Origin of the sequence: Massilia sp. ST3, assembly GCF_018119405.1 — a bacterium.
In the GTDB taxonomy this organism is placed as follows: Bacteria; Pseudomonadota; Gammaproteobacteria; order Burkholderiales; family Burkholderiaceae_D; genus Telluria.
The window spans coordinates 57672-114206 of sequence record NZ_JAGPWC010000003.1; the positions used below are offsets into that span (position 1 = coordinate 57672).

Annotated in this window: 50 protein-coding genes (2 of these 50 running past the window's edge); 21 read left to right on the forward strand and 29 right to left on the reverse strand. The window is 67.0% G+C overall.

All coding sequences use genetic code 11. From position 1 onward, the window contains the following. Positions 1–1439, reverse strand: the 5' portion of a protein-coding gene (locus KBW98_RS01675) for a GH92 family glycosyl hydrolase (RefSeq protein ID WP_211518349.1). 901 nt of this gene lie to the left of the window's left edge; only the first 1439 of its 2340 coding nucleotides appear in the window; the start codon lies at positions 1437–1439; the stop codon falls past the left edge of the window. 248 nt (positions 1440–1687) lie between these two features. Here KBW98_RS01675 and yidC point away from each other — a divergent pair, with 248 nt between their 5' ends. Beyond that, positions 1688–2314 (forward strand): membrane protein insertase YidC, encoded by a 627-nt coding sequence (gene yidC, locus KBW98_RS01680; protein WP_211518350.1) that lies wholly within the window; start codon positions 1688–1690, stop codon positions 2312–2314. A 120-nt stretch (positions 2315–2434) separates the two neighbouring features. After that, a complete protein-coding gene (locus KBW98_RS01685) occupies positions 2435–4042 on the forward strand; it encodes a CehA/McbA family metallohydrolase (protein ID WP_211518351.1) in 1608 nt (535 codons plus the stop codon). Here KBW98_RS01685 and KBW98_RS01690 read toward each other — a convergent pair whose 3' ends face one another. After that, positions 4043–4618: a TMEM165/GDT1 family protein gene (locus KBW98_RS01690; protein WP_211518416.1), complete on the reverse strand. Its 576-nt coding sequence runs from the start codon at positions 4616–4618 to the stop codon at positions 4043–4045. It abuts the gene before it with no gap. Positions 4619–4804: 186 nt separating this feature from the next. On the opposite strand from KBW98_RS01690, the gene KBW98_RS01695 reads away from it, so the two are divergent. The 3 genes from KBW98_RS01695 to KBW98_RS01705 all read left to right on the forward strand — a co-directional run bounded on the left by KBW98_RS01695 (position 4805) and on the right by KBW98_RS01705 (position 9708). Then, positions 4805–6661, forward strand: coding sequence for a M1 family metallopeptidase (locus KBW98_RS01695; RefSeq protein WP_211518352.1), 1857 nt, complete (start codon positions 4805–4807; stop codon positions 6659–6661). Between the two features lie 22 nt (positions 6662–6683). Then, positions 6684–8288: a serine hydrolase gene (locus KBW98_RS01700; RefSeq protein WP_211518353.1), complete on the forward strand. Its 1605-nt coding sequence runs from the start codon at positions 6684–6686 to the stop codon at positions 8286–8288. Positions 8289–8433: 145 nt separating this feature from the next. Further along, a complete protein-coding gene (locus tag KBW98_RS01705; RefSeq protein WP_211518354.1) occupies positions 8434–9708 on the forward strand; it encodes an aminotransferase class V-fold PLP-dependent enzyme in 1275 nt (424 codons plus the stop codon). 8 nt (positions 9709–9716) lie between these two features. Here the strand turns inward: KBW98_RS01705 and KBW98_RS01710 are convergent, their stop codons facing one another. Together KBW98_RS01710 and KBW98_RS01715 are read right to left on the reverse strand one after the other, a co-directional pair. Further along, a complete protein-coding gene (locus KBW98_RS01710; RefSeq protein ID WP_211518355.1) occupies positions 9717–11264 on the reverse strand; it encodes a S1C family serine protease in 1548 nt (515 codons plus the stop codon). Between the two features lie 136 nt (positions 11265–11400). Continuing rightward, a complete protein-coding gene (locus KBW98_RS01715; RefSeq protein ID WP_211518356.1) occupies positions 11401–12192 on the reverse strand; it encodes a class I SAM-dependent methyltransferase in 792 nt (263 codons plus the stop codon). A gap of 374 nt (positions 12193–12566) precedes the next feature. On the opposite strand from KBW98_RS01715, the gene KBW98_RS01720 reads away from it, so the two are divergent. The 11 genes from KBW98_RS01720 (at position 12567) to KBW98_RS01770 (ending at position 26064) form a co-directional block, all read left to right on the forward strand. Next, positions 12567–14201: a TldD/PmbA family protein gene (locus KBW98_RS01720; protein ID WP_211518357.1), complete on the forward strand. Its 1635-nt coding sequence runs from the start codon at positions 12567–12569 to the stop codon at positions 14199–14201. 12 nt (positions 14202–14213) lie between these two features. Beyond that, positions 14214–15548 (forward strand): TldD/PmbA family protein, encoded by a 1335-nt coding sequence (locus KBW98_RS01725; RefSeq protein ID WP_211518358.1) that lies wholly within the window; start codon positions 14214–14216, stop codon positions 15546–15548. Between the two features lie 164 nt (positions 15549–15712). Beyond that, on the forward strand, positions 15713–17350 hold the full coding sequence (locus KBW98_RS01730) for a TldD/PmbA family protein (protein ID WP_211518359.1): 1638 nt from the start codon (positions 15713–15715) through the stop codon (positions 17348–17350). Positions 17351–17360: 10 nt separating this feature from the next. Further along, positions 17361–18698 carry a TldD/PmbA family protein gene (locus tag KBW98_RS01735; protein WP_211518360.1) on the forward strand — a complete coding sequence of 446 codons (1338 nt, stop codon included), beginning with the start codon at positions 17361–17363 and terminating at the stop codon, positions 18696–18698. A 4-nt stretch (positions 18699–18702) separates the two neighbouring features. Further along, entirely contained in the window at positions 18703–19323 is a 621-nt protein-coding gene (locus KBW98_RS01740; protein ID WP_211518361.1) for a DUF4159 domain-containing protein, read from the forward strand. Positions 19324–19326: 3 nt separating this feature from the next. Then, positions 19327–20331 carry a MoxR family ATPase gene (locus KBW98_RS01745; RefSeq protein ID WP_211518362.1) on the forward strand — a complete coding sequence of 335 codons (1005 nt, stop codon included), beginning with the start codon at positions 19327–19329 and terminating at the stop codon, positions 20329–20331. A gap of 1 nt (position 20332) precedes the next feature. Then, on the forward strand, positions 20333–21223 hold the full coding sequence (locus KBW98_RS01750) for a DUF58 domain-containing protein (RefSeq protein ID WP_211518363.1): 891 nt from the start codon (positions 20333–20335) through the stop codon (positions 21221–21223). Next, entirely contained in the window at positions 21220–22203 is a 984-nt protein-coding gene (locus KBW98_RS01755) for a BatA domain-containing protein (protein ID WP_211518364.1), read from the forward strand. Before KBW98_RS01750 ends, KBW98_RS01755 begins: the two co-directional genes overlap by 4 nt. Then, on the forward strand, positions 22187–24166 hold the full coding sequence (locus KBW98_RS01760) for a DUF4175 family protein (RefSeq protein WP_211518365.1): 1980 nt from the start codon (positions 22187–22189) through the stop codon (positions 24164–24166). The genes KBW98_RS01755 and KBW98_RS01760 overlap by 17 nt, the downstream gene beginning before the upstream one ends. After that, positions 24163–25698 carry a hypothetical protein gene (locus KBW98_RS01765; protein WP_211518366.1) on the forward strand — a complete coding sequence of 512 codons (1536 nt, stop codon included), beginning with the start codon at positions 24163–24165 and terminating at the stop codon, positions 25696–25698. The genes KBW98_RS01760 and KBW98_RS01765 overlap by 4 nt, the downstream gene beginning before the upstream one ends. Positions 25699–25707: 9 nt before the next feature. Further along, positions 25708–26064, forward strand: a complete 357-nt coding sequence (locus KBW98_RS01770) for a TfoX/Sxy family protein (RefSeq protein WP_211518367.1) — start codon at positions 25708–25710, stop codon at positions 26062–26064. 7 nt (positions 26065–26071) lie between these two features. Here KBW98_RS01770 and KBW98_RS01775 read toward each other — a convergent pair whose 3' ends face one another. Continuing rightward, positions 26072–26461: a hypothetical protein gene (locus tag KBW98_RS01775; protein ID WP_211518368.1), complete on the reverse strand. Its 390-nt coding sequence runs from the start codon at positions 26459–26461 to the stop codon at positions 26072–26074. A 112-nt stretch (positions 26462–26573) separates the two neighbouring features. Then, positions 26574–27377 (reverse strand): lipid II flippase Amj family protein, encoded by an 804-nt coding sequence (locus tag KBW98_RS01780; protein ID WP_211518369.1) that lies wholly within the window; start codon positions 27375–27377, stop codon positions 26574–26576. A 240-nt stretch (positions 27378–27617) separates the two neighbouring features. Between KBW98_RS01780 and KBW98_RS01785 the strand changes: the two genes are divergently transcribed. After that, positions 27618–28721 (forward strand): acyltransferase, encoded by a 1104-nt coding sequence (locus KBW98_RS01785; RefSeq protein ID WP_211518370.1) that lies wholly within the window; start codon positions 27618–27620, stop codon positions 28719–28721. A gap of 82 nt (positions 28722–28803) precedes the next feature. On the opposite strand, the gene KBW98_RS01790 is transcribed toward KBW98_RS01785, so the two are convergent. Beyond that, on the reverse strand, positions 28804–31221 hold the full coding sequence (locus KBW98_RS01790; protein WP_211518371.1) for a TonB-dependent siderophore receptor: 2418 nt from the start codon (positions 31219–31221) through the stop codon (positions 28804–28806). Positions 31222–31643: 422 nt separating this feature from the next. Here KBW98_RS01790 and KBW98_RS01795 point away from each other — a divergent pair, with 422 nt between their 5' ends. Beyond that, positions 31644–31841, forward strand: coding sequence for a hypothetical protein (locus KBW98_RS01795; RefSeq protein WP_211518372.1), 198 nt, complete (start codon positions 31644–31646; stop codon positions 31839–31841). Positions 31842–31844: 3 nt separating this feature from the next. Further along, positions 31845–32387, forward strand: coding sequence for a hypothetical protein (locus tag KBW98_RS01800; RefSeq protein ID WP_211518373.1), 543 nt, complete (start codon positions 31845–31847; stop codon positions 32385–32387). On the opposite strand, the gene KBW98_RS01805 is transcribed toward KBW98_RS01800, so the two are convergent. The 11 genes from KBW98_RS01805 to KBW98_RS01855 all read right to left on the reverse strand — a co-directional run bounded on the left by KBW98_RS01805 (position 32347) and on the right by KBW98_RS01855 (position 45001). Continuing rightward, entirely contained in the window at positions 32347–33129 is a 783-nt protein-coding gene (locus KBW98_RS01805) for a spermidine synthase (protein ID WP_211518374.1), read from the reverse strand. The two genes, KBW98_RS01800 and KBW98_RS01805, sit on opposite strands and share 41 nt — an antisense overlap. A 160-nt stretch (positions 33130–33289) precedes the next feature. Further along, positions 33290–33889 carry a glutathione S-transferase family protein gene (locus tag KBW98_RS01810; protein WP_211518375.1) on the reverse strand — a complete coding sequence of 200 codons (600 nt, stop codon included), beginning with the start codon at positions 33887–33889 and terminating at the stop codon, positions 33290–33292. Further along, positions 33883–35253 carry a PAS domain-containing sensor histidine kinase gene (locus tag KBW98_RS01815; RefSeq protein ID WP_211518376.1) on the reverse strand — a complete coding sequence of 457 codons (1371 nt, stop codon included), beginning with the start codon at positions 35251–35253 and terminating at the stop codon, positions 33883–33885. The genes KBW98_RS01810 and KBW98_RS01815 overlap by 7 nt, the downstream gene beginning before the upstream one ends. Then, on the reverse strand, positions 35250–36584 hold the full coding sequence (locus KBW98_RS01820) for a sigma-54 dependent transcriptional regulator (RefSeq protein WP_211518377.1): 1335 nt from the start codon (positions 36582–36584) through the stop codon (positions 35250–35252). The genes KBW98_RS01815 and KBW98_RS01820 overlap by 4 nt, the downstream gene beginning before the upstream one ends. A 29-nt stretch (positions 36585–36613) precedes the next feature. After that, positions 36614–37846 carry an ABC transporter permease gene (locus tag KBW98_RS01825; protein ID WP_211518378.1) on the reverse strand — a complete coding sequence of 411 codons (1233 nt, stop codon included), beginning with the start codon at positions 37844–37846 and terminating at the stop codon, positions 36614–36616. Positions 37847–37877: 31 nt separating this feature from the next. Continuing rightward, the gene (locus tag KBW98_RS01830; RefSeq protein WP_211518379.1) at positions 37878–39188 is read right to left on the reverse strand and encodes an ABC transporter permease; all 1311 of its coding nucleotides are present in this window, start codon (positions 39186–39188) and stop codon (positions 37878–37880) included. Between the two features lie 9 nt (positions 39189–39197). Next, positions 39198–39908, reverse strand: coding sequence for an ABC transporter ATP-binding protein (locus KBW98_RS01835; protein WP_211518380.1), 711 nt, complete (start codon positions 39906–39908; stop codon positions 39198–39200). A 39-nt stretch (positions 39909–39947) separates the two neighbouring features. Continuing rightward, a complete protein-coding gene (locus KBW98_RS01840; protein WP_211518381.1) occupies positions 39948–41216 on the reverse strand; it encodes an efflux RND transporter periplasmic adaptor subunit in 1269 nt (422 codons plus the stop codon). 184 nt (positions 41217–41400) lie between these two features. Beyond that, positions 41401–41808, reverse strand: coding sequence for a hypothetical protein (locus KBW98_RS01845; protein WP_211518382.1), 408 nt, complete (start codon positions 41806–41808; stop codon positions 41401–41403). 21 nt (positions 41809–41829) lie between these two features. Beyond that, positions 41830–42984 (reverse strand): porin, encoded by a 1155-nt coding sequence (locus KBW98_RS01850; protein ID WP_211518383.1) that lies wholly within the window; start codon positions 42982–42984, stop codon positions 41830–41832. A gap of 226 nt (positions 42985–43210) precedes the next feature. After that, positions 43211–45001, reverse strand: a complete 1791-nt coding sequence (locus tag KBW98_RS01855; RefSeq protein ID WP_211518384.1) for a YbhB/YbcL family Raf kinase inhibitor-like protein — start codon at positions 44999–45001, stop codon at positions 43211–43213. Between the two features lie 299 nt (positions 45002–45300). Here KBW98_RS01855 and KBW98_RS01860 point away from each other — a divergent pair, with 299 nt between their 5' ends. Next, the gene (locus tag KBW98_RS01860) at positions 45301–45909 is read left to right on the forward strand and encodes a PEP-CTERM sorting domain-containing protein (RefSeq protein ID WP_211518385.1); all 609 of its coding nucleotides are present in this window, start codon (positions 45301–45303) and stop codon (positions 45907–45909) included. Positions 45910–46012: 103 nt separating this feature from the next. On the opposite strand, the gene KBW98_RS01865 is transcribed toward KBW98_RS01860, so the two are convergent. The 11 genes from KBW98_RS01865 to KBW98_RS01915 form a co-directional block, all read right to left on the reverse strand. Next, on the reverse strand, positions 46013–46318 hold the full coding sequence (locus tag KBW98_RS01865; protein ID WP_211518386.1) for a DUF971 domain-containing protein: 306 nt from the start codon (positions 46316–46318) through the stop codon (positions 46013–46015). Beyond that, complete coding sequence (locus tag KBW98_RS01870; protein ID WP_211518387.1) at positions 46315–47277, reverse strand: HEAT repeat domain-containing protein; 963 nt, start codon at positions 47275–47277, stop codon at positions 46315–46317. The genes KBW98_RS01865 and KBW98_RS01870 overlap by 4 nt, the downstream gene beginning before the upstream one ends. A 9-nt stretch (positions 47278–47286) precedes the next feature. After that, a complete protein-coding gene (locus KBW98_RS01875; protein ID WP_211518388.1) occupies positions 47287–48153 on the reverse strand; it encodes an ABC transporter ATP-binding protein in 867 nt (288 codons plus the stop codon). Continuing rightward, positions 48150–48971: an ABC transporter permease gene (locus KBW98_RS01880; protein WP_211518389.1), complete on the reverse strand. Its 822-nt coding sequence runs from the start codon at positions 48969–48971 to the stop codon at positions 48150–48152. Before KBW98_RS01880 ends, KBW98_RS01875 begins: the two co-directional genes overlap by 4 nt. 15 nt (positions 48972–48986) lie before the next feature. After that, positions 48987–50387, reverse strand: coding sequence for an ABC transporter substrate-binding protein (locus KBW98_RS01885; RefSeq protein ID WP_211518390.1), 1401 nt, complete (start codon positions 50385–50387; stop codon positions 48987–48989). Positions 50388–50412: 25 nt separating this feature from the next. After that, a complete protein-coding gene (locus tag KBW98_RS01890; protein ID WP_211518391.1) occupies positions 50413–50646 on the reverse strand; it encodes a ferredoxin family protein in 234 nt (77 codons plus the stop codon). A gap of 10 nt (positions 50647–50656) precedes the next feature. Continuing rightward, positions 50657–52390 (reverse strand): fumarate reductase/succinate dehydrogenase flavoprotein subunit, encoded by a 1734-nt coding sequence (locus KBW98_RS01895; protein ID WP_211518392.1) that lies wholly within the window; start codon positions 52388–52390, stop codon positions 50657–50659. A gap of 1 nt (position 52391) precedes the next feature. Then, the gene (locus tag KBW98_RS01900; RefSeq protein ID WP_211518393.1) at positions 52392–53153 is read right to left on the reverse strand and encodes a GntR family transcriptional regulator; all 762 of its coding nucleotides are present in this window, start codon (positions 53151–53153) and stop codon (positions 52392–52394) included. A 150-nt stretch (positions 53154–53303) separates the two neighbouring features. Continuing rightward, the gene (locus tag KBW98_RS01905) at positions 53304–54374 is read right to left on the reverse strand and encodes a DUF5694 domain-containing protein (RefSeq protein WP_211518394.1); all 1071 of its coding nucleotides are present in this window, start codon (positions 54372–54374) and stop codon (positions 53304–53306) included. A 201-nt stretch (positions 54375–54575) separates the two neighbouring features. Then, complete coding sequence (locus KBW98_RS01910; RefSeq protein ID WP_211518395.1) at positions 54576–55076, reverse strand: hypothetical protein; 501 nt, start codon at positions 55074–55076, stop codon at positions 54576–54578. 112 nt (positions 55077–55188) lie between these two features. Further along, positions 55189–55770, reverse strand: coding sequence for a hypothetical protein (locus KBW98_RS01915; RefSeq protein WP_211518396.1), 582 nt, complete (start codon positions 55768–55770; stop codon positions 55189–55191). Positions 55771–55914: 144 nt separating this feature from the next. Between KBW98_RS01915 and KBW98_RS01920 the strand changes: the two genes are divergently transcribed. Further along, positions 55915–56535, forward strand: partial view of an ABC transporter substrate-binding protein gene (locus KBW98_RS01920; protein ID WP_211518397.1) — the 5' portion only. Its footprint extends 429 nt past the window's final position; 621 of the gene's 1050 nt are visible here — the first part of the coding sequence; the start codon lies at positions 55915–55917; its stop codon lies off the right edge, out of view.

Genomic DNA, 56535 nt, shown 5'->3' on the forward strand with positions numbered 1-56535 from the left:
CCCAGCTTCATGTAGTGTTCCAGCCCGCCGTAGGGGCCGTATTCGGCGCTGGCCGTCATCGCCGTCAAAGCCTGGTTGGCGTCGAAGCCGCGGATGCCCTTCATGTAGGCGTCCGCGATCACCGGCACCGCGTGGTAGCCGATCATGCACCAGGTCTCCAGGCCGTGGAAGGACCAGACCGGCAGGATGCCGTAGGGGCTGTGCTGCTGCGCGGCGATCAGCGAGTTCACGAAGTCGGCGTTGCGCTTTTCCGGCGCCAGCAGGGTGAGCAGCGGGTGCAGGGCGCGGTAGGTGTCCCACAGCGAGAAGGTCGAATGGAAGCGGAAGTCCTTCGCCTGGTGCACCTGATTGTCCGGCCCGCGGTAGCGGCCGTCGCGGTCCATGAACAGCGAGGGTGCCAGCATGCTGTGGTACAGGCTCGTGTAGAACATGGTGCGCATCGGTTCCGGGGCGTCGGCCTTCACCGCCGACAGCGCCTCGTTCCAGGCCGCGCCGGCGCGGGCGCGCTCGGCGTCGAAGTCCCAGCCCGGCATCTCGTCGAGGTTGGCCAGCGCATTGTCTTCGCTCACCGGCGAGACCGCGACCTTCACTTGCAGCGTCGCGTCGCTGGGCACGCCGAATTCGAGCGCCGCGACCAGGGCCTTGCCCTCGACCAGGACCTTGTCCGCAGGGGTCTTGCCGGGCGCCGCGAAGCCGCGGTATTCGACCGCTTCCTCGCGGTTGTGCAACTGGTGCGCGCTCATCGGGCGCGAGAACCTCACCGCGAAGTAGAGCTGGCGGCCCGGCGCCCAGCCGCGCGTCTCGCGCATGCCGGTGAGGGTGCTGGCGTCGCGCACGCGCAGGCGCGACCACAGGTTCTTGCTGCCGTAGTCGTAGATGCTCGAGCGCAGGTCGAGGATCACCTTGGCCGGCGCATCCTTGTGGAATCGGTAGCGGTGCAGGCCCACGCGTTCGCTGGCGGTGAGCTCGACGTCGACTTCGTTGTCCTGCAGGCGCACCGCGTAGTAGCCCGGCTCGGCCTTTTCCTGCGCATGCGAGAAGCGCGAGCGGTAGCCGGAGAAAGGGCGCTCCGGGTAGCCCGGCTCCAGCTTGGTCTCGCCGCTGTAGGGCATCAGGAGCACGTCGCCCAGGTCGGAGTGGCCGCTGCCCGAGAAGTGGGTGTGCGAGAAGCCGAGGATGGAATTGTCGTCATGGCGGTAGCCCGAAGCCCAGGGATAGCTCTGGCGGAAGTGGCGTACCTGGGTGTCCGGGCTGAGCTGCACCATGCCGAAGGGGCGGCTGGCGCCGGGGAAGGTATGGCCGTCGCCGCCGGTGCCGATGAAGACGTTGACGGCCGCCGCGGGGCTGCCAGGCGCCGCGGCCTGCGCCGGCGGAGCGCTCGCGGCCAGCGCCGCCAGCATGCTCAGGAAGAAAGGACCGCAGTGGATTCGGGTGCTCATCGTGTCTCCATAACCGGTAATGCCGACCTGAAACTTATATGCCGAGTTTGCTCGACCGGCAAGACATGCGTGGGAAAACGTCCGATCTTTAGGCCCGTTTACTAAACACGGCACGAAGCGGCAACCTCGGACATGCATGGCGGGTTTCTTCTAAAAAACGGAAGCAACTCATCGTCTTTCTCACCTTTTCTGGATCTCGCCGGTCGCTACAATCGTCGATCATGTTCTTTTAATAAAGTGTGGAGACGATGAACGAATTCCTTGGAGCGGCGATGTCCTCGCTGGCGCAACTCTTCGGCGGCAGCATGGGCTGGGCCATCCTGGCGCTGGCCCTGGTGGTGCGCCTCGCCTTGTTGCCCCTGACCCTGCGCCTGGCGCGCAGGATGCTGGCGAACCAGCAAAAGATGAAGGAACTGCAGCCGCAAGTCGACGCCATCAAGCAGCGCCTGGCGGCCGATCCGAAAGCCATGTTCGCCGCCATCTCGGCCCTGTACCGGGAACACGGCGTTTCGCTGTTCGATCGTTCCGCCCTGGTGGGCGCGCTGGTGCAGTGGCCGGTGTTCGCCCTGGTGCTCAAGGCGGTCGGCAATGCCGGCACCGGCGCCTTCCTGTGGATCAGGAACCTGGCGACGCCCGACACCGCACTGACGATGCTGGTGCTGCTGCTCACGGCTGTCGCGGCCTGGGCCATGCCTTCCGCCTCCGGCACGCCGATCCTGATGCTGGTGGTGCAGGTCGTGGCGATGGCGCTGGTGATCTGGAAGCTGGGCGCGGGGATGGGGCTGTACTGGGCGGCGTCAGCCTTCGTCAACCTGGTGCAGGGCGGCGTGCTGCGGATCGAACAGCGCCGCAGGCGAATGCCTGCCAAGGCATGAGCCATCCCTGCATATTATCGAAATTGCAATTTAAACCGCCTCAAGTGGCGTAGATAAAAATGCAATAGCGTAGGGCAGGCAGGACAAGGCGGATTTTGGTGCAGTTGCAAAAATTGCATCATGAGAACCTCACTCCTGCCCCCGCTCCTTTCCATCCTGCTGGCCTGCGGCCCGGCATGCGCCGCCCCCGCCGAGCACAGGGAACTTGAAGCCACCCTGTACGCGCCTTTCCAGGCCACGGCGGCCCAGCGCACCTTCACCTTGAGCTTCGACTATCCGGGCATCGAGCGCGCCGGGATCGTCCGATGGCGCGTCGAACTGGTCCGCCCCAATGGCCGCGTCGCACTGCGCTGGCGCGGCCAGACCAGGCTGGCCGGCTCGACCGTCAGCGTGGCGCTGCCGTGGTCGGGGCGGATCGGGCGCGCGCCTGCGCCGCCGGGCATCTACCAGGTGCGCATGCATGCCGCGCTGCGCGGCGAGGAACAAGAGGCGGTCACGCAGGGCTGGGAGATCGCGGTCGGCGTCCCGCCCGCGCCACGCATGCCACGCTTCGACGCCTTGCCCAGCGCCTTGACGACACCGAGTGCCGCCCCGGCGCCTGGCGCGCTGCCCTACACCGTCTACCTGGGCAACCTGCACAGCCAGACCAACCACAGCGACGGCGGCGCCGAGGTCTCGGACTGCAAGGGCGCGCAGTCGCCGCTGAGCGCTCCCCACGGGCCGGATGCGGCCTATGCATTCGCCCGCAAGCAGGGGCTCGACATCCTGGTCGCCTCGGAGCACAACCACATGTACGACGGTTTCGAAGGCAGCGCAGCGGATGCCGACCCGGCCAAGGCCAAGGCCTTGTACCAGGCCGGCCTGGCCAGCGCGGACGGCTTTTCGCGGGCGCACCCCGGCTTCCTGGCGCTGTACGGCATGGAGTGGGGCGTCATCAACAAGGGCGGCCACCTGAACATCTTCAACAGCCGCGAGCTGCTGGGCTGGGAGACGAACGCCAGGGGCGAACTGCTGGCCGATACGCGCACGCCCCGCGGCGACTATGCCGCGCTCTACACCCTGATGCGCGAGCGCGGCTGGGTGGGGCAGTTCAACCACCCGGCCCAGACGGGCCAGTTCGTCGTGAACGGCGTCCCGCTGGCCTACACCCCCGACGGCGACGAGGTCATGGCCTTGTGCGAGGTGGTGAACAGCACCGCCTTCTCGACCAGCCTGACCGAGACGGAAACCCGGCGCAGCCACTTCGAGGCGGCCTGCAACCGCCTGCTGGAAGCGGGCTACCACCTGGCCTTCAGCACCAACCAGGACAACCACTGCGCCAACTGGGGCGCGTCCTACACCAACCGCACCGGCGTGCTGATCCCGGCCGGAACAAAGCTGTCGCAGGACAGTTTCGTGGAAGCGCTCAGGGCGCGGCGCGTGTTCGCGACCATGGACAAGGGCTCGCTGCTGGTGTTGACGGCGAACGGGCGCATGATGGGCGAGCGCTTCCGCAACCAGGGACCCTTGACCCTGGTGGCGAACTTCGCCGGCAGCGCCGGCAAGGCGGTGGCGGCGGTGGCGATCATGGAAGGCGTCCCGGGGCGCAATGGGCAGGTGAGCCAGCTTTCGGATAGCGCGACGACCAGCTTCACGCCGGCGCCGGGCGAGCATTTCTATTACGCGCGCATCACCCAGGACGACGGCAACGTGCTGTGGTCGGCCCCGGTGTGGGTAACCCAGGAATGATCAGAAACCCAATCCTTCGCCCGCGCCCAGCAGGGTCGCGATGCCGAGCACCGCGAAGATCACGGCCGCGATGCCGTGCACCAGCTTGACCGGCACCCGGTTGGCGATGCGCTCGCCGAAGTACACGGCGGGCACGTTTGCCAGCATCATGCCCAGGGTGGTTCCGGCGACCACCGCGGCCATCGATTCGTAGCGCGCGGCCAGGGCGACGGTGGCCACCTGGGTCTTGTCGCCCATCTCGGCGATGAAGAAGGCGATCAGGGTGGTGAGGAAGACGCCATGGCGCGCCAGGCGCGCTTCTTCCTCGTCGATCTCGTCCGGCACCATGATCCAGGCTGCCATGCCCAGGAAGGACAGGCCCAGCACCCAGCGCATCACGTTCGGCCCGAGCAGCTCGCTCACCAGGGCGCCCACCGCCGCGGCGAAGGCGTGGTTGGCGATGGTGGCGGCGAAGATGCCGAACACGATCGGCAGCGGACGGCGGAAGCGGGCGGCGAGAAGGAAGGCAAGCAGCTGGGTCTTGTCGCCGATCTCGGCGAGCGCCACGATGCCGGTCGAAACGAGGAAGGCGTCCATGAAGCGGAGGAAGTGAAGCGGAAAGCGCGGTGAGGCGAAAGGCGCGATCATAGCAGAGTCGGGGCGCCGCGCCGCGTACATACGGCGAGTTTGCCACGGGGCTTGCCATGCTTTCACTGGCGGAGGGCGCATGCTATTCTGCTCGCGCCCGCAGCCCTACCGGGGCTGCCATCCCTGCGAGAGACCATGAAGACACGCTTCCTGCCGCGCGCCGCCGCCGCCCTGATCCTGGGCGCCTGGACCGCCAGCGCATTCGCGCTCGACCCCCTGAGCTACGCCAAATACGACCAGGTCAAGACCAGTGCCCTGCACATGGACCTGAAGGCCGATTTCAACCGCAAGACCCTGGCCGGCCACGCCGAGCTGACCCTCGACTGGCTGGACAAGTCCGCCGCTACCCTCGACCTGGACACGCGCGAGCTGGCGATCTCGAAGATCGAGGCCCAGGACGCCGCCGGCGCCTGGCGCCCGGCGCGCTACACGCTCGACAAGATGGACAAGGAGAAGGGCCAGGCCCTGCACATCGCCCTGCCGGGGCAGCCGAAGAAGGTGCGGATCTTCTACCGCACCGCACCGACCGCCACCGCCCTGCAGTGGCTGACGCCGGCCCAGACCATGTCGGGCAAGCGTCCCTTCATGTTCAGCCAGTCGCAGTCGATCAACGCGCGTTCGTGGGTGCCGATCCAGGATACGCCGGCGGTGCGCTTCACCTATACCGCCCGCATCCAGGCGCCGGGAGGCCTGCGCGTGGTCATGAGTGCGGACAATGACGCCAAGGCGACGGGCAAGGGCGGCTGGACCTTCACCATGCCGCAGCCGATCCCGTCCTACCTGCTGGCGATCGGCATCGGCGAACTGGACGTGCGCAGCCTGGGCCCGCGCACCGGCGTGTACGCCGAGCCGAAGCGCATCCAGGCCGCCGAGTACGAGCTGGCCGACACCGAGAAGATGGTGGCCGCCGCCGAATCGCTCTACGGTCCCTATCGCTGGGGGCGCTACGACATGCTGGTTCTGCCGCCGTCCTTCCCGATCGGCGGCATGGAGAACCCGCGCCTGACTTTCCTGACCCCGACCATGATCGCGGGCGACCGCAGCCTGGTCGACCTGATCGCCCACGAGCTGGCGCACAGCTGGTCGGGCAACCTGGTGACCAACGCCTCGTGGAAGCACTGGTGGCTCAACGAAGGCTTCACCACCTATGTCACCACCCGCATCCTGGAAAAGATCTACGGCGAGGACGTGGCCACCATGAACCTGCAGCTGGAGCAGGAGGAGGCCCTCGAGCACATCAAGACCCTGCCGCCGGCCAAGCAGGCCCTGGTGACGCGCGATCCGGACACCTCGTCCGAGCACTACACCGACGAGGAGCTGGCCTACCCGAAAGGCGCCTGGTTCCTGCGGACTCTCGAGCAGCGCGCCGGCCGCGCCGCCTTCGATCCCTTCCTGCGCGGCTGGTTCGACCAGCACGCCTTCCAGAGCGTGACCACCGACCAGTTCGTGGCCTACCTGCGCGCCAACCTGCTGGCCAAGCACCCGCAAGTCATGAGCGACGCCGAGCTGGACGAGTGGCTGTACGGCCCGGGCATCCCGGCCAGCGCCCAGCGCGCCGTCTCCAGCCGCCTGGCGAAGCTGAACGCCACCACCGAGGCCTGGATCAAGGGCGAGCTCAAGACCGCCCAGCTGGACACGAAGAACTGGAACGCCAGCGAGTGGATGAAGTTCTTGAACGACATCGACAACAAGGCCAATGCCAAACAGCTGGAGGAACTCGACAAGGCCTTCGGCCTGGCCAGCACTGGCAACAACGAAGTCGCCTTCCGCTTCTACCGCGCCGCCGTGCACGCGGGTTATCGCGGCATCCGTCCGAACCTGGAAGCCTTCCTGATGAGCGTGGGCCGCCAGAAGTTCGTGGTGCCGCTGTACGGCGCGCTGCGCGCGAAAAGCGAGGACCGCGTCTGGGCCGAGCGAGTCTACAAGGCCGCGCGCGAGCGTTACCATCCGGAGACGCAGTCCAGCGTCGACAAGCAGATGAATAAAAAATAAGAGGATGACGACAGTGCAAGCAATGAACCGACTCGCGGCCGCGATCCTGATCGCGTTTTCCAGCACCAGCGCCGTGCTCGCGCAGGCGCCCGCAGCCGCCATCCAGGCGCCAGCCTTCAATCTCGAAGCCGACGTCAAGCGCGTCATGAAGGAATTCGACGTGCCCGGCATCGCCATCGCCGTCGTCAAGGACGGCAAGGTGCTGGCGGCGCAAGGCTTCGGCGTGCGCAAGCTGGGCGACCCGACGCCGGTGGACGGCAAGACCCTGTTCGAGATCGCCTCGAATTCCAAGGCCTTCACGGCCGCCGGCCTGGCGATGCTGGTCGACCAGGGCAAGCTGTCCTGGGACGATCCCGTCATCAAGCACCTGCCGGACTTCCGCATGTACGACCCTTACGTGACGGCCGAGATGACGGTGCGCGACCTGCTGACCCACCGCAGCGGCCTGGGGCTGGGCGCGGGCGACCTGATGTGGTGGCCAACCACCACCTTCAGCACCGACGAGATCATCCACAACCTCCGCTACATCAAGCCGGCGACCAGCTTCCGCAACAGCTACGCCTACGACAACCTGCTGTACATCGTGGCCGGCAAGATCATCGCCATGAAGTCCGGGAAGCCCTGGGGCGAGACCATGCGCGAGTGGATCCTCACGCCGGTCGGCATGAACACGACCACCACCAGCCTGGAAGAGCACGCGAACAACGGCAACGTGTCCGCCCCGCACAGCAAGATCAACGGCAAGGCCGCCGTGGTCAAGCCGATGCCGGTGGCGAACGCGATCGGCGCGGTCGGCATCAACACCAATGCCGAGGACATCGCGCGCTGGATGAACGTGCTGCTGGACGAAGGCCGGGTAGGCAAGGATGCAAGCGGCAAGGAAGTGCGCCTGTGGTCCGAGAAGCAGGCGCGCGAGATGTGGACGGCGCAGACCCCGATGAAGATCGGCCAGCCGCGTCCTCCGCTGGCGGCCACCAAGCCGAATTTCTTCGCCTACGGCCTGGGCTTCCAGCTGCGCGACTACCAGGGCAAGCTGGTGGCCATGCACGGCGGCGCGCTGCAGGGCTTCTATTCGCGCGTGCTGCTGGTGCCGGAAGCGAAGCTGGGCATCGCGATCTTCACCAACGCCGAGAGCGGCCCCTCGCTCAACGCGCTGCAGTACCGCCTGATGGACCAGTACCTGGGCGTGGCGCCCACCGACTGGATCGGCCGCATCGCCGACGTCGACAAGGAGATGCACGCCAAGGAGCTGGAGCGCGTGAAGAAGGAATCGGCGACCCGCGCGGCGCACAGCAAGCCCTCGCTGCCCCTGGCCGCCTACGAAGGCCAGTACCAGGATGCCTGGTACGGCGTCGCGACCATCAGGAAGGTGGACAAGAAACAGGTGATGAGCTTCTCGCGCACGCCGGACCTGACGGGCGAACTGGAGCACTTCCAGCACGACACCTTCATCGTGCGCTGGAAGGAACGCAACTTCAACGCCGACGCCTACGTGACCTTCTCGCTCGACCACGACGGCAGCATCGAGCGCATGCGCATGAAGCCGATTTCTACCGAGACGGATTTCAGCTATGACTTCCAGGACTTGCTGTTTACGCCGGTGAAGGAAGAGAAGAAGGAGAAGTAAACGGCAAGCGCGGCTACTTTCCCCCGGCTTGTCGTTAGCGTATGAACGTCATTCCGGCGAAGGCGCCAGTGGCGCGTGCGACGGGCGTACGCTAATTGAACGGTATCACGGTCACCACTAAGCGCCTTTGCGCGAAGGAGTATCGATGAGCACTTTCTGGCAAGCCCGGCGCACCTGGCTGCGCAGCGCCGCAGGCCTGGCCCTGGGCGGAACGGCCGCCGGCGCCTCCGCCGTCGACGAGCTGTGGCCGCCAGGGAAAGAATGGGACAGGCTGGCCGCCAGCTACGACGTGGCTCCGGGGTTCGCGAACCTGGAAAACGGCTACTACGGCATCATGGCCAGGCCGGTGGCCGAAGACTTCAAACGCAACATCGATGTCCTCAACCGGCACAACTCTTATTTCCTGCGCCGCGAGTTCGACCGCGAAGGCGTCGAGGCAATCCGAACCACGCTGGCGGTCTACGCCGGCGCCGCGACCGGCGAGATCGCGCTCACCCGCGGCGCCACCGAGTCGCTCCAGCTCCTGATCGCGAACTACCGCCTGCTGAAGGAGGGCGATACCCTCATGGTGGGTAATCTCGACTACGACGCGATGATCGACGCCATGCAGGACAAGGCGCGCCGCCACGGCTGCGCCCTCGTCAAGGTCGAGCTGCCCGAGCCAACGACCCGGCAGAGCGTGATCGACGCCTACGACAGGGCGCTGCGCGCCAATCCGCGCACCCGCCTGCTGTTGCTCACCCACGTCAGCCACCGCACGGGGCTGGTGCTGCCGGTCGAGGAACTCGTTCGCCTCGCCAAGGCGCGCAGTGTCGACGTCATCCTCGACGCTGCCCATTCCTGGGGCCAGCTGGACTACCGGATTCCCGCCCTGGGCGCGGACTTCGTCGGCGCCAACCTGCACAAGTGGATCGGCGCGCCGCTGGGGCTGGGCTTTCTCTACATCCGCGCCGGCCGCCTGCAGGACATCGCCGTCGAACGGGGCAACAGCCTGTTCCCGGACACCGACATCCGCGCGCGGGCGCACACGGGCACGACCAATGCCGCCGCCGTGATGACGATTCCGTCCGCACTGACATTCCACGCCAGGATTCCGCTGGCCGAACGCAGCGCGTACCTGCGCGGCCTGCGCGACCACTGGGTGCGCCAGGTGCTGGATTTACCCCAGGTCGAGGTGTTGACGCCGGAGGAAGCGGGGATGGCCGGCGCCATCACCTCCTTCCGCTTGAAGGGGCGCACCAGCTTCGAAGCCAACGCGGCGCTGGCGCGCACCCTGGCGGACGACTACCGCATCTTCACCGTGGCCCGCAGCGGCGCGGCGGGCGGCGGGTGTATCCGCGTCACTCCATCCTGGTATACCCGCAAGCCCGAGCTGGACCGGCTGGCGCAGGCGATCCGGGCGCTGGCCGCCAGGACCTGAAGGCTTGACTACTTGCCGTTCCAGACCTTCAGCATGTCGTCCGAGCCTTGCGCACGGATGCCGTTGTCGGTCAGGATCGCCTCGGTGGTGTCCAGGATCGCCTTGCGCGGCAGGACGATGGTCTCGCCGTAGCGCTGGGCGAAGCGCAGCACGATCTGCTCGTCCTTCAGGTCGCGCAGCAGGGCCACCAGGTGGCCCAGGCTGCGCACCGGCTTGCCGTTGACCGACTCCACCACCGAACCGAAGCGGTTGGAATACCCGCTCACCAGCTTGTGCGGGAAGAAGGGCCCGCTGATCACCACCAGTTCCTCGTGCTCGGCATCGGGCGAATCGCCGCGGCGCGTGACCAGCGGGCTGGCGTTGAAGGCATAGCCGTGCATCGCGCCGGCGTTGGTGCCGATGAAGCTCAGGAACTCGGCGCTGGCGCGGGTGAACACCATCGGACCATAGATGAAGTAGGGCGGGTAGCCGCCGTTCAGGTCCGGGATCAGTAGCGGGCGCGGGCCGGTGGCCGGCACCTCGACCTTCATGCTCTTGCCGTTGCGGACGATGGTCATCGGCACCTTGCCGTTCTTCGCCACCTGCTGGATGCGGTACTGGAAGCGCACGCGCAGGTTGGAGCCCAGCTTCACCATGGCCTGGTTGTCGACCGGGTGCTCGCCGATGTGGGTGATCACGTCCCACTCCTTCAATGGCCAGGACGCGTCCGTACGGTAGGGCCGGTGCACCACCGCGCCCTCGACCGACTTGTCGAGCTTGAGGAACTGGCGCAGGGCCGGGTTTTCCAGGGTCTGGATGCTGTCGTGCAGCAGCGGCTTGCCGTCGTAGTGGCCGTCCTGCACGTCGCGCAGGAACAGCTCGATCTCCTCGTTCGGGATCACGTAGCCGATGTTCTGGGCCCCGGCCGCCATCGAGAAGGCCAGGCCGATCATCTTATCGCCCGCGATCACCGGGCCACCGCTGTTGCCCGGGTTGATCGGCGCGTCGATCTGGATGCGCAGGCCCGAGCTGAACGAAGTGTAGGGCACGAACTCCACGCGCGAGACGATGCCCTTGGTGGTCGACAGCGAATTGCCGCCCACCGGATAGCCATAGGCAAACACCTGCTCGCGCACGTCCGGCAGCACCGCGGCGCGGCTCACCGGCGGGCGCTTGTCGAAGAAGCTGGCGTCTTCCAGCTCCAGCACCGCGAGGTCGAGGCCGCGCGCGATCGCGATCACCTTGGCCGACACCTTGTCGCCCGACTGCGAAGCCTGCACTTCCACCTGGCTGGCGTAGTTCACCACATGGGCGTTGGTCAGGATGCGCTTGCCCTCGATGATCACGCCCGAGCCGGTGATGTCGTTCGGCGAGGACTTGGTCCAGGGCTTGTAGGGATCGGGGCGGCGCACGGTCGAGAAGATCTTGACCACCGAGGCCTCGATCGCCGGCAGCGCGGGCGCGGCGGTCTGGGTCGTGGCGGCGGGCGGCACGGGCGTGGTCTGCGGGGTGCTGTCCTGGGCGTGGGCCAGGCTCGATGCGGCAAGCGCCAGGGCGGCAAGGCGGTAGATTTTCATGAATTCCTTCGGTTGCGGTGGTGTGTGCTCAACCGGAAGAATATACACCCGCGCCGCAAATGGAAATACGTGGATCGTCACCCGGTACCAAGGTGAGGGGAGGGCGGCGCGCCGCCGCTCCCCCGGGGTGAGCTCCTTATTGCTTGACGAACTTGAGCGTCATGCGGTCGCTCTCGCCGATCGCCAGGTACTTCTCGCGGTCCTTGTCCTTGTTGGCCAGCACCGGGGGCAGGGTCCACACGCCTTTTTCATGATCGGCGGTGTCCTTCGGATTGGCGTTGACCTCGGACTTGCCGGCCAGCTTGAAGCCCGCGCCCTCGACCGTCTTGATGACCCAGGCTTCGTGCATGTAGCCGCTCGAGGCCTTGGCGTCCTGCTGCATGGAGGCGGGCAGGCGGTGTTCTTCCACGCCCAGCACGCCGCCCGGCTTGAGCACCTTGTGGATTTCCTTCAGGGTGTTCTTGAAGGCCTCGTCGCCGTTGCCGACCCAGTTGTGCAGGTTGCGGAAGGTGAGCACCATGTCGGCGCTGTTCGGCGGCGCGATCTGGTAGGTGGACGGCGGCGCGAACACGGCCGGCACGGCCTTGCCGTAGACCGCCGGAGCGCCGTCGAACTTCTGCTTGAGCGCCATCGCGCCGCGGTTCTCCGGCACCATGGCGCCGCCGGCCACGATCAGCTTGCCCTTGTCGCGCAGGTAGGGGGCGAGGATCTCGGTGTACCAGCCGCCGCCGGGCGACAGTTCCACCACCGTCATGTTCGGCTTGATGCCGAAGAAGCTGAGGGTCTCGTAGGGGTGGCGGTACACGTCGCGCGCCTTGTTGGCGGCGCTGCGGTGTTCGCCGGCGATGGCGGCCTTCAGGGCGTCGTCCGCCTGCGCGGCGCCGGCCAGTCCGGTGGCCAGCATGGCGGCCAGGATCAGTCGTTTCATCGGTGCGTCTCCATGGTGATTGTCGTCGGCAGGGCGGGACGCCGCTGCCGCCGCGCTGATGATCGGGCAGTGTGGCTGGGCAGTCAAGCGTGTCGTACATACATATGTCCGATTGTCCGGGCCTGTCCGGACCGGACAGCCGGACAGCGCGCGGACACGTGGACGGACGCGGTTGGACGACGTTGAATCAGCCACTTGCGGCGCTCCGGCCGGTGGCATAAAGATTGCCTAACCAAAAACTTTAGTCTAAGGTTGAGAAGTTTGCCGTCCTCCCCATCCGGAGACGACGAAGTTCCCAGAAGCGCTGTACATACAAGAGCGGCGCCGTGCTGTGCAGGCGGAACCGCTGCCCGAGAGGATACCCAGGAGACCCTATGGAACGTCGTACTTTTCTCAATTTCAGCAGCATGGCGCTCGGTTCGATGCTGGTCCCGTTCGGCCGTGCGATCGCCGCGGAAGAACTGCTCAGCACGATGCCCGTCGCCGCCAAGAAGGCGCTCGCCGACGTCGCCCTGAACGCCGCCACCAAGGCCGGCGCCAGCTACTGCGACGTGCGCATCGGCCGCTACCTGAACCAGTTCATCGTCACCCGCGACCTGAACGTCGAGAACGTGGCCAACACCGAGTCGGCCGGCGTCGGCGTGCGCGTGATCTGCAACGGCGCCTACGGCTTCGCCGCCACCTCGGACATGTCGAACGACGGCATCGCCAACGCGGCGCGCCAGGCAGTGGCGATCGCCAAGGCCAACGCCAAGCTGCAGTCCGAACCGGTGCGCCTTGCACCGGTCAAGGGCGTGGGCGACGTGTCCTGGGCCACCCCGATCAAGAAGGACTGGCGCGCGGTGCCGATCAAGGAGAAGGCCGACCTGCTCATCGCCGCCAACAAGGCCGGCATGGACAACGGCGCCAACTTCATGCAGTCGATGCTGTTCCAGGTGAACCAGCAGAAGTTCTTCGCCTCGACCGACGGTTCCTACATCGACCAGGACGTGCACCGCCTGTGGGCGCCGTTCCAGGCCACCGCCGTCGACAAGGCGAGCGGCAAGTTCCGCTCGCGCTCGGGCCTGAGCGCACCGGTCGGCAAGGGCTATGAGTACCTGGACGCGCGTCCGGAGCACAAGATCAAGGCCGCCGGCGGCGTCGCCACCCTGTACACCGAAAGCTACGACATCATCGAGGACGCCAAGGCCGCGGGTCGCGACGCCAAGCGCAAGCTGACCGCCAAGTCGGTCGTGCCGGGCAAGTACGACCTGATGCTGTCGCCGGAACACCTGTGGCTGACCATCCACGAGAACGTCGGCCACCCGACGGAACTCGACCGCGTGCTGGGCTACGAGGCGAACTACGCCGGCACCAGCTTCGCCACCCTCGACAAATGGCAGACCAAGAGCTTCAAGTACGGCGCGCCGATCGTCAACCTGTACGCCGACAAGACCAGGCCGGGTTCGCTGGGCTGCGTCGGCTATGACGACGAGGGCGTCAAGACCAAGCAGTGGGACATCATCAAGGACGGCATCCTGGTCAACTACCAGGCCACCCGCGACCAGGCCCACATCATCGGCGAAGCCGAATCGCACGGCTGCTCCTATGCCGACAGCTGGAACTCGGTGCAGTTCCAGCGCATGCCGAACGTCTCGCTGGCCGCCGGCAAGAAGAAGCTCACCCCGGACGAGATGGTCAAGGGCATCAAGAAGGGCATCTACATCGTCGGCGACGGCTCGTTCTCGATCGACCAGCAGCGTTACAACTTCCAGTTCGGCGGCCAGCTGTTCTACGAGATCAAGGACGGCAAGATCGGCCAGATGCTGGAAGACGTGGCCTACCAGGCCAACACCCAGGAATTCTGGAGCGCCTGCAGCGCGATTTGCGACGAGCGCGACTGGCGCATGGGCGGTTCCTTCTTCGACGGCAAGGGCCAGCCGCCGCAGATCTCGATCGTCTCGCATGGTTCCGCGACCACGCGCTTCAACGGCATCAACGTGATCAACACCGCTCGCAAGATCGGCTAAGGACGGGACCCCATGAGCATCTTGACCCAGGAACAAACCAAGCGCATCACCGACCGCGTGCTGTCGCTGTCCAAGGCCGACGAGTGCATCGTCAACATCGAGGGCAGCCGCATCGGCAACATCCGCTTCGCGCGCAACGCCGTCTCGACCGCGGGCCTGGCCGACGACACCCGCGTGCAGGTGCAGGTCGCCTTCGGCAACAAGCAGGGCACGGCCACCGTCAACGAGTTCGACGACAAGTCGCTCGAGCGCGCCGTGCGCCGCGCCGAGGACCTGGCGCGCCTGGCGCCGGCGAATCCGGAATTCATGCCCGCCATCGCCAAGACCGGCTACAAGAACTCCGAGACCTTCGTCCCTGCTACCGCCGCCATCGATCCGGAATACCGCGCCCAGGCTGCCGCCTACGCGATGGAAGCCTGCCGCAAGAAGGGCCTGGTCTCGGCCGGCTTCTTCACCGACCGCTCGTCCTTCGAGACGGTCGCCAACTCCAACGGCGTGTTCGGCCATCAGGTCGCCACCTCGCTCGACTTCACCTGCACCGTGCGCACCGAAGACGGCCGCGGCTCGGGCTGGGTGAAGCGCTCGGCGCGCGACGTCGCCAAATTCGACCCGCGCGAAGCGGCCGAAGTGGCGATCGAGAAGGCGCTACGCTCGGTCGAGGCCAAGGCGCTGGAACCGGGCCGCTACACCGTGATCATGGAACCGGCCGCCACCAGCGACCTGGTCGGCTTCATGCTGAACGGCTTCAGCGCCCGCAGCGCCGACGAGGGCCGCAGCTTCCTGTCCAAGCAGGGCGGCGCCAACCGACTGGGCGACAAGCTGTTCGACCAGCAGGTCAACATCTGGTCCGACCCCTGGGACAAGGACGTGCCGGTGCTCCCCTGGGACAACAACATGCTGCCGCGCGAGCGCGTGCAGCTGGTGAAGGACGGCCGCATCAACGCGCTCGACTACTCGCAGTTCTGGGCCAAAAAGAAGGGCCAGCGCGCCATCGGCAGCGCCGGCAACATCATCATGGCCGGCACCGACAAGTCGACCGCGGAGCTGATCGCCAACACCAAGAAGGGCATCCTGGTCACCCGCACCTGGTACATCCGCATGGTGGACCCGCAGTCGGTGCTGCTGACCGGCCTGACCCGCGACGGCACCTTCTACGTGGAGAACGGCAAGATCAAGCACCCGGTGAAGAACTTCCGCTTCAACGAGAGCCCGGTGACGATGCTGAACAACATTGAGGAAATCGGCAAGCCGGTGGTGATCGGCGGGGATGAGGCGAATTATTCGATGCTGATTCCGTCGATGAAGATTCGGGACTTCAACTTCACGTCCTTGTCGGACGCTGTTTAAGCACCAAAGCACGTAACAGTTAGCCCGCACCCTTTGCCCGTCGTCCCCGCGCAGGCGGGGACCCAAGTTCGTAGCGCAGTGGTAGGCGTAAAACTTGGATCCCCGCCTGCGCGGGGACGACGGGCATAAGCTGGCGGCAGGGCGAACGCTAACGGAAAACAAACATGGAACGTCGTACCTTCCTCAAAGTCGGCGCCGGCACCGCGGGCGCCATGATCATCCCCGTCTTCGGCAACGCCATCGCCGCCGACGAGCTCCTGAACCCGATGGCAGCAAGCGCGAAAAAGGCCCTGGCCGACGTCGCCCTGAACGCCGCCACCAAGGCCGGCGCGTCGTATTGCGACGTGCGCATCGGCCGCTACCTGAACCAGTTCATCATCACGCGCGACCTGAACGTCGAGAACATCAGCAACACAGAGTCGAGCGGCGTCGGCGTGCGCGTGGTCGCCAACGGCGCCTACGGCTTTGCCTCGACCAACAACATGACCCCGGACGGCGTGGCGGACGCCGCGCGCCAGGCGGTCGCCATCGCCAAGGCCAATGCCAAGCTCCAAGCCGAGCCGGTGCGCCTGGCGCCGGTCAAGGGCGTGGGCGAAGTAGCCTGGGCTACGCCGGTCAAGAAAGACTGGCGCAGCGTGCCGGTCAAGGAAAAGGCAGAAATGCTGATCGCCGCCAACAAGGCCGGCATGGAGGCGGGCGCCAGCTTCATGACTGCCTCGCTGTTCCAGATCAACCAGCAGAAATACTTCGCCTCGACCGACGGCTCCTATATCGACCAGGACATCCACCGCCTGTGGGCCCCGATCAACGCCACCGCGGTCGACAAGGCCAGCGGCAAGTTCCGCTCGCGCGCCGGCCTGGGCGCGCCGGTGTCGATGGGCTACGAGTACTTCGACGCCCGCCCCGAGCACAAGGTGCAGGCTGCCGGCGGCGTGACGACCCTGTACACCGGTTCCTACGACATCGTCGAAGACGCGCGCCTGGCCGGCAAGCAGGCGCGCCAGAAGCTCGGCGCCAAGTCGATCGAGCCGGGCAAGTACGACCTGGTGCTGTCGCCGGAACACCTGTTCCTGACCATCCACGAGAACGTCGGCCACCCGACGGAACTGGACCGCGTGCTCGGCTACGAAGCCAACTACGCCGGCACCAGCTTCGCCACGCTCGACAAGTGGCAGACCAAGAAATTCAAGTATGGCCACGAGCGCGTCAACTTCGTCGCCGACAAGACCACTCCGGGCTCGCTCGGCTACGTGGCCTACGACGACGAAGGCGTCAAGACCAAGAAGTGGGACATCATCCGCAACGGCGTGCTGGTGAACTACCAGGCCACACGCGACCAGGCCCACATCATCGGCGAGAAGGAATCGCACGGCTGCTCCTACGCGGACAGCTGGAGCACGATCCAGTTCCAGCGCATGCCCAACGTGTCGCTGGAGCCGGGCAAGGCGCGCCTGACCCCGGACGAGATGATCAAGGACGTCAAGAAGGGCGTTTACATCCTCGGCCGCGGTTCCTACTCGATCGACCAGCAGCGCTACAACTTCCAGTTCGGCGGCACCCTGTTCTACGAGATCAAGAACGGCAAGATCGCCGGCCCGCTGGAAGACGTGGCCTACCAGTCGAACACCCAGGAGTTCTGGAACGCCTGCAGCGCCATCTGCGACGAACGCGACTGGCGCATGGGCGGCTCGTTCTTCGACGGCAAAGGCCAGCCGAGCCAGGTCAGCGCCGTGTCGCACGGCTCGAGCACCACGCGCTTCAACGGCATCAATGTGATTAACACCGCACGCAAGATCGGATGAGGAGACACGGATGAAATCCCTGAACCAGGAACAAGCAAAACGCATCGCCGACCGCGTGATCGGTCTTTCGAAAGCCGACGAATGCAATGTGTCGATCGAAGGCAACCGCACAGGCAACATCCGCTTCGCGCGCAACAGCGTGTCGACCGCGGGCCTGACCGAGGACATGCAGCTGCAAGTGCGGGTCGCCTTCGGCAAGCGCGTCGGCACCGCGGTCATCAATGAATTCGACGACAAGTCGCTGGAAAAGGCCGTGCGCCGCGCCGAGGAACTGGCGCGCCTGGCGCCGGAAAATCCGGAATTCGTGCCCGCCGTCGGCAAGCAGGAATACCGCGGCACCCAGACCTTCGTCCCGGCCACCGCCGCGATCGACCCGGACTACCGCGCCGAAGTCGCCGCCGCCAGCATCGGCCAGGCGCGCGCCAAGAAACTGGTGACCGCGGGCTTCTTCACCGACTCGACCCGTTTCGCCTGCATCGCCAACTCCAAGGGGGTGTTCGGTTTCCAGGAGTTCACCGACCTGTCCTTCACCTGCACCGCGCGCACCGAGGACGGCCGCGGCTCGGGCTGGGTGACCCGTTCGGCGGTCGATGCGCGCCGCTTCAGCGCCGCCGAGGCGGCCGAAGTGGCGATCGAGAAGGCGCTGCGTTCGGTGGACGCCAAGGCGCTGGAGCCGGGCCGCTATACCGTGATCCTGGAACCGGCGGCCACCTCTGAAATCCTGGGCAATATGTTCAATTCCTTCGATGCCCGCTCGGCCGACGAAGGCCGCAGCTTCCTGGCCAAGAAGGGCGGCGGCAATCGCCTGGGCGACAAGCTGTTCGACCAGCAGGTGAACATCTGGGCCGACCCGTGGAACCCGGACGTGCCGGTGGCCCCGTGGGACAACGAGACCATGCTGGCGCGCAAGCGCACGGACCTGATCAAGGATGGCCGCATCGCTTCGCTCGAGTATTCGCCGTTCTGGGCGCAGAAGACCGGCAAGATCGCCACTGCCAGCCACGGCAACATGATCATGGCCGGCGGCACCAAGTCGCTCGAAGAGCTGATCGAAGGCACCAAGAAGGGCATCGTGGTCACCCGCACCTGGTACATCCGCATGGTCGACCCGCAGTCGCTCTTGATTACGGGCCTGACCCGGGACGGCACCTTCTACGTCGAGAACGGCAAGATCAAGCACCCGGTGAAGAACTTCCGCTTCAACGAAAGCCCTGTCACCATCCTCAACAACATCGAGGAACTGGGCAAGCCGCAGATCATCGGGGGCGACGAAGTGCCGTTCCAGATGGTGCTGCCGCCGATGAAGGTGCGCGACTTCAACTTCACCTCGCTGTCCGACGCCGTCTAGACAAATGGCTTCGTACGATTTCTACTTCACGCGCCTGATGTATGAATCGGGCGACTGGGACGTGGATATCCGCATGCCCAGCAACGTGCTGAACTCACTCGTCGAGTACACCACCTTGCGGGTGGATCCGGTCGAGCGCATGGTGGCGCTCGCCGATCCGAAAATGCTGCAGGCGCCGTTCTGCTACCTGGCCGGCCACAAGCTGGTCCAGTTCACCCCGGCGGAACGGCGCAATTTCGAGCGCTACGTGCGCGGCGGCGGCTTCGTCTTCGTCGACGACTGCAACCACGACATCGACGGGCTGTTCGCCAAGTCCTTCGAGGCCGAGATGGTCAAGATCTTCGGCGCCAGCGCGCTCAAGAAGATCCCGAATACGCACCGGCTGTATTCGTGCTTCTTCAAGTTCGATGGTCCGCCGACCACGGGCGGCGAACTGAATGGCTGGGGTGACGACCTGGTGCACGAGTACCTGAAGGCCATCGAGTTCGGCGGCCGCATCCGGGTGCTGTACTCGAACAAGGACTACGGCTGCGAATGGGATTACGACTTCCGGAATAAACGTTTCCTGGCGGTCGACAATACCCGGTTTGCGGTGAATATCATTCAATATGCGTTGGGAGCATGAGCAGTGTCTGAACGTGATGCGGTAGCGTGGAGTGAACAGGAGATCGCCAGCCTGACGGCGAAAGTGGGGGCGCTGAAGGCAAGCATGGCGCGCGTGATCATCGGCCAGGAAGACGTGGTCGACCTGCTGGTCACCTGCCTGCTGGCCGGCGGCCACGCGCTGGTGGAAGGCGTGCCGGGCCTGGGCAAGACCCTGCTGGTGAAGTCGCTGGCCCAGGCCACCGACATGCAGTTCCGCCGCGTGCAGTTCACGCCGGACCTGATGCCCTCGGATATCGTCGGCACCGAGATCCTGGAAGAAGACACCAGCACGCGCCAGCGGGTGTTCCGCTTCCAGCAGGGCCCGGTGTTCACCCAGGTGCTGCTGGCCGACGAGATCAACCGCGCCCCGCCCAAGACCCAGTCGGCGCTGCTCGAAGCGATGCAGGAGCGCGCCGTCACTTTCGCCGGCCAGACCCACAAGCTGCCGCGTCCCTTCTTCGTGCTGGCGACCCAGAACCCGATCGAACAGGCCGGCACCTATCCGCTGCCGGAAGCCCAGCTCGACCGCTTCCTGCTGCGCATCGACGTGGTCTACCCGACCGAGGACGAAGAGGTGCTGATGGTTTCGCGCACCACTCACGCGGGGCTGGACGACGCCGAGCCGGCGATGGACGTGAATACCTTGCTGCGCCTGCAGCAGCTGGTGCGCGACATCGAGATCGGCGACCATTTGCTGCGCTACGCCACCCGCCTGGTGCGCGCCACGCGCCCCAGCGAAACCACGGTGGCGGCGGTCAGGCAGCACATCGGCTGGGGCGCCGGTCCGCGCGCCGGCCAGGCGCTGGTGCTGGCCTCCAAGGCGCGCGCCCTGATGCAGGGCCGACTGGCGGTCACGCGCGACGACATCCAGGCCATGCTGCTGCCGGTGCTGGCGCACCGCGTGCTGCGCAACTTCGAAGCCGAGGCCGACGGCGTCGCCATCGCCGACATCCTCCAGTCCCTGCGCAACGAGATCAAGGTCGACTGAGTTGTCGCTGGCGAAGACCGCGCTGATCGCGCACACCCAGAACCTCGACCTCGTGATCCGGCACGTGCTGGCCGGGCTCGGGCACGGCATCCATGCCGGGCGCGAGCGCGGGGCGGGCGTCGAGTTCTCGGAATACCGGGCCTATGCGCCCGGGGACGAGTGGCGCCGGGTCGACTGGAAGCTGCTGGCGCGCGCCGACCGCTACTTCGTGCGCGAGGCAGAGCGCGACAGCCACGTGGCGGTCTGGCTGGTGCTGGACGCCTCGGCCTCGATGGCGGAGCCCAGCCGCAGCGTGGAGCAACTCGACAAGCTGCACTATGCGCGCATGCTGCTCGGCTGCGTGGCCGCCATCGCCCAGCGCCAGGGCGACGCCTTCGGCCTGGTGGTGCTGGGCGAGGGACGGGTGCAGTTCACTCCGGCCTCGCGCGGGCCGCGCCAGCTCCAGCGCGTGCTGGCCCAGCTGCAGCGCGCCGAACCCAAGGGCGAGCTGCCCGACGCCGACACCCTGCGCGCCAGCCTGCACTTCGTACGCGCGCCGAGCGCGATCTTCGCCGCCAGCGACCTGCTCGACTGGCCGTCGCCGCTGTCGCAAGCCTTGACCCGGCTGCGCCAGATGCGCCACGACGTGCGCGTGCTGTGCCTGCAGACCCAGGCCGAGATCGACGCCAGCTTTTCAAGCGCGCTGGCCTACCGCGACCCGGAACAAAGGGCTGGCGTATTCCGCTTCGGCGCCGACCTGAAGGAAGCGTATCGCCGCAACCGCGAGGAACACTTCGCGGCGGTCACGGCCGCATGCCGCAAGAATGACATTCCCCTGACTGTCGCCGCCATCGAAGGCGCGCCGGCCGAGGTGCTGCGGCGCTGGCTGCGCCGTCCGGGAGGCCGTCCATGAACAGCTTCTGGTGGCTGGGCCTGGCGATCCTGGCGCTGCCGGTCTGGTGGCACCGCAAGAAGCGCGAGCAGCACAAGGCGGAACCGTTGGCGACGGCGCGTTTCCTGCCGCGCGCCGAGCCGCGCCAGACCCGCGTGTGGCGCTTCAGCGATCCCTTGCTGCTGCTGGTGCGCTGCCTGCTGCTGGCCACGCTCGTGGCCTGGCTGGCCGATCCGGTTTTCCCTTGGCGCGGCGACACCGTGATCGTGGCCGACGGAACGGACCCGGCCTGGACCGAGCGCCAGGCCACGCAGGCCGGGCTGGCCAAGGCCGAGCGCATCGTCATGCCCGCGAACCAGGCGGTCGCCTGGCTGCGCACCCACGAGCGCGAATGGAAGCCCGGGGCGCGCCTGCTGGTACTGGGGGATATTCCCATGCCGGCCACCTTGCCGGTATTCGGCCGCACGGTCGAGCTGCGCACCCAGGCCAGAGCGTCGGCGAAGAGCGAGCGCCACGTCTACATCGAGAGCGATCGCCCGCAGGAATGGCGCCGCCTGTTCGCCGCGCTCGACGGCCCGGAACGCGTGGTCGTCGACGCCGCGCCAGGCGCCAGGACCGAATTGATCGTCTGGGACCGGACCGGGGCCCCGCCGTTGACCTTGCGCGCGCCGCTGTGGTGGGTGCTCGACCCGGCGGCCTTCCCCGAAATGAGCAAGGCCCGCGAGGCGGACGGCGTACTGCATGCGGACAGCGTGCGCGGCCGCCTGTGGCTGTCGAAGTCCTGGCCGCCGCGCGACCCCGAGGCGGCGCGCGCCCTGGTCGAACACTGGCAGCAGGTGCACGTGGGCCCGCGTCCCTATACTGCGCCGTCGCGCGTGTTCGCCGCGTCGAAGGATGCGCGCGCGCCGGAGCCGAGCGGCGCCCTGCGCGACATGCTGCTGGCCGCCCTGGTGGCCCTGTTTGTACTGGAAAGGTTGCTCACGCATGCAAGAAAGCGCTGAGATCGTCCGGCGCGTCTGGCGCGCCGCCCAGCTGCGCCGCCTGCCCCTGTGGGTAGGTGGGGCCTTGCCCTGGCTGGCCCTGCCGTCCGGTCCCGGCCTGCTCGCCTGGGGCGGCTGGTGCGCCTGGGACTGGGCCAAGCTGCGCCGCCGCGTCAACCACGAGTGGAGCGGCTGGCTGGACGGCGCCGTGCCCGAGATGGAAGACAGTTCGGCGCTGCTGGCCCATGCCGACAGTCCGGTCGCGCGCCTGCAGCGCCAGCGCTTGCTGGATCGCCTGGACGCCAGCGTCACCAAGGCCCAGCTGCGCGGCATCGCCAAGGGCCGGATTGCCGCCGGCGTGCCGATTTTCCTGACCAGCGCCGCGCTGGCCGGCATGCTGTGGTTTGCGGGCCAGGGCAAGCCGCAGGCCGGCGGCCTGGCGCCGCAACCGCTTGCCGCGGCAGTGGCCGCGCCGCTGTCGCCCCTTACCGTGCGCCTGGCGCCGCCGGCCTATACCGGCGTGGCGGCGTCCGAATCGGCGCCGCGCGACCTGCAGGCGCCCGAGCAGACCAAGGTTTCCTGGTGCCTGAAGGACGGCGCGGCGAACACCGACAACATCGAGCTGGGCAATGGCGAGCTGCTCAAGCCCGGCAAGGAGTGCGTCAGCTGGACCGCGACGGAATCCGTGCTGTGGCGCTGGCGCGGCAAGCGCTATACCCTGCGCGTGCTTCCCGACCAGCCGCCCGAGATCACGATCACCGCGCCCGGCCAGATGGTGGTCGAGCTGCCCGAGAACGCGGGTACGGCGCCGATGGGCGTCAGGATCCGCGACGACTACGCGATCAAGCGCGCCACCCTGCACATGACCCTGGCGCGCGGCAGCGGCGAGAACGTGCGCTTCACCGACCGCGAGATGCCCCTGCCGGCCTCGAACGACCCGAAGCAGCGCAACTGGTCGAAACAGTGGTCGCTGGCGGACCTGGGCATGGAGCCGGGCGACGAACTGTATTTCTTCGTCCGCGCGACCGATAACGCCACCCGCCCCCATACGGTGCAGTCGCCGACTTATACCCTGCGCCTGCCAGCGCCACCCGGCGAGGCCGAAGAGGAAAGCGCGGCGATGCCGATGCTGGTCAAGCCGCAGAGCCTGCGCAGCCAGCGCCAGATCATCATCGATACCGAGCAGCTGGTGGCCGACATGCGGGCAACCAGGATGAGCGAGGAAGCGGTGCGCGACCGCAGCCAGAAGATCGCGGGCGACCAGGGCATGCTGCGCCGCCGTTATGGCCAGTTCCTGGGCGAGGAATCCTCGCTGTTCGCCGACGACGAGGGCGGCGAGGAGCATGGCGACCACGGTGGCGAAGAAAAACAGGACATCCTGCACCAGTTCGGCCACGCCCACGACGAGTCCGAGAACGCCACCCTGTACGACGAGGAAACGAAGAAAGTGCTGCGCCGCGCCCTGTCCGCGATGTGGGATGCGGAAAAGGCCTTGCGCGCGATCGCGCCCAAGACGGCTTTGCCGCCCGAGCACAAGGCGCTCGAGGCGATCAAGGAACTGCAGCAGGCCGAGCGCGTCTACCTGCACAAGACCGCTTTCACGCCGCCGCCGATCAAGGAAGAAAAGCGCATGAGCGGCGACATGGATGGCACGGCCAGCTACCGCCGCGAGCAGGCGGGGCCGGACCAGCCGGTGCCGGACGAGGTCCGCACCCTGGTGCAGGCGCTGTCGAGCGACGGCCCGCTGCCGGCCTTGTGGACCCGGACCGCCCACGACTGGGTGCGCAACAAGCTGGCTGAAGACGAACAGCGCCTCTCGGCCCAGCGCGCGATCCAGGACGTGGCGGACGGCTGCGCGAGCTGCCGCCCTGTGCTGCGCGCCTGGCTGCGGGCCGGCGCAGGCCAGGGCCAGGTGCTGCTGCAAGCCCGCCCGGCGGTGGAAACGCCGTTCGTGCGCGGCTGGCGCGAAGGAGCCAAGCCATGAACACCACGATCCTGATCGCGGCGCTCGCCGTTGCCGGCGTGGCGAGCGCAGGCCTCTATCTGGCGCGCCGCAAGTGGCTGGACGCGCTGCTGGTCGCCATTGCGGCCGGCGCGCTTGGCCTGTTCGCCGCGGATCTGCGCGTGCCGGGCGAAGGCGGACGCACCCTGGCGCTTGATCCGAAGGCCGTGCCGTCCTCGCTGGACGGCATCCGCGCGCTCACGCTCAAGGGCGATGGCCTGCGCGCCGCCCAGTGGAACGACCTGCCGGCGCGGCCGCTGGCCTGGGACATGCCGCGCACTGGCGGGCTGCAGCTGGACTTCCCGTGCGACGTGGCGCTGGGCCGCCTGTTCGTCCTGAAGGTGCAACGCGAGGACCGGGGCGAAGCGCGCCTGGAACTGCTGGCCGAAAATGGCCAGGTGCTGGCCCAGGCCAAGGGCCCCGGCGAGCTGGCCGCCACCTGGCTGCCGCCGGTGGCCGAGCCGGTGGTCTTGAAGGCGCGCCTGCTGGACGCCAGGGACAAGCTGATCGCCGAGGGGCCGGTGCCCTTCATCGTGCACGAGCCGGCCATCCTGCAGGTGCAGGGCCGCTTCGGCGCGCCTTCCTTCGACCTGCGGGTGCTGAACGAACTCTTGAGCGGCAGCGGCGCGCTGCTGGACTGGCAGGTGATGCTGAGCCGTGCCCTTACGCGCACCGAGACCGCGCGCGAAGCCATGACGGCGCCCAACCTGACGGTGATCGACGCCGCCTGGTTCGAACGCGCCGGCGCCGGCGAGCGTTCCGCTTTGCTGGCCAAGGTGGGGCAGGGCACGTCCCTGCTGGTCCTGGGCGGGAATGCGAACGACGCGGGCCTGTGGTCGCGCAGCCTGCAGCTGCCCTTGCAGGCGCAGCCAGCGGGCCGCAAGATCGAGGCGCCGCTGGAGTTGCCGGTCGCGCCGCTGGTTCCCGCCTCGCGGACGGCGGGGCCGTGGACGGGCTCGGAGGACATGGTCTGGACGCGCGGCTGGCAGAAGGGCCGCATCGCCTGGCTGGGCGTGACCGAATGGCACCGCCACGCCATCAGCGAGCCGCGCGCGCTGGCGCTGTGGTGGCAGGGCGTGCTGGACCGCCTGGACATCGAACAGAAGCAGCGGACCGAATGGCTGGCCCCTGCCGAGATGCCGCTGCCCGGCCAGCGCCTCGAAGTCTGCGCGCGCGGAGTCAGCGGCGAGGCGCGCTTCCCCGGACTGAAACAGACACTGGCCTGGCAACGCCGGGCGGACCGCGCCGACGCCTCCTGCGTCGCCGTGTGGCCGGAAAAGACCGGCTGGCTGCGGGTGGAGGACAAGAAGGCCGGCGTCCACGCCGTCTACGTGTATGCGCCGGGCGACTGGCCGCAATGGCAGGCGGCGCAGCGGCGCGATGCGACGGCCCGCTATGCCGCACGTACGCCCGCGGCGACCGGCGAGGGACCAACGCGCGCGCTGCCCGCCTGGCCCTTCGCCCTGGTCTTCGCGCTGGCCATGCTGGCGCTATGGTGGCGCGAACGCAGGTAAGGAAAACCCATGGCAACCGACAAGCATTTCGTTGATTACGTGATCGAGCAGGCCGGCCTGGGCAGCCGGCTGGGCTGCAAGAAGCTGTTCGGCGAGTTCGCGCTCTACCTGGACGGGAAGGTGGTGGCCTTCGCCTGCGATAACAGTCTGTTCATCAAGCCGTCACGGGCGGTCGATACTTTGGCGCCGCAGCTGCCGAAGGGGCCGCCCTATCCGGGGGCGAAGGACTATCCGATCGCCGACGAGCTGCTCGACGATCCGGAGGCCTTGCGGCGCCTGATCCTGGAAACGGCGGCGCTGATGCCGCCGCCGAAAGCGAAAAAGCCGCCCAAGGGCAAGGCCCGCAAACCGGCCAGCGAGGAATGAGCGCCCTTTAGTGCTGCCCCGCCAGGACAGGCCGCGCCGACTGGGCATCGGCCCTCAGGGCGAACCAGGTCCAGAGCGCGCCGCCCAGGTCCACCAGTCCGAACAGGATGAGCATGGGGCTGGCCATGCCGCTCAGTGCGAAGACGGTAAAGGCCACGAAGACGAGGGAGCGCGTATACACCGAGGCCTCGAGGAAGGGCTTGTTCTCGTGCTTGCCCGCGACCCAGGAATAGACGCCCAGCACGCAAGCCATCACGCCGATGACGCGGATCCAGACCTCGGTGGTAGGCGCAATCCCGAACAGCCCGAGCAGGAAGTTCGGCGCGAGGATCAGCACCGGACCGATGAGGAACAAATAGGCTGCGAAGGCTTTCGCGCTGAAGGCGGACTTGGACATGGTTTTCTTTCCTGGGAAGAGATGGCCGCTCGACTGTAGCACCATCCGACGCGAAAATATCGACCTGCCGCCGCCGCACGGGCGTTTCATGCGCCGCGCATCATGCGCACCTTCAAATCACACGCGCCACCCAGGCGATCAGCATGGCCGAGGGCACCAGCAAGGCCTGTGCGAGCAGGGTGCCGGCCAGCCGGCTGCCAACCAGCCAGACGATGGCCTTCCTGAACTGCGCCTCGCTGACCTTGCCCTCGACCACGTCGTCGGTCATGCCGGACATGTGGGGGTCGATGAAGATCGCCATCAGGATGGTGGCGCCGCCGTTGATGATCGACGACAGGGTGCTCGAGGTGACCCGCACCGACGGGTCGAGCACCCCCGCATAGAGCGACGCGAAGACGCCGACAGTCCACAGCGCCGTCGCCGCGACGTTCAGCAGGGTGATCCGGACCGACACCCCATGCCCTGCGCCCATGCCGCTCATGTTTTTCGCAGCGGGCAGGCTGGCCGCGTCCTTCACGTAGGACAGGCCGCCCTTGAAGAAGCCATGCAGGATCAGCTTGGGAACCGAGCGGTGGACCTGGAAATGCAGGACCGCGCGCGCGAACACGCGCTGGAAGGTCGGAATCAGGAAGGCGCCCGCGACCGTGGCCAGGCTCGCCGCCACGAGCAGCCAGCGGAAGTCATCCAGGAGCGACACCTGCGCCACGCTATCGAGGCTGGTCTCCACGCGCTTGGCCAGGAAGGGCCCTAGGAAGGAGTTCGAGGTCCGCGATACCAGCACCAGGATGCTGAAGAGCGCGAACGAGACGGCTATCCTGCGCGTGCGCACTCCGGCGATGCGGACTGAATAGGCGAGGGTGCCGATCAGGTGGATGACGAAGGTGAGGAAGCAGATCAGGAGAAGTTGTTTATCCACGTGCCAGTCGCAGGCTGCACACCGAAACGGATGTGTCGGTCGAGGATTGCCATATTAGCATTGCCAGGCTGTCTAACCGCGGCAACACGTATTGCTGAGTTGTATCGCGTGGCCGGGGCCATCCCCGCTCGGCTATGATGGCGCCCGCCCGGCAGCAGCACCGCACTTTTGCCTCACGAAAGCCGGGGAAGCACGTTGAAACAAGGTTGATAGCGCATGGTAGGGAAGGTAGTTGGCGGAATGCCCGGGCAGTACCGGGCCGGCGAAAAGCAGTTTGTCCTGATTAATCTGTTGAAGGCGGTCGCGGCGCAGCTGATCGTCCTGCACCACCTGGCCTTCTACGGCCCGATGGCCGACCATGCCCGGCCCCTGATGCCCGCGCTGGTCGACTGGCTCGAAGGCGACGCGCGCATCGCCGTGCAGGTCTTCCTCGTCATCGGCGGCTTCCTGGCCGCGAAATCGCTGTCGCCCCAGGGACTTCCCGGATCCGCGCATCCGCTGCAGGCCATCTGGCGGCGCTACCTCAAGCTGGCGCCGCCCTTCGTCGCCGCCACCCTGCTGGCGGCCGCCGCATCGGCCTGGGCGGCGGCGTGGATGAGTCACGATTCGATCTCGGCCCCGCCGACCTTGAAGCAACTTTGGGCCCACGTGCTGCTGCTGCACAGCGTGCTGGGCGCCGAGTCGCTGTCGGCCGGCGCATGGTACGTGGCGATCGACTTCCAGCTGTATGCGCTCCTGGCCATGCTGGCCTGGTTGTCCGGCCGCCTGGCGGGCCGCCAGGCCTGGCTGATGCCGGTGCTGGTCGCGGCGGGCGTGGGCGCCTCGCTACTGTATTTCAACCTGGATGCGGACTGGGATGTGTGGGCGCCGTACTTCTTCGGCAGCTATGGACTGGGCGTGCTCGCCTGGTGGGCGAGCGACCCGGCGCGCCGGCCCGGGAGCGCCACGCTGCTGCTGGCCGTGATGCTGTCGACGGCGCTGCCGGCGCTGGTGCTGGACTTCCGCAGCCGGATCGCCCTGGCCCTGGCCGTCGCCTGCGTGCTGTTCCTGTTCGGCCGCGGCAGGCCCGCCGCCCATGCCGGCGCAGGGCTGGCCTGGGTGAATTACGCGGGCAAGATCTCCTTCGCCGTCTTCCTGGTGCACTTCCCTGTCTGCCTGGTCGTCAACGCGGCTTTCGCGCGCTTCGTGCCGGAGCAGCCGCATGCGCAAGCCCTTGGCGTGCTGGTGGCCTGGGCCGCCAGCCTTGCGGCCGGCGCCGCCTTCCAGCGCTGGGTGGAAGCACCGCTGGGCCGCGTGCTGGCGCAGCCATTCGGCGCGGGCCCGGCCCTGGCCGTCAAGGCGTAAGAAGCCAAAAAAACGCCGGCGCAAGGCCGGCGTCGAGATGCGCTTGGCGTGGACGGCGAAACCGCCCACGCCTCCATCGGGCTTAGAAGTTGTAGTCCGCCTTCACGTAGAACGAACGGCCGTTGATGCCGAACGGGCAGGTTTCCCAGCAGTGGGTGAAGCCCAGCTGCGGGAACGGCGCCGCCTTGACCGGATCCCACTTGGTCGGGTAGGTGTCGAACAGGTTGTTCACGCCGGCGGTCAGGCTCAGGTTCTTGTTGAACGCATAGCGGCCGGTCAGGTCGACGATCCACTTCGCTTCCCAGGTCTGGATGAAGCCCGGGGTGAAGCCCTGGCCTTCCACTTCGCCGAAGTAGTTGGCGCGCGCCGTCACGTTCCACGGACCGGTGGTCCAGTCGGCGGCCACCACGTGGTGCTGGCGTGGCTGGCCTTTCTCGATCAGGGTCACCTGGGTGTCGTCGAACAGCTGGGAACCGGTCAGGACCGGCGACTGCGAACGGCGGTTGTCGACTTCGGTCTTGTTGAAGCCGAGCTGGCCGGACAGCACCAGGGTCGAGCCCTGGCCCTTGATGGTCTGCTGGGCCACCAGGTCGAAACCGGTGGTGGTGGTGTCGATAGCGTTGGTGAAGAACTGGGCCTGGCCCACGCGCAGCGGATCCAGGATCGCCTTGATCGGGCAGGCCGCGGCGGTCGCGCAGGCACCCGACTCAGGCGAAATGGTGCTCGAGAAGACGATGCGGTCGTCGATCTTGATGCGGTACACGTCGGCGGTCACCGACAGGCCCTGGGCCGGACGCAGGATCGCGCCGAAGCTCACGCTCTTCGAGGTTTCTTCCTTCAGCGGCTCGATGCCGAAGGCGCGGGTGACGGCGCTGTTCTCGCGCGCGGTCAGGGTCTCGGTCAGCACGCCGGCGGCGTTCAGGTTGGTCGAGACCGAGCTGTAGAACTTCTGCTGCACGCCCGGCGCACGGAAGCCGGTCGACAGGCTGCCGCGCAGGCCGAGGGTGCGGCTCGGATCCCAGCGCGCGCTCAGCTTGCCGGTGGTGGTGCTGCCGAAGTCAGAGTAGCGCTCGTGGCGGACGGCGGCGCCGGCCGAGAAGGTATCGCCCCACTTGCGTTCCAGGTCCAGGTAGAGCGCGGTATTGTGGCGGCCGTCGTCCACGGCGGTGCCCGGGGTGTAGCCCGGGAAGCCCTGGATGCCGGATGCCGCGATGCCGCCGTTCTGGTTGCGGATGACGATCGCCGGGTTGTTGGTGCGGCCGTACTGGTAGGAGACCGGGTCGCCCGCTTCGATCTCGTAGTTATCCTGGCGCCATTCGAAGCCGGTGCCCACGTACAGCGGGCCGCCCATGAAGTCCACCGAACCCTTGAAGTCGAGGTTGAAGGTGGTCTGGTCGAACTTCAGGGTGCCGGTGTCGGCTTCCAGCGGCGAGGAGCCGTTCTCGTAGTAGTAGCTGACGTTGATCGAGTTGCGCTCGTGGAACTGGAGCTGGCTGCGGCCGTGGGTCAGGCTGATGTCGGCGCTCCAGTCGCCCGACAGGTCGTGGCGGTAGCCGGCCGAGATCGAGGCGTCCTTGACGGTGGTGATGATGTTCGGCAGGAAGCCGTTCGGGTAGATCGCCGGGACGTTGCGGTCGTCGCCCGCCGAGCGGAAGAAGCCCGAGGAGTCGCCCTTGCGCTTGGAGGCGCCGCCGAACACGTAGAACTCGCCGCCGGCGGTCGGCAGGGCGGAGTTGGCCCACAGGTAGTAGTCCTTGGCGTCCGAATCGCCGATGCGCTGGGTCACGCGCGGCGGATCCACGCGCAGGGTGTCGACGCCGGCGCGGTTGGTTTCTTCGCGGTCGCGGCCTTCGACCGACAGGTTGAAGTAGCCGCCTTCCCCGAAGTTGATGCCCTTGTGCGCGCTCAGCGAGACGGTGTCGCCGTCGCCCTCGTCGGTGGTGCCGGCGCTGGCGCTGATGTTGCCCTGGGCGCCCTTCTTCAGGATGATGTTGATCACGCCCGAGATCGCGTCCGAGCCGTACTGCGCGGCCGCGCCGTCGCGCAGCACTTCGATCGACTGGATCGCCGACAGCGGGATCGCGTTGATGTCGGTGCCGGCCGAGCCGCGGCCGATGGTCTGCTGCACGTTCACCAGCGCCTGCTGGTGGCGGCGCTTGCCGTTGACGAGCACCAGCAGCTGGTCCGGCCCCAGGCCGCGCAGGGTGGCCGGGCGGATGATGTCGGTGCCGTCGCTGATGAAGGTGGAGGTGAAGTTGAACGAAGGGTCGAGGTCTTGCAGGATCTTGCCGAGTTCCAGCGAGCCCGCGGATTGCAGGTCCTTGGAGCCGATCAGGCCGACCGGCACCGCCGTGTCGAGTGCGGTCTTGGCCTGGGTACGCGAACCCAGGACCACGACCTGGGCTACGCCTTCGTCCGCTTGTTGAGCGGCTACAGGTGCCAGAGCCGCCATGAGGGCGGTCGCCAACAGGGCGCGTTGTGGCAGTTTCTTCTTCGTCATCCTCAATCCTTTTTGCGTTGTGTTGTTGTCTCGTCCAAATTACTAAGACGCAATTTAATATTAACAATGAGTTATAGAGAAGAAAGCTTTTCTCATGCAAAGTGGTAAGTACAAATGTCTCTTCCTTGCATAGATGTAGCGCAAAAGCCACGTATTTCATGTGTTAGCGCCCAACTATGAAGCCTGGGTAGAAAAAGCACGCCGAAAGTGCTGCAAAGCGGGATCACCCCTTGGCCATCTGCTTGTTACGTTCGCTAACAAGATTCTCAATGGTGCGCGAAAAGAACGATATACGATGAACAACAAGCCGGTACCGAAATCGGGGGGTATCCGGCCAGGCGGGGCATGCTCCGCCGACCTGGATTCGCCGTCCGGCCAGCATGGGGACGGCAGCGTGCAGTACCTGTTTTTGCAGCCACATCATGACCCAGCGAAGAACCGACGAGCGGACCGCGCTCGCCACCGAATATGCGTTGTTTCTGGCCGAGACACGCGGCATCGGCGCGGGCATGGTGTATCTCGACAGCTGCAACGTCTCCCGGGACATCCTCCTGCGCGCCATGCAGGGGCCCGGAGCGCGTCGCAGCAGGGAGCGGCGCCAACACCGAAGAAACGACTAGCCCATGAACATCACTCAGCTCTGCAAACGATATGGTCTCGAGCATTACGGCAGCCTGGAAGACGCCTGGGATGCGTTCGGGCCGTCCGGCATCGTGCTGATGCAGTTGTGGCATGCGCCCAACCAGCGCCTGCGCGAGCATCCGCTGCCTGGCGCCCACTTGCGGGTACTGTGTTTCGAGCGCGCCCAGCACGAGCGCTCCGGCGCGGACGCCTACCAGGGCCGGGTCTGGAGCCTGGCCGCGGTCGAGAACGGGGCCAAGGCGTATGCGGCGATGTCGGTGCCGCCGTCGCGCCAGCGCGGCGCGGGCGCCTGGGCCAAGTATGCGAACCTGGAGCGCGTGTTCCCGGTGCTGGCGCTGGAGCGCGAGCCGGACGGCGACGTGTTCGCCGTGCTCGGCTTGCCGGTGCCCGCCTCGGAACTGGGCGCGCCCTCGCTGTCGCGCCGAGGAAGGCCGTCGCTGGCCGCCGTCGCCGGCGCCACGGCGGGAGCGGCCCGGCGCGCGGTCAGCCCTGGTGGTCGCGCATCCACTCCTTCAGCCCATTGACCCAGTTCTTGGCCGGCAGGTTCAGGCGCCGCTTGATCTCGGCGGCGCGCTCGTAGAGCACGGAAAAGTCCAGCTCGGGCGCGTTCTTGAAGGCCAGCACCACGATGTTCGCATCGTGCACCTCGGGCAGCCAGACCACCGCGTCGAACACGGCTTCCATCGCCAGCAAATTCTTGTCGTAGTTGCTGAACTCGCCGAACACATTGGTGGTCATGATGCCGCCCTCCTTCAGGCAGTCGTGGCAGGCCTGGTAGAACTCGGGCGTGTCCAGCACCGGGCCGCGCGCCTCCTCGTCGTACAGGTCGACCTGCAGCACGTCCACCGTGCCGTGGTTGGCCTGGTCGAGCACGAAGTCGAGGGCGTTCATCTCGCGCACCTTCAGGCGCGCGTCGTCCTCCGGCAGGCCGAACAAGGCGCGGCAGATCGCGATCACATTGGGATTGAGCTCCACCGCCGTGACCCGCGCCGCGGGAAAGCGCTGATAGCAGAACTTGGTCAGGGCCGCGCTGCCCAGGCCCAGCTGCACGATGTGGCGCGGCGCGTCCTGGAACAGGGTCCACATCATCATCATCTGCACGTATTCGAGCTCGATCGCATTGGGCTTGGACAGGCGCATCGCGCCCTGGACCCAGGAGGTGCCGAGGTGGAGGAAGCGCACGCCCTCGAATTCGTCGATGGTGGCGGGAGGGTGGCCGGGCTGGGCGAAGCGGGGATCGATGCTGCGGGGGGACTTGGGTGGCATGGCCGAAAGCTTACCAGACCGTAGGGTCGGCGGGTTTCCCGCCGACGCGGCAGCAGGCGTCCCGGTGATTGGCATCGGCGCCGATGGCATGCCGGATGATTTTGCCGCCAACCATCGCCGCGTCGGCGGCAGAGCCGCCAACCCTACGACGGAATACGCATCAGGGCGTGCCGTTCGCGCAGTGTTCACTAAACCCTGCATGCGCTGCCAGCCGCGCATACCAGGCGTCCACCTGCGGATAGCCGGGCCGCTGCATCGGCGTCATCAGCCAGCGGTTGACCGAGACGCCAAGCACGATATCCGCAAGAGTGAAACGCTCCCCGGCCACATAGGCCCCGGTCTGCCCCAGCCGCGCATCGAGCAGCCCGACCAGACGGTTCCAGGCCACGATACTGGCCTCGACCTGCGCCGGGTCCCGGTGCGCCGGGCTGGCGCGCACCAGCGCCATGAAGGCGTAGCGCCAGGCCGTGTTCAATTCGGTTGCCTGCCAGTCCATCCACTGCTCGACCTGGGCACGCTCCTGCGGATCGCGCGGCAGCAGCGCCGCGCCGCCATATCGGCCGGCCAGGTAGCGGCAGATCGTGTTCGATTCCCACAGCACGAAGTCCTCATCCACCAGCACCGGCACCATGCGGTTGGGATTGAGCGCAGCATGTTCCTCGTTCCACTCCTCGCGCCGATAGGGTAGTCCGAGGACGGCGCAGGTCCACAATACCTTGCGCACGTTGATCGAGCCGGCTTTTCCGATAATCGTCAGCATGCATTCTCCATCGGCGCCGGCAGGGCCGGCAGGATCAGGGTCACGGCCAGGCCGCCGCCTTCGCGGTTGGCCAGGCTGATGCGCCCGCCGTGCGCCTCGGCGATCTCGCGCGCCAGCGCCAGCCCCAGTCCGGTGCCGCTGCGCTTGGTCGAATAGAAGGGCACGAGGGCGTTGGCCAGTACGGCGTCGCTCATGCCGCTGCCGCGGTCCATCACGTCGATGCGCAGCAGATCCTGCACGCGGCGTACCTGCAGCTCCACGTCTTCCGGCGCGGAACCCGATTCGTGGGCGTTCTTCAGGAGGTTGAGCAGGGCCTGCTCCAGTTGCGCCGCGTCGATCCAGGCCGGTTCCGGCGGCAGCTCGCCGCTTGTGCGGAACAGTACCTGGTCGCCCAGGCGCGCCACCAGCGCCGCCCAGGAGCAGGCTTCCAGCCTCGGCGTGGGCAGCTTGGCGAAGCGCGCGTAGCCCAGGATGAAGCTCTCCAGGTGGCGGGTGCGCTCGCCGATGGTTTCCAGGATCTGCGGCAGGCGCTCGGGTTGCCCGCGCCGCACCAGCTCCGCGCCCGAGTGGGCGAGCGACGCCAGCGGCGCCAGCGAATTGTTCAGTTCATGGCTGATCACGCGGATCACCTTCTTCCAGGTCTGCACTTCCTGGCGCCGCAGTTCGGTGGTCAGGTGGCGCAGCAGCAGCAGTTCGTGGCGGCGGCCGTTCAGGGTGAAGGCGCTGCGCGCCAGGTGATACACCTCCTCGTCCTCGGCCTCGCCGGCCGTGAACAGGCCGTCGCCGCCGCGCGCCACCGCTTCGCGCAGGGCCGGCGTGGCGCCGTCCAGGATGTCCCTGAGCTGGTGGCCCTCCAGCTTGCGCCCGCTGGACAGCAGCTGGCGCGCCGCTAGATTAGCGTAGACGATGGTGCCGCGGCTGCCCGCCGAATCGGCCACCAGCAGCATCGCCACCGGCGTGTTCTGGACCATGGTGTCGAGCAGCAGCTCGCGCTGCACCAGGCCCAGGCGCTGCTCGCGCAATACCTTGCCCAGGTCGTTGTGGGCGGCGATCAGGTCGGCCAGCTCGTCGTTGTGCTGCCAGTGCAGGCTGAAGGAAAAATCGCCGTCGCGGTAGCTGGTCACCGTGCCCTCGAGCGCGCGGAACAGCGACAGGATGGGCTGGATCTGGGAACGGATGGTGATGATCGCGATCGGCACCACCGCCAGCAGGCAAACCGAGAACACCAGCAGCGGACTGTCGGGGAACAGGGTGTCGAGGCCGATGGCGATCAGGATGCCCAGCGCCAGCAGGGTGCCGACCAGGGCCGACCAGCGCGTGACGAGCGAGAGCCGGAAGCCCTTCGGCCGCGGGCCCGCGCTCATGCGGACCTGGCGATGCCCAGCCGCTCCATGCGGCGGTACAGCGCCTGGCGCGACAGGCCGAGTTCGAGGGCGGCCTGGGCCACCACGCCGCCCGCGCGCGCCAGCGCCTGGGCGATGGCTTCGCGGTCGGGTTCCGTCTCGTTGGCCGCCGCGGGCGCGGCCGGCAGGCCGAGGTCGGCCACCATGATCAGCTCACCCTGGGCCAGCAGGCTGGCGCGCGCCATCACGTTCTTCAGTTCGCGCACGTTGCCGGGCCAGGTATGGGCCAGCAGCGCCGCTTCGGCGGACGGATGCAGGTGCTTGCCGCGCGGGAGGAAGGACAGCGCCAGCGGCAGGATGTCGCCCGGACGCGCCGCCAGCGGCGGCAGGCGCAGCTCGATCACGTTCAGGCGGTAGTAGAGGTCTTCGCGGAAGCTGCCCGCGCGGATCATGGCGCCGAGGTCCGCATTGGTGGCGCTGATCACGCGCACCTTCACCTGGCGCTCGCGGTTCGATCCCAGGCGCTCGAAGCGGCCGGTTTCCAGCACGCGCAGCAGCTTCATCTGGCCGGCCAGCGGCAGGTTGCCGATCTCGTCGAGGAAGAGGGTGCCGCCGTCGGCCGCCTCGAACTTGCCCTCGCGCGCCTTCGAGGCGCCGGTGTAGGCGCCCGCGTCGGCGCCGAACAGCTCGGCCTCGATCAGTTCGGAGGGCAGGGCGCCGCAGTTGAGCACCACGAAGGGCCCGTCCGGCACCTGCGAGTTGGCCTGGATGATCTCCGCGATGCGTTCCTTGCCGGTGCCGTTCGGGCCGGTGATCAGGACCGGCACGTCGGCGCGCGCCACCTGGCAGGCCAGGTGCAGCACGCGTTCGGTGGCCGGGTCTTGCCACACCAGGCCGCGCAGGTCGAAGTTCTGCTCCAGTTCGCGCTTGGCGCGCCGTTCGCGCTGCAGGCGCGAGGTGAGGGCCCGGTTGGCCTGGCCCAGCTCGATCAGGTTGGTGACGGTGGCCAGCAGGCGCTCGTCGTTCCAGGGCTTGGACAGGTAATCGGCCGCCCCCGCTTTCACGAGGTCGACTGCCGCGTCCAGGTGGGTCCAGGCGGTCAGCAGGATCACCGGCAGGTCCGGATGGCGGCGGCGGATCTCGCGGAACAGGGCCACGCCTTCCTCGCCCGAGGTGGTGTCGGCGGTGAAGTTCATGTCCTGGATCACCAGGTCCACCGGCTGGCGGGCCAGCACCGCCAGGCCTTCCTCGGGTGAGGCCGCGCGCAGCGCCGCGATGTCGTGCAGCGAGAACAGCACTTCGAGCGCGATCGCGACGGCGGCGTTGTCGTCAATAATGAGAACGGTAGGCATGGCCGCTAGCATAGCATTGCTATGGGAGCTCAGGCACTGCGGGTGGCCATGGCCGGCGAGATGCTGGCCGCGCGCCAGGCCGGGCCGTAGGCCGCCAGGATGCCGAGCGCCCAGAACACGATGGCGCCGCCGATCAGGTAGGGCATGGGCAGGCGCGCCATCTCCAGCTTGCTCACCAGGAGGTGGTTCAGGCCGATCCCGAACAATACGCCGCCGAACACGCCCGCGCTGGTGATCATGAAGTTCTCCATGATGAAGTAGCGCAGGATGTCGAGCTTGCGGGCGCCCAGGGCGCGGCGCACGCCGATCTGCTTGCGGCGCTGGGTGACCCACAGGCTGGCCATGCCGACGATGCCCGAGCAGGTGATCAGGAGCAGCAGCACGCTGACCGTGATCAGCATCCACGACAGGGCCATGTCGGCGCGGTAGCGGTTCTTGCGGTCTTCCTCGACGGTCTTGGTCTCCAGGATGATCGGGGTGGCCGAGGACTTGCGCAGGGCTTCCTCGGCGTCCTTGATCACGCGGTCGCGCTGGCCTGGTTCGGTGCGCACCGAATACAGCGCGCCCGGGTTGCCGTACAGGCGCGCCGGGATGTGCACCGCGAAGTCGCCGCGCTCGCCCACTTCGGCGTGGGCCGACTGCAGGCGCTCGACCACGCCCACGATCTGGGTGCCCTGCGAACCTTCGCCGGTGCCGAAGAACATGGTCTTGCCGATCGCCGACTGGCCCGGCCACAGCTTGTCGGCCAGGGGCTTGGAGATGATCAGGTGCTTGGGCAGCTCGCGCTGCTCGTTCTCGTTGACCTCGACGTACTCGTTGGGCAGGAAGTCGCGGCCATCGACGATCTTCAGGCCATAGGCCTTGACCAGCGAGTCGCCCGACACGTACTGCGAGGCGATCGCGCTTTCGCGCTCCTGGCGCTGGTCCAGGGCCACGCTGCTGTTGCTGCCGCTGCGCGACAGCGGCATCTGGGTCACGTTGGCGACCGCCACCACGCCAGGCACCGCGCGCAGCACGTCGGCCTCGCGCTTCATGGTGGCCAGCTGCTGCTCGGGGCCGTCGTTGTTGAGGTTACGGACTGTGAAGTAGAAGGTCGAGGCCTCGTCGGACAGGCCGGACGGGCGGGCGACCACTTCGCGCCGCTCGTTCACGATGTGCAGGGAGTTGGCCAGGATGCCCAGGCTCAGCGCCACCTGCAGCGCGACCAGGATCGGGCCGGTCTTGTTGCGCAGCATGGCGGACAGGATAGGACGGATTTCCATGATGGTCTCTTTCAGGATGCGTTCATCTAGATTATTGCGACTTGAGCTGGATCGCCGGCGTCACCTGGCAAGCGCGCCAGGTCGGCAGCAGCCCCGCGATGATGGCGGCGGTGACCGACATGATGAAGGTCAGGATCAGCATCTGCCAGTCCATGCGGGCGATCATCGCCATGCCCTTGCTCTGCATGCCGATCAGGGCCAGGGCGCCGAAGGCCAGCACCAGGCCCAGCACGCCGCCGACCAGGCCGATCACGCTCGACTCGATCAGGAACTGGCGGAAGATGTCGCCGCGCGAGGCGCCCAGGGCGCGCCGGATGCCCACTTCGGAAGCGCGCACCGAGAACTTCGCCAGCAGCAGGCCGATGGTGTTCACCAGGCACAGGATCAGGAAGCCGAAGGCCAGCCAGGCCGACAGTTTGCTGTCCTTGCCGACCACCTTGAGCTGTTCCATCCATTCCATCACGTTGTACAGCTTGTTCGGCGCGTTGCGCTTCAGGCGGCCCAGCTTGCGCTGCTCGCCGGCATAGCTGTCGAGCCAGGATTGCAGGTCGGCGCGCTCGGCGCTTGATCGGGTCTCGAACCAGAACTGGATCCAGGTGCATTCTGAGATCAGGAGGTTGGCCCAGCCCGGGTCGCGGTTGGCGCTGCAATTCATGCTGCCGCTGTGGGCGATCTCGTGGCGGATCGCGCTGGCGAAGGGAATGAAGAATTCCTCGCCGGTGCCGAAGCGGCTGCCGCCGATCAGCTTGTAGTAGCGCGGCGCCGGGGCCCACTTGTCGATCACGCCCACCACGGTGAAGGGGAAACCCAGCATGCGCAGCTGCTTGCCGACCGGGTTGGCGTCGCCGAACAGCTTCTCGGCGGTGGCGCGGCCCAGCACCACGACGTCGGCGCCGCGCGTGTCGTCGCTTTCGGTCCAGGCCTGGCCGTGCAGGAAGGGCACGTTGAACATGGCGAAGAAATCGCGCGTCGGCGCCATGCCGTTGGCGGTGAAGGCCGGGATGTCGCTGCGCGGCGGCTCGACCGGCACCTCGACGCCGTACATGGCAGTACGGCGCTCGCCCTGGCCGCTCTTGAGCAGGTTCATGGTGTCGAGGTAGCTGAGCTGGTCGTCGTTGGGGCCGTCGCTCGGCACCCAGCCTTCGACGGGACCGTTGTCGACGTGCGGCACGAACAGGCGGTCGCTCTTCTCGGGAATCGGGTCGCCCGACATCACGTGCAGGATGGTCAGCGTGGACACGCTGGCGGCCACGCCGATCGCCAGGGTCAGCACCATCAGCGCGGTCAGGGCGGGGTTGCGGCGCAGGCTGCGCACGCCGAGCTTGAAGTAGTAGGAGAACATGGCGCTTCCTCAGGCGTTGGCGGTCTTGGTGTCGACCAGGGTCGGGCCCTTGCGCACCAGGTCCGAGACCTGGCCGTCGATGATGTGCACGTTGCGGGTGGTGCGCACCGCCAGTTCCGGATCGTGGGTCACCATCAGGATGGTGGTGCCGGCCGCGTTGATCTCTTCCAGCAGCTCCATCACGCCGCGCGCCATTTGGGTGTCCAGGTTGCCGGTCGGTTCGTCGGCCAGCAGCAGCTTGGGCGAGCCGGCCAGGGCGCGCGCGATCGCCACGCGCTGCTGCTGGCCGCCCGACAGCTCGGCCGGGAAATGCTTCATGCGCGAGGCCAGGCCGACCTTGGACAGGGCGTCCTCGATGCGCTCCTTGCGTTCCTTGGCGTTGAATCCGCGGTAGCGCAGCGGCACGTCGACGTTGTCGAACAGGTTCAGGTCGGGGATCAGGTTGAAGCCCTGGAAGATGAAGCCGAGCTTCTCGTTGCGCAGGCGCGAGCGGGCGGTGTCGTCCAGGCCCTTGACGTTGACGCCGTCCAGGATGTACTCGCCCGAGGTGAATTCCTCGAGCAGGCCGGCGATGTTCAGGAAGCTGGTCTTGCCCGAGCCCGAAGGGCCGGTGACGGTCACGAACTCGCCCTGCTTGACTTCGATCTCGAAGCCGCGCAGCGCGTGGGTTTCGATCATGTGGGTGCGGTACACCTTGCTCAGGTTGGTCATGCGCAGCATGGGTTTCTCCTTGTTTGTCTTGTCTGGTTCAGCGGTTGATCAGCGGTTGATTGATATGCGGTTCGCGTTGTTGAAGGTATCGGTGCCGGAGATGACGACCTTGTCGCCCGGCTTCAGGCCCGAGATGATCTCGACGGCCGAGATGCTGGTGGCGCCCAGCTGGATCGGGGTGCGCACGGCCACGCCGTCCTGCACCACGTAGGCGTGGCGTCCGCCTTCGCTCTCGACGAAGGGGCCGCGCGGCAGCATCACGACGTTCGGCTTTTCCTCGATCAGGAGGCGGGCGGTGACGCGCTGGCTCTGGCGCAGGCCCTTGGGCTGCTCGCCGTCGAAGCGCACGCGCGCCAGCACCTGGTTCTTGACCACTTCGGGCGACAGGGCGGATAGCTTGCCGGTGGCTTTCCCGCTCGGCAGCGTGATTTCGGCGTTCATGCCCAGGCCGAGGTCGGCCACATAGGTTTCCGGCACTTCCAGCTCGACCTCGAGCTTGGACAGGTCGACCAGGGTCATCAGCGGCGCATTGGCGGCCACCACCATGCGGTTCTGGACGTTGAGGGTGCCGATGAAGCCGTCGACCGGCGCGCGCACGGTCAGCTCGTCCACGCGGCGCTGGGCGTTGGCCAGCGACAGGCGCTGGCGTTCCAGTTCGTTGACCTTGGTCTTGAGGGCCAGCTGCACGTCGTCGCCTTCCAGGCTGGCCGCCTGGGCGGCGTGGCGGGCGCGGATCTGGGCCGAGTTCAGCGCGTCCTTGGCCTTCTGGTAGTCGATCTTGGCGATGATGCCCACCTGGGCCACGCTCTCGTAGCGTTCCAGGGTGCGCTGGGCCGACAGGCGCTCGATCTCGGCGGTGTCGGCTTCGCGCTGGGCCAGCAGCTTCTGCTTGCGCGCCAGGATCTGCTGGCGCGCCACCTCGGCCTTGAGCTGTTCGTAGCTCGACACTTCGCGCTTGAGTTCATCGCTCAGGTCGGGCGACTCGAGCACGGCCAGCACGTCGCCCTTCTTGACGGTGTCGCCGGCGGCGACCTTCAGGTTGACGGTGGCCGGGGAGGTGGAATACAAGGTCGGGCTGACGGCGGCCACCACGCGGCCGTTGACCGAGGCGTCGCGCACCAGGGTGCCGCGGCCGACTTCGGCGATGCGCAGGCGCTCGCCGGACACCGAGTGCTCGCTGCTGTTCCAGGCGGACATGAGGAAGGCGCTGAGGGCGACCACGGCGACGGCGACGCCGCCGATGAGGGCGCGGCGCTTGAGTTTCTGCGCCGGCGGCGGGGCGATGACGGCGTCTTGTTGTGAGGTATCTCGGATCATGGGGTGTCCAGTAACGACAGAATGCTGTCTTTACTGCACGATCCGTGCCAGGCCTTGTTATTTGGCTAAGCGCTTGAATTGAAAGGAAGAACGGGGAAGGGGACCAGTGTCCGCGCTGTCCGCGCCAAGCTGCGCGGACAGCGGCGGACAGCGCGGGACGGCCGCCGGACGCGGCCGTTGGGGATCAGCTCTGCGGGTGGACGACCTTGACGTTGCCGTCGACCGAGGACTTGTCGATGTAGCCGATCGCATTGCGGTCGGCGGCCAGCGCCTTCTTGACGGCGGCGTCCGACGGATAGGTCTTGGGACGGATGCCCTTGCCCGAGAATTCCAGCTTGGCCCAGACCGCCTCGTATTGCGGAGACTTCTTGGACACGACTTTGTCGAGGAATTCGCGCTGGGCGTCCGAATCCTTGACCTGGTCAATCGGCGTCAGGTCCTTCGACTTGCCCAGGTAGAGTTCGCTGATCTGTTCCTGGGTCAGGGCCGATACCGGGTTGGCGGCGTTGACGACGACGACGACTTGGGCGTTGGCGCTCGCGGCGCAGGCCAGGCCTGCGCACAGCGCTGCATGGATGAGATGCATCTTCATTGTTATTCCTAAATGTGGTGATCAGAACAGGCGGTCGTAGGACAGGCGGATCACGTTGGCGTTGTCGCCGAAATTACGGGTCGTGTCTTCGAAGCGGTCGACCTGGGCCTTGATGCTGCTGCGCGCATCGAGGTCGTAGCGCAAGGTGAACGAGGCGCGCTGGTAGCTCTGCGGGTCGTAGAGCTCGAGGTCGCTGGTCTTTTCGGTATAGCGGGCGAAGTTGACGAACGGCGTCCAGTTGCCCCAGCGGTAGCCGGCGCCGATCGTGAACGCCGGCGCGGCTACTTCGTAGTCGCCGAAGTCGCGCGTCAGGCGGGTGACCTCGCTCAGGACGAACCAGTCGTCGAAGTCCAGGTTGACGGCCAGGCCGTAGGCGCGCAAGCGGGCGAAGCTGTCCATCTCGCCGCTCGGGCTGCTGGTCTCGACCTTCGACTGCAGGTAGACGCCGCGCACGGTCAGCGGACCGCGGCTGGCTTCGAGGTCGGCGCCGACGATGTTGTTCCAGTTGACCTTGGTGTCTTCAGGGCTGTACAGCTTGTAGTACTTCGATTCCTTCACGGTTTCCTTGCCGCCGAAGACGCCGGCGGTGAAGGTGGCGCCGGCCAGCTTGCCCTTGTAGCGCGCGCTGCCGCCGTTGTAGTTCACCGCTTCCCAGCCATAGAGTTCGGGCGGCACGCCGATCCACGGATAGGCCGAGCCGACGTCCTGGAAGTCGGAGTAGTAGTACAGCGGAATGCGCTTGCGGCCGACCTGGAATTCCCAGTTCTTGTCGAGTTCGTAAGCCGCATAGGCCCATTCCACGGAGGGCTTGGACTCGGTGCCGCGCACCACGACCTGGGTGACGGCGCTGAGCTTGTCGGTGAAGCGGTAGCTGGCCTGGATGCCGGCGCGCGATTCGGGTTTGAACGACAGGTCGCCGTCGTAAACGCCGGCGGTGCTCCAGTCGGCGATCCAGCACGGGCAGGGGTGGCCGTCCATGACGGTGATGCCGCGGTAGTCCGGCGACAGCGAAGCGCCGAAGGTCTTGCCGGCAACGATGGAGGCGAAGCCGCTCAGCTTGAACGGCGATGCCGCTTCGTTGTCCTCGGCGGCGGAGGCCGTGAACGAGGCGCCGAGCAGGGCGGCCGCGACAACGGGGAAGACGCTCTTCCACTGGCGGAGCTTGGAAACAGCCATGTTGATATTCCTTTGATCGATGCGGCGAAAGCGCACCTATGAAATAGACAGAAAAGAAAACACAGGGAAGCGAAAGCCTTGATCGTTCGCTATATGCAGGATGAATTGTAGAAAAGGAGAAAGGGCAAAAGAAGTAAAATCTTTACCCAAATCACTCTTCGTTGCCATGCGGCAACTAAGAGTGATTAGTTAAGCAAGGAAGAGGAAAGAAGCCTGCGTGAAAGCCTTATTTGGGAGGCTTTTGTTTCTGGCCGTATTTACCGACGATCTCGCCCTTGGCCAGGATGTGGCCGCGCATGGCCTGCAGCAACTGGTCGCGGTCGGCGCCGAAAGGCAGGTCGAGCACGGTATCCAGGGCATAGACCTGGAAGTGGTAGCGGTGGGCCGGGTCGCCGACCGGCGGCTTGGGTCCGAACCAGCCGCTTGATCCGCGGGTGTTGCGGCCCTGTAGCACGCCGTCGGGCTCGGTCAGGCGCGGCTGCTCCTGCAGGCCTTCCGGCAGGCTGGTGACGGTGGCCGGAATGTTCCAGGCCAGCCAGTGCACGAAGGGCGTGACCGGCTTGCTGTCCGGGTCTTCCATCACGATGGCATAGGACTTCGCGTTCGGCACGGCTTTCCAGGATAGCGGCGGCGAGACGCCGTCGGCATATTCGCTGAAGCGGGCGTCCAGCTGTCCGCCGTCGCGGAAGGCGGACGAGCTGACCGCCAGCTGTCCCTTGGCATCGGTTTCCGGGCGCTTGTTCGCCAGCGGCACCCCATTGCCCTTGTTGGCCTGCTCGCGCATCGGTCCGGCCGGCGGGACGGCGTCGCCGACCGCCTCGGTCTTGGGCCCGGTGTAGGCGATGCGGTAGATGACGCCGTTGGCGTCGTCCGCCATCAGCAGCGCGCCGTCCCTGGCGAAGGCCAGGCCGACCGGGCGCGCGATGTGGGTCTTGCCTCCGTCGGTCAGGAAGCCGGTGACGAAGGGCTCGACCGACTTCGGCTGGCCGTTGGCGTAGCGCACCCGCACGATCTCGTAGCCCGAAGCCGGATTGCGGTTCCACGAGCCGCGCATGGTCACGAAGGCGTCGCCGCGGAACTCGGCCGGGAACATGCCGCCGGTGGCGAACACCATCTGCATCGGCGCCGCATGGGCGGTATAGCCGAGCACCATGGGCTGGCTGCGCGCCTTCCATTCTTCTTTCTTGATGTCGCCCGGCGGCGTGCTTTGCGGGTAGATCTCGCCCGCGCCGTAGACGTGCGGCCAGCCGTACTGCTTGCCCAGTTCGAGCTTGTTGAGTTCTTCCGGCTGCTGGTTGTCGCCCAGGAAGTCGATGCCGTGGTCGAAGCCCCAGAATTCGCCGGTCTGCGGATGCCAGGCGAAGCCGATGGTGTTGCGCAGCCCGCTGGCGAAGATGCTGCGCTGCTTGCCGTCGGGCGAGATGCGCAGCATGGTGGCGTTTTCCTGGTTGCTCTCGTTGCAGGCGTTGCAGGTGCTGCCCACGCTCAGGTAGAGCATGCCGTCCGGGCCGAAGGCCATGGTCCGGTTGGGATGCTGGCCGGCGTCCGGCAGGTCGCCCACCAGCAGTTCGGGCTTGCCGAGCCGGCCGTCGCCCTCGATCCGGGCGGCGAACAGCTCGCGCGCCGTGGTCAGGTAGAGCTTGTTGTCGCGGATCGCCAGGCCGTGGACGCCGGCGCGGTTGGCCACCGTGACGGGGGCGCCGTCGGCGCGCCCGTCCCGGTCGGCATCGCGCAGCAGCAGGACGTCGCCCTGGTCGCGCCGGCTCAGGTAGATGTCGCCGTTCGGCGCCACCGCCAGGATGCGGGCGTTCTTCAGGCCGGTGGCGAAGGGCGTGACCGTGAAGCCCTGGGGCGCCTTGATGCCGCGCAGGCGCTCCGCGCTCGGCTCCACCTTGTTCGGCTTGAAGACGTTGACGCCGTTCGAGACCTGGGTGCCGTCGCCCTGCTGGGCGGAGGCCGCGCCGGATGCGAGATACAGCATCAGGCTGGGGAGGATTGCGGGCAATGCGCGTTTCATCGGGGCGTCCTTTCTTCGTCGTGTGGTGGAGGCAGCCCGGTTATCGTGCCAGAGCGGAAGGCGGCGGTTTGTGGGGGAACGTACATAGGCGGAGCGGACGGAACGGCTGGAGCGAGAGCACGAGGTCCGCCTCATTAGTTTCCCCTAGGATACAAATGATGCATGTCGGAATTTCTTACATTTACGTATAGATGAGTAAGCCGCTTCCTTGCAAATCAAACACTTGCAAAATTGGCACGCATATTGCTAACTGTAAATTCGTATTTCTTTATACACAACCTGACTTGAGACCAATAAAAATGAATCGACCACTCGCACAATTGTTCGGCACCGCAGTCCTGGGCCTGGCCTTCATGCTCCCTGCCTCGGCCGCCGTCGTGACGACCAACACCGCCGTGACCGGCACCGGCCCGCTCGGCCAGCAGTGGACCGCCACCTGGACCGGAAGCGACACCTATGGCATGGGCTCCGACCTGACGGTGGGCGGCGACAAGCTGAGCTACGATTTCCAACATCCGGGCTATGCCGGCGCGGGCGTGCCGGGCCAGACCTATGTGTTTTCCACGACCGCACAGAAAACCGGCAACCTGTCGATCAACGTCGATATGTCCTCGTTCGCGGCCTGGTACCAGTCGTACACCACGATGTCGATCTGGGAAGGCTCGACCAGCAACGCAACCGAGTTGACCGGCAATACCTGGGGTGGCGTGGTCTCGAAGACCATCGACCTCGACCTGACGGCCGGCGAAGCCTGGGGTTTCATCGCGACCGGCGGCAACTTTGACGGTACCGGCATCCTGACCGGCTCGTTCACCGTGACCTCGGCCGACGTCCCGGAACCGGCTTCGCTGGCGCTGCTCGGCCTGGGCGCCGTCGGGATGCTGGCGCGCCGCCGCAAGAAGGCCTGAAGCACAACCTGTACGCCGCGGGAATGATCCCGGCGGCGCTTAAGAAATGCCAGTCAGAGGAATGACTGGCATTTTTTTTGATCCTTGCGACCGCCCGCGTACATCACGCGTGATGCAGCGCGGCCGATGCCGGCTGGTCCAGCATCGCGTAGGGATAGATGCCGCGCCGGTGGCCGTCGTCAAAGACCAGGTTGAGGGCATAGGCGCCGACCGGCTCGATCGCGGTGATACGTAGGGCCTCGTCCGCATCGACGGCAAGGCCGGCGCGGCGCCGCGCCCGGCACTCGGCGCAGGGGCAGGCCGCGCGCAGGGCCGCATGGGTCCAGCGCGCGCTGCGCCCATCCGGCCAGCGCAGGGCAAGTACCCCCTGCGCGGCATGGTTCTCGATCGCCTCGGGCAGCATGCTCATGCCGCCGCACCGATCTGGCCGATCGCCAGCCGCACCGACTTGCGCACCTCGGGGTCGGGATCGTTGGCGGCCGCCTGCAGGGCTGGCAGCGCCGCGGGCGCGCCGATCTCGCCCAGGGCCAGGGCCGCCTCCTTGCGCAGGTTGCTGATCGTGTGTTCCAGGGCCGCCACCAGTCCCGGCAGGGCCGCGCGGCTGCGCAGGCGCCCCAGGCTGCGCGCGGCGCGCAGCCGCACCTGCCAGTAGGAATCGTCGAGCGCCGCGACCAGCGCGCCGGAGGCCTGGTCCAGGCCCAGCTTGCCGAGCGTGGTGGCGGCTTCCTCGCGCACCTGCCAGGCCTCGTCGGCCAGCGCGGCCAGCAGCGCCGGCAGGACGGCGCCGCTGCCCGCGTAGCCGAGGGCGCCGCTGGCCGCGCGCCGCACTTCCAGGGCGGGGTCGTGGGTCGCGATCCGCGCCAGGGCGGGCAGGGCTTCCGTGCGCTTGAGGTAGCCGAGCACCGCCACCGCTTCGCGCCTGACCAGGGGATCGGCGTCTTCCAGGGCGGCGAGCGCGGGGGCGAAGCTGTCCGCCACCCGCAGTTCGCGCACGCCGCGCAGGGCGGCGGCGCGCACGAAGCTGTCCGCACTGCCAATGTAGCCGATCAGCCGGGCGGCCGATGCCGGCTGCTTGAGTTCCGACAGGCTCTGGGCCGCGGCCAGGCGCACTTCGTCGGCGGGATCGGACAGCAGCGGGGCCAGGGCCGCCACCGTGGCCGGGCTTTCGAATTCCTGCAGCACGCGGGCCGCTTCCGCGCGCACCACCGGCGCCGGGTCGGCCAGGGCCGCGACCAGCAGCGGCACATGCAGGTCGCCGTCCAGGTCGGCCAGGTCGAGCACGGCGATGCGGCGCACGGTGGGGTCGCCGTCGCGCAGGCGCGGAAGAATGGCGGCGACGTCCGGGTAGTCGAACAGGGCTGAAATCACGGGAAGTCCTTATGTGGTGGAGGTGGAAGCCGTTTGCGGACCCAGTGGGCTGAGCCGGGCCAGGGGATTGACGCTGGCCTGCGGGTGCAGCAGCGACAGGCAATGGCGCTTGAGCCGGGTGAAATGCGTGGAGGTCATCAGGTCCGGGTGGCGCGGCCGCTCGAAGTCGAGCCGGATCTCGTCGATGATGCGGCCCGGGCGCGGGCTCATCACCAGGATCCGGTCGGCCAGGAACAGCGCCTCGTCGATGTCGTGGGTGATGAAGACGACGGTGGTCCTGACCCTGGCCCAGACCTCGAGCAGCAGTTCCTGCATCTTGAGGCGGGTCTGGGCGTCGAGGGCGCCGAAGGGTTCGTCCATCAGCATCACGCGCGGCTGGGTGATCAGGACCCGCGCGATCTCGACCCGCTGCTGCATGCCGCCCGAGAGCTGGATCGGATAGCGGTCCTCGAAGCCTTCCAGCCCCACCAGTCGCAGCAGCTCGCGCGCCCGCTCGTGGCGTGCGCGCCGGCCCACGCCCTGCATCTTGAGGCCGAAGGCCACGTTGTCGAGCACCTTCTTCCAGGGGAAGAGGGTGTGCTGCTGGAACACCAGGCCGCGTTCCGGATGCGGTCCGGAGATGGCGGCGCCGTCGACCTGGATCGCGCCGGCGCTGGCCCGCCAGTGGCCGGCCAGGGCGCCCAGCAGGGTGGACTTGCCGCAGCCCGAGGGGCCGAGCACGCACACGAATTCGCCGGGTGCGATCGACAGCGATACCTCCTGCACCGCGTCGAAGGCCTGGCGGCCTTCGCCCAGGCGGATCGACAGATCCTGGATCTCGATGCCGCCCAGGCCTTCGGCCAGGCGGCGGTGTTCCACGGTGGTGGTCTGGTTCATCGCTTCTTCCTTTGCATGAGGTACCACGGCAGGAACAGGTTACCGGTCTTTTTCACGAGGATGCTGCTGCCCATGCCGATCACGCCGATGAACAGCATGCCGACCACGATCTCCGGATAGTTCTGGATCGTGTACGAAGCCCAGGTGTAATAGCCGATGCCGTACTGGCCCGAGATCATCTCCGCCGTCACCAGGCAGAACCAGGCGGTGCCCATGCCGATCGACAGGCCGGTGACGATGCTGGGCGCGGCCGCCGGCAGGATCACCTCCGTGTAGATGGTCCAGCCGCCCGCGCCCAGGCTGCGCGAGGAGGCGACCAGGCGCGGGTCGACGCCTTCCACGCCGTGAATCGTGTTGAGCAGGATCGGGAACAGGGCGCCGATGAAGGTGATGTAGACCATCGACATTTCCGAGGATGGAAACATCAATATCGCCAGCGGAATCCAGGCCACCGCCGGAATCGGACGCAGCACCTCGAGCGGCGGCAGCAGCAGGTCTTCCAGCAGGCGCGAGCGGCCGATGACCAGGCCGAGCGCGATGCCGGCCACCGTGGCGCCCGCGAAGCCGGCGAACACGCGCCAGACGCTGGCCTTCAGGTGCTGCTCCAGCTTGGGCGACTCGACCAGCGCGGCGGCGGCGTCAATCACGTCGCGCGGCGAAGGCACGTTCTGGAAGGTGACGAGCCCAAGGTCGAGGCGATGCGACGAGGCCCACTGCCAGGCCGCGATGCAGGCCAATACCGACAGGACGCGCAGCAGGTGGCGGCCCAGCCTGCGCAGCGCGGCGGGATCGAAGAAGGCGGCGGCGATCGCTTGCATGGCGGCTCCCGGAACTCAGACCGTCTTGCCGGCCTTGAGGGCGTCGAAGTCGACCACCTTGCCCTTGGTCTTGCGGGCATGGGCCTCGGCCTCGGCCTTGAGCAGGAAGGCGCTGATCTCCTTGCCCTTGACGACGAACCAGGCGTGGCCGGCCAGCAGCTTCAGGCCCGAATCCTGGTCGTGGGCATACACGGTGCGGATCTTCTTGCCGGCGGCTTCCAGCTTGCGCAGTTCGGCGAAGGCGCTGGCGGCGCTGGCGTAGTGGCGCACCAGCGGCTCGCCCTGCACCCAGATCTGGGTCAGGCGCTTGGCATCAAGAATCGGCTTGCCGGTGAGCGCGTCCTTGGACCCGAGCGGCAGCTTGGCGTAGTTCTTCAGCTGCTTGTCGTAGTCCAGGCCGGCCTGCTTGTAGGCGGCGCGGATGTAGCTGTCGTCGATAAAGCTGTCGACGTCGATGTCGCTCTCGGTACGCTTGAGCAGGCGCAGGGTCTCGATCGAGGTCTTGACAGCCTGGCGGTACTCGGGCTTCCAGCTGAAGTCGCGCGTCTGCAGGCCGAGCGGGCCGTGGAACAGGTAGTTGACCTCGGCTTCGATGCCGGTGACCTTGGCGATCAGCTCACTGTATTTTTCCGGCTCGGCGGCGATTCTGCGGTCGGCCTCGACCGCGGCGCGCAGGTAGGCGACCACGATTTCCGGATGCTTCTGGGCGTAGGCCGCATCGACCAGGCTGCCGTGCAGGGTCGGCGCCTTGGCCTGCGAGCCGTCGAAGATCTTGCGCGCGAAGCCGCGGTGCGGGAACAGCTCGGCGAAGGGCACGAAGTCGGCGTGGGCCTCGATCTTGTTGCCCTGCAGGGCGGAGCCGGCCACTTCCGGCGCCTGGGTGGTGATGTTGACGTCGCGCTCGGGGTCCCAGCCCTGGGCCTTCACGGCGCGCAGCAGCATGCCGTGGGCGGTCGAGGCGAAGGGCACCGAGATGGTCTTGCCCTTGAGTTCAGCCAGCGACTGCACGCCGGACGCCTTGGGCACCACGATGCCGTTGCCCGAGCCCTGGGTGCTGCCCGACAGCACGCTGATGAAGATGCTCTTCTTGCCGGCCTTGGCGTGGGCGGCGCCGTTGAAGGAACCGGGGAAGTCGGCCATGGAACCGATGTCGAGCTTGCCCGCCACCATCTCGTTGGTCAGCGGAGCGCCCGACGTGAAGTTCTTCCACTGGATGTCGTACTTGACGTCCTTGTACTTGCCGTCGCGCGGCAGGTATTTTTCCAGCAGCCCGAGTTCGCGGATCAGCAGGCCGCCGGTGGCGCAGTTGATGGTGGTGTCCTGGGTGCCGATGGCGACCCGGATGGTCTCGGCGGCCTGGGCGCTGCTCAAGCTAAGCAGCAGTGCGAGGGCAGTCAGGGGCAGGCGGGGTAGCATGGTGTTCTCCTTGTGGTGGATGCGGTCAGCGCAGCAGGTAGGGGATGTCGACGTGGACGGCGCCGGTGGGGCAGTCCTTCTCGCAGGGCATGCAGTACCAGCATTCGTCGAATTTCATATAGGCCTTGCCCTTGCTCAGGTCGATGGCCAGCACGTCGAGGGGGCAGACGTCGACGCAGACGGTGCAGCCCTTGTGGGCGATGCACTTGTCCTCGTCGACGCTGACGGGCACGCTGGTGATGTTCATCGTGGTCGGCATGCGGTGCTCCTCAGGCGGCGATGGGTTGGGGCGCTGGCTGCACGCGCAGCTGGCGGTAGGCGTTCTTTTCCTGGTCGTCGAGCGGCACGATGTAAGGGGCGACCGGGCGCTTGAAGCACACCATCTCATCGCCTTCCTTCTTCAGCTGCACGTGGACGAACCATTCGGCGTCGTTGCGGCTTGGGTAGTCGACCCGGTTGTGGTAGAGGCCCCAGCGGCTCTCGGTGCGGTAGAGCGAGGCGCGCGCGGCCATCTCGGCGCAGTCGCGGATCGCGTGGATTTCCATCGCCCGCATCAGTTCGTGCGGATTGCGCGCCTGCAGGCGCTCCAGGTCCTGGCGGATGGCCTCGAAGCGCTGCAGGCCGATCTCCATCTTGCGCGTCACCTTGGGCGGCTGCAGGTAGTCGTTGACCATGCGCCGCAGCTTGTATTCGACCTGGTTGGGCGGCAGCCCGTCCTGGCGCGCCAGGGGCGCCCAGACGCGGGCCCGTTCGCGCTCGACCTGTTCCTCGTCGAGCTCCGGCAGCGCGTGCTCCGCGCACCACTGGGCCGCGCTTTCGCCGGCCAGACGGCCGTAGACGAAGGCGCCGAGCATGTAGTTGTGCGGCACGCAGGCCAGGTCGCCGGCCGCGTGCAGGCCGGGCACCGTGGTGCGCGCCTGCTCGTCGACCCACACACCCGAGGCGGAGTGGCCGCTGCACAGGCCGATCTCCGAGATGTGCATCTCCACCATCTGCTCGCGGTAATCAAGGCCGCGGCCCTCGTGGAAGCGCCCGCGGCTGGGCCGCTCGTTGGTGTGCAGGATGGTCTCGATGGTCTGGATGGTTTCCTCGGCCAGGTGGTGCATCTTGAGGAAGACCGGGCCGTTGCCGCCCTGGAGCTCGTCGTGGAACTCCTGCATCATCTGGCCGCTCCAGTAGTCGCATTCGATGAAGCGCTCGCCCTTGCCGTTGGTGGTGTGGCCGCCGAAGGGACCGGTGACGTAGGCGCAGGCCGGGCCGTTGTAGTCCTTGATCAAGGGGTTGATCTGGAAGCATTCGATGCCGGACAGCTCGGCGCCCGCGTGGTAGGCCATGCTGTAGCCGTCGCCGGCGTTGGTCGGGTTCTCGTAGGTGCCGAACAGGTAGCCGGAAGCGGGCAGTCCCAGGCGCCCGGCGGCGCCGGTGGCCAGCACCACCGACTTGGCGCGGATCACGTGGAAGTCGCCGCTGCGGCAGTCGAAGGCCATGGCGCCGGCGATCGATCCGTCGGGCGCGGTCAGCAGGCGGGTGGCGACCAGGCGGTTGGTGATCTCGACCCGGACGCGCTTCAGGCGCCGGTACAGCACCTTCTTGATGTCGTGCCCTTCCGGCATCGGCAGCACATAGGTGCCCATGTGGTGGACCTTGCGCATGGCGTAGTCGCCGGTCTCGTCCTTCTCGAACTTGACGCCCCAGCTGTCCAGCTCCTCGATCATGGCGTAGCTGTTCCGCGCATAGGCCATCACCGTCTTCTGGTTGACGATGCCGTCGTTGGCGACCGTGATCTCCTTGACGTACTGCTCGGGCGTGGCGAAGCCCGGCACCACGGCGTTGTTCAGGCCATCCATGCCCATCGAGATGGCGCCGCTGCGCTTGACGTTGGCTTTTTCCAGCAGCAGGACGCGCAGGCTCGGATCGGCTTCCTTGGCCTTGACCGCGGCCATCGGGCCGGCGGTGCCGCCGCCGATCACCAGCACGTCGACGGTTTGCACATGTGTTTCCATATCAGCTTCCTTGGGTGGGGTGGGGGTGGCGCGCCAGGCGCAGGCCGTACTGGAAGGCTTCGCCGCGCACGTACAGGTATTCGAAATCGAGCGGCTCGCCGCCGGCGGTCCAGGTCAGGCGCTCGATGCGCAGCAGGGCCGCGCCGGGCGCCACCGACAGGGCCGCGGCCAGTTCGGTGTCGGCATTCAGCGCGCCGATCTGGATGTCGGCATGGGCGAGGGCGATGCCGTAGTCGCTTTCGAGGATCAGGAAGATGTCGCGCTCGGCCAGGTTCTCGGCGCGCAGGCGGCGGCCGACGGCGGGCGGCAGGTAGCTCAGTTCATAGGACACGGCTTCGTGGTCGAGGAAGCGCACGCGTTGCAGTTCGGTGACGGGCGCGCCCACGGGCAGCCGCAGCTGGGCGGCGACGGCGGCGCTGGCCGGGATCTCGCGCTGCGACAGCACCCGGTTGACGATCCGGTGCCCCTTGCGCGACATCGCCTCGCCGAAGCCTTCCAGGCGGCCCAGGTCCTGGCTCGGCCGGCTCCTGGCGACGAAGGAGCCCTTGCCCGCCACCTTGACGATCAGGCCTTCGTTCTGCAGGTCGCCCAGCGCCTGGCGCACGGTGATGCGGCTGACGCCGAAGACCGCGCCGATCTCGCTTTCGGCCGGCAGGCGCGTGTCCTGCCCGTAGGTTCCGTCCAGGATGCGTTCGCGCAGGCGCTCGCGCAGCTGGGAGTACAGCGGCACCGGGGAGTGTTCAATGGCTCGGAAGGATGGCATTCGCAAGTCCTGTCATGACAGGTGATGATCTTGCGAAGATGGTATCGATGGGCTGATGCGAAGAGAACGAATCTCTTCGTGCTACTACATACGGAAAACGCCTGAGTCGGTGGGCGCATATAGATATGCGCCCACCGCTTCAGTTGACGATTACTCCAGCACGCGCAGCGCGTCGGCGAGGCGCAGGTCGTGCATCTGGTCGAGGTAGGCGTCGAGGTAGCCCTTGTGCGAGGCGCCGACCAGCACCAGGGTGCGGCCGCCCCGGTGCGCGTTGACCACCTCGCGGAGATTGGCGGCCATGCGCAGGTTGCGCGTCTCCCAGTAGCCGACGTAGTCGCGGCCATAGCCCTGGGGCGAAGGTTCTTCCAGGGCCGCACCGAAGTCGTTGTCGAACACGAGCCGCGACTGGCCGGGCGCGTTGAAGGCGCGGTACATGGCCAGCACGCCTTCCTGCGTGCCGATGTGCGCTTTCAGGGCCGTGTCGAGCTGCTTGCGCTTCGCCCCGGCGGGGTTGTCCCAGGCTTTCATGAGCGCCGCGCCATAGCGCTTCTGCTCCGCTTCGTCCTTCATCGGCTGGTCGGCGGTATGGTCGTCGAAGGCGTACAGGCGCTCCAGGCCCAGGCGCGCCGCCAGCGGGGCGGCGATCAGATAATCTTCGCGACGCTTCACGCGCAGCTTCTCCAGCGCCGCGGCCAGGGCGGCATCGAGGCCGTCACCGCTGCGGCGTTCGGACTCGGGCAGGCGCAGCCACTGGACCAGGGCCGATGCCGGCTCGCCGCCGGCCAGGAACAGGGCCGCCAGGCGGCGCCGCTGGGCGGGCGAGGGCGCTTGCGGCCAGGAGGCGAGCATGGCCTCGGCCTGCGCGGTGGCAGCGGGGACCTCGAGGCCGGTCGCTGCGCGCGCCGGCGCGGTGTCCCAGCAGTAGTCGCCGACCGTCTCCCGGTAGCGGTGGGGAAACTGGCGCAGGAAGGCGCACTGGGGGCCGGACAGGGCTTCGATGGCGATCACCTGCGGACGCCAGCGCTCCAGGCGTTCGTTCAGCGGGCCGAGGCCGGACGGCTGGAAGACAGGCGGCAGTTGTGACAGGTGGGGCGTGCCCAGGACCAGGACTTCGTTCTGCGGGCCGCTCTTCGGGCCCTTCAGCTTGCCGGGTTCGAAGTCTGCCGCCTGTGCGCCGAGCGTAAGCAGTAATCCGACGAATGAAGCGAAAGGCCGCAGCATGAAATCTCCTGTCCGTGTGAATGAACGCCAAGCCTACATCAGCTGCACCTGGAAGCAGGGGAAATCGGATATGCACATGATGCGTCTGGCTTGGGGAAGTGCTTGGGCCGCGCTATTGGTCCGTCTACCAAGATGGGCGTCATCTTGGCGTTCCGACTGCGGCCGTGTACGTCAACCATCGACCCACAGCAGACGTTCGCTCTAGCCCTTTCCGAGCTTCCACCATGGCCGCTTGGAGGCCACATCGGGCAACACCGATTCTTCCGGCGGAACAACGCCCACCGTCTGCGCACAGATTGAGTTCCATACGTTGGCATCAAACAGCATTACTCGGGACCAGTCGATCTTTCCTACGAGTGAAGGGTGAGGAGCGAAACCAAAGAACTGGGCAGGGGCACGAGAAATCCCCTTTTCTTTAAGCAAGGCAACCCCTTGACTTAGAAGCTGCTGCTCCTGCCAGTCGAGAGAATTCATCAACTCGTTAAACTGCTGGAAGTTAGCAGCAACCGGATACAGACCGCCTTCCAGCACGTCCAGCTTCATCACCTCACCTGACTTACGCTCGAAGAACAGATCGCCAAATGCAGAAGCACCGATGGGCCGAATCTCGCCTACTCCAAGCCCCGGCCACTCTGAAAGCAATGTGTTGAAGTCGAGCAGCGATGCGTCAACGAACAGATCGTTCCAGGTTAATGGGTTCATAAGCAATGTTTAAAATCGGTTAAATTGACCGAAGAGCCGCTTCTGGCCGATACCAGACGTTCGGAATGGCCCAGTGTATGGTCTCGTCGGCGTCACGACAATAAGGAACTTGTCAGGCGCCCTTAATGCGGGCAGTGACATGCGCCGCGCGCAAGGGCGTCCAGCCGAGCGAGGCCGCGATCAGGCGGCGGTAGCGGGTGTCGATATGGGCCGGCGTACGGCGTACGTATTCCTCCGCCTCGGCGCGTTCGGCGCCGCGCAGGCTGTCCAGCATCGCCACCGTTTCCTGCGCGGTCGGTACGCGGCCGTCGATCCCCGCCGACTTGGGCGGCAGGGCGGTCCAGACCGCGGCGTCGATGCGCTGCTCCCGCAGCCAGGCCGCGATGCGTTCGTCATTGCGGGCCCCATCGGCGGAGGGCAGGCTGCCGATCCAGTCCGGCCGCTCGGGCGTGATTTTTTCACGCGCGCCCAGCATGGCGCGGGCCGCGTCCAGGTCCTGCGTGGCCAGGTAGGCCCAGTAGGTCGGCATCGGGCGGACGCCCTCGCACAGCACCAGCGCCACCTCGGGACTGTCGTCGCTCTTGCGCACGAATTCCAGCGGCAGGCGCGGGCCGCCGGGATGCCAGCCGGAGGCCAGGCGCAGCGATCCCGGTTTCCAGAGCAGGGAACCCCAGGCGATGCAGACAATGTTCATGGCGCGCTCGCAAACCGAAAACGACAGTCTAGTCCGCCACCCGGAAACGGCGTGCACGGGTGTGCAGGCCCCTCGCCGCCGTACTGACGCCAGGACACCTGAGGTACAATCTGGAAACGTTTTCCTTCTGTTTCGGTATCCGCCATGACACCTGACGAGCCTGCCACACTCCACGCGCTGCGCCGCCGGCAGGTGCTCAGAAGCGCCCTGGCCGCGGCCGCGCCTTTGGCGCTGCCGGCCGCACCGGCCGGCGCGGCCGGTGCGAACAAGCCGCTGGTCGTCGGCGGCCTGCCCGTCACCTGCAACCTGACCCTGCCGATCGCCTGCCAGGCCCGCATCGCCGTCAACGCGAAAACCGGCGCCGGTCCCTCGCCCTTCGCCTACGCCAAGTTCAGCGGCTGGCCCGAGGTCAAGGAGTCGCTGATGACGGGCCGCATCCCGGCCGCCTACATGCTGGCGCCGCTAGTCATGGACCTGGTCGACAGCCGTATCCCGCTCAAGATCGTCTCGCTCGGCCACCGCTCCGGCGCGGTGATCATGGTGCGCACCGATTCGCCGGCGCGCTCCTTCCGCGACCTGCGCGGCAAGAGCATCGCCATTCCCAGCCGCTTCGCGGTCGACTACCTTTTCCTGCGCAAGATGCTGGCGCGCGCCGGGATGTCGCCCAAGGACATCACCCTGATCGAGATGGCCCCGCCGGACATGCCGGCCGCGCTGTATGCGCGCGCGGTGGACGCCTACTGCACCGGCGAGCCCTTCGGCGCC

Coding starts and splice junctions, on each gene's coding strand:
- yidC (WP_211518350.1), top strand. CDS start 1,688: ATGAACGAATTCCTTGGAGCGGCGATGTCCTCGCTGGCGCAACTCTTC.
- KBW98_RS01685 (WP_211518351.1), top strand. CDS start 2,435: ATGAGAACCTCACTCCTGCCCCCGCTCCTTTCCATCCTGCTGGCCTGC.
- KBW98_RS01690 (WP_211518416.1), bottom strand. CDS start 4,618: ATGGACGCCTTCCTCGTTTCGACCGGCATCGTGGCGCTCGCCGAGATC.
- KBW98_RS01695 (WP_211518352.1), top strand. CDS start 4,805: ATGAAGACACGCTTCCTGCCGCGCGCCGCCGCCGCCCTGATCCTGGGC.
- KBW98_RS01700 (WP_211518353.1), top strand. CDS start 6,684: ATGAACCGACTCGCGGCCGCGATCCTGATCGCGTTTTCCAGCACCAGC.
- KBW98_RS01705 (WP_211518354.1), top strand. CDS start 8,434: ATGAGCACTTTCTGGCAAGCCCGGCGCACCTGGCTGCGCAGCGCCGCA.
- KBW98_RS01710 (WP_211518355.1), bottom strand. CDS start 11,264: ATGAAAATCTACCGCCTTGCCGCCCTGGCGCTTGCCGCATCGAGCCTG.
- KBW98_RS01715 (WP_211518356.1), bottom strand. CDS start 12,192: ATGAAACGACTGATCCTGGCCGCCATGCTGGCCACCGGACTGGCCGGC.
- KBW98_RS01720 (WP_211518357.1), top strand. CDS start 12,567: ATGGAACGTCGTACTTTTCTCAATTTCAGCAGCATGGCGCTCGGTTCG.
- KBW98_RS01725 (WP_211518358.1), top strand. CDS start 14,214: ATGAGCATCTTGACCCAGGAACAAACCAAGCGCATCACCGACCGCGTG.
- KBW98_RS01730 (WP_211518359.1), top strand. CDS start 15,713: ATGGAACGTCGTACCTTCCTCAAAGTCGGCGCCGGCACCGCGGGCGCC.
- KBW98_RS01735 (WP_211518360.1), top strand. CDS start 17,361: ATGAAATCCCTGAACCAGGAACAAGCAAAACGCATCGCCGACCGCGTG.
- KBW98_RS01740 (WP_211518361.1), top strand. CDS start 18,703: ATGGCTTCGTACGATTTCTACTTCACGCGCCTGATGTATGAATCGGGC.
- KBW98_RS01755 (WP_211518364.1), top strand. CDS start 21,220: ATGAACAGCTTCTGGTGGCTGGGCCTGGCGATCCTGGCGCTGCCGGTC.
- KBW98_RS01760 (WP_211518365.1), top strand. CDS start 22,187: ATGCAAGAAAGCGCTGAGATCGTCCGGCGCGTCTGGCGCGCCGCCCAG.
- KBW98_RS01765 (WP_211518366.1), top strand. CDS start 24,163: ATGAACACCACGATCCTGATCGCGGCGCTCGCCGTTGCCGGCGTGGCG.
- KBW98_RS01770 (WP_211518367.1), top strand. CDS start 25,708: ATGGCAACCGACAAGCATTTCGTTGATTACGTGATCGAGCAGGCCGGC.
- KBW98_RS01775 (WP_211518368.1), bottom strand. CDS start 26,461: ATGTCCAAGTCCGCCTTCAGCGCGAAAGCCTTCGCAGCCTATTTGTTC.
- KBW98_RS01785 (WP_211518370.1), top strand. CDS start 27,618: ATGCCCGGGCAGTACCGGGCCGGCGAAAAGCAGTTTGTCCTGATTAAT.
- KBW98_RS01790 (WP_211518371.1), bottom strand. CDS start 31,221: ATGACGAAGAAGAAACTGCCACAACGCGCCCTGTTGGCGACCGCCCTC.
- KBW98_RS01795 (WP_211518372.1), top strand. CDS start 31,644: ATGACCCAGCGAAGAACCGACGAGCGGACCGCGCTCGCCACCGAATAT.
- KBW98_RS01800 (WP_211518373.1), top strand. CDS start 31,845: ATGAACATCACTCAGCTCTGCAAACGATATGGTCTCGAGCATTACGGC.
- KBW98_RS01805 (WP_211518374.1), bottom strand. CDS start 33,129: ATGCCACCCAAGTCCCCCCGCAGCATCGATCCCCGCTTCGCCCAGCCC.
- KBW98_RS01810 (WP_211518375.1), bottom strand. CDS start 33,889: ATGCTGACGATTATCGGAAAAGCCGGCTCGATCAACGTGCGCAAGGTA.
- KBW98_RS01815 (WP_211518376.1), bottom strand. CDS start 35,253: ATGAGCGCGGGCCCGCGGCCGAAGGGCTTCCGGCTCTCGCTCGTCACG.
- KBW98_RS01820 (WP_211518377.1), bottom strand. CDS start 36,584: ATGCCTACCGTTCTCATTATTGACGACAACGCCGCCGTCGCGATCGCG.
- KBW98_RS01825 (WP_211518378.1), bottom strand. CDS start 37,846: ATGGAAATCCGTCCTATCCTGTCCGCCATGCTGCGCAACAAGACCGGC.
- KBW98_RS01830 (WP_211518379.1), bottom strand. CDS start 39,188: ATGTTCTCCTACTACTTCAAGCTCGGCGTGCGCAGCCTGCGCCGCAAC.
- KBW98_RS01835 (WP_211518380.1), bottom strand. CDS start 39,908: ATGCTGCGCATGACCAACCTGAGCAAGGTGTACCGCACCCACATGATC.
- KBW98_RS01840 (WP_211518381.1), bottom strand. CDS start 41,216: ATGATCCGAGATACCTCACAACAAGACGCCGTCATCGCCCCGCCGCCG.
- KBW98_RS01845 (WP_211518382.1), bottom strand. CDS start 41,808: ATGAAGATGCATCTCATCCATGCAGCGCTGTGCGCAGGCCTGGCCTGC.
- KBW98_RS01850 (WP_211518383.1), bottom strand. CDS start 42,984: ATGGCTGTTTCCAAGCTCCGCCAGTGGAAGAGCGTCTTCCCCGTTGTC.
- KBW98_RS01855 (WP_211518384.1), bottom strand. CDS start 45,001: ATGAAACGCGCATTGCCCGCAATCCTCCCCAGCCTGATGCTGTATCTC.
- KBW98_RS01860 (WP_211518385.1), top strand. CDS start 45,301: ATGAATCGACCACTCGCACAATTGTTCGGCACCGCAGTCCTGGGCCTG.
- KBW98_RS01865 (WP_211518386.1), bottom strand. CDS start 46,318: ATGAGCATGCTGCCCGAGGCGATCGAGAACCATGCCGCGCAGGGGGTA.
- KBW98_RS01875 (WP_211518388.1), bottom strand. CDS start 48,153: ATGAACCAGACCACCACCGTGGAACACCGCCGCCTGGCCGAAGGCCTG.
- KBW98_RS01880 (WP_211518389.1), bottom strand. CDS start 48,971: ATGCAAGCGATCGCCGCCGCCTTCTTCGATCCCGCCGCGCTGCGCAGG.
- KBW98_RS01885 (WP_211518390.1), bottom strand. CDS start 50,387: ATGCTACCCCGCCTGCCCCTGACTGCCCTCGCACTGCTGCTTAGCTTG.
- KBW98_RS01890 (WP_211518391.1), bottom strand. CDS start 50,646: ATGCCGACCACGATGAACATCACCAGCGTGCCCGTCAGCGTCGACGAG.
- KBW98_RS01895 (WP_211518392.1), bottom strand. CDS start 52,390: ATGGAAACACATGTGCAAACCGTCGACGTGCTGGTGATCGGCGGCGGC.
- KBW98_RS01900 (WP_211518393.1), bottom strand. CDS start 53,153: ATGCCATCCTTCCGAGCCATTGAACACTCCCCGGTGCCGCTGTACTCC.
- KBW98_RS01905 (WP_211518394.1), bottom strand. CDS start 54,374: ATGCTGCGGCCTTTCGCTTCATTCGTCGGATTACTGCTTACGCTCGGC.
- KBW98_RS01910 (WP_211518395.1), bottom strand. CDS start 55,076: ATGAACCCATTAACCTGGAACGATCTGTTCGTTGACGCATCGCTGCTC.
- KBW98_RS01915 (WP_211518396.1), bottom strand. CDS start 55,770: ATGAACATTGTCTGCATCGCCTGGGGTTCCCTGCTCTGGAAACCGGGA.